The 57,671-nt window shown below is 64.0% G+C and carries 49 protein-coding genes (1 of these 49 only partly in view); 25 read left to right on the top strand and 24 right to left on the bottom strand.

The features are described from left to right. Nucleotides 1-1,369, bottom strand: partial view of a ComEC/Rec2 family competence protein gene (locus IFJ82_RS04570; protein ID WP_225578779.1) — the 5' portion only. Its footprint begins 800 nt before the window's first position; 1,369 of the gene's 2,169 nt are visible here — the first part of the coding sequence; its start codon is at nucleotides 1,367-1,369; its stop codon lies off the left edge, out of view. A gap of 420 nt (nucleotides 1,370-1,789) precedes the next feature. Here IFJ82_RS04570 and gltX point away from each other — a divergent pair, with 420 nt between their 5' ends. The 10 genes from gltX (at nucleotide 1,790) to IFJ82_RS04520 (ending at nucleotide 15,901) form a co-directional block, all read left to right on the top strand. Further along, nucleotides 1,790-3,193 (top strand): glutamate--tRNA ligase, encoded by a 1,404-nt coding sequence (gene gltX / locus IFJ82_RS04565; RefSeq protein WP_003622326.1) that lies wholly within the window; start codon nucleotides 1,790-1,792, stop codon nucleotides 3,191-3,193. Between the two features lie 88 nt (nucleotides 3,194-3,281). Then, nucleotides 3,282-4,172, top strand: a complete 891-nt coding sequence (locus IFJ82_RS04560; RefSeq protein ID WP_231105661.1) for an aspartate carbamoyltransferase catalytic subunit — start codon at nucleotides 3,282-3,284, stop codon at nucleotides 4,170-4,172. Then, entirely contained in the window at nucleotides 4,169-5,464 is a 1,296-nt protein-coding gene (locus tag IFJ82_RS04555; protein WP_075624545.1) for a dihydroorotase, read from the top strand. The genes IFJ82_RS04560 and IFJ82_RS04555 overlap by 4 nt, the downstream gene beginning before the upstream one ends. Beyond that, entirely contained in the window at nucleotides 5,461-6,117 is a 657-nt protein-coding gene (gene plsY, locus IFJ82_RS04550) for a glycerol-3-phosphate 1-O-acyltransferase PlsY (protein ID WP_003622321.1), read from the top strand. The genes IFJ82_RS04555 and plsY overlap by 4 nt, the downstream gene beginning before the upstream one ends. Then, the gene (gene dprA, locus IFJ82_RS04545; RefSeq protein ID WP_192265752.1) at nucleotides 6,114-7,241 is read left to right on the top strand and encodes a DNA-processing protein DprA; all 1,128 of its coding nucleotides are present in this window, start codon (nucleotides 6,114-6,116) and stop codon (nucleotides 7,239-7,241) included. The genes plsY and dprA overlap by 4 nt, the downstream gene beginning before the upstream one ends. 43 nt (nucleotides 7,242-7,284) lie before the next feature. Continuing rightward, nucleotides 7,285-10,041 carry a type I DNA topoisomerase gene (gene topA, locus IFJ82_RS04540; RefSeq protein WP_192265746.1) on the top strand — a complete coding sequence of 919 codons (2,757 nt, stop codon included), beginning with the start codon at nucleotides 7,285-7,287 and terminating at the stop codon, nucleotides 10,039-10,041. A gap of 2 nt (nucleotides 10,042-10,043) precedes the next feature. After that, nucleotides 10,044-12,350, top strand: coding sequence for a ribonuclease R family protein (locus tag IFJ82_RS04535; RefSeq protein WP_408901703.1), 2,307 nt, complete (start codon nucleotides 10,044-10,046; stop codon nucleotides 12,348-12,350). Continuing rightward, entirely contained in the window at nucleotides 12,347-14,104 is a 1,758-nt protein-coding gene (locus tag IFJ82_RS04530; RefSeq protein WP_003622313.1) for a S41 family peptidase, read from the top strand. The genes IFJ82_RS04535 and IFJ82_RS04530 overlap by 4 nt, the downstream gene beginning before the upstream one ends. A gap of 65 nt (nucleotides 14,105-14,169) precedes the next feature. After that, on the top strand, nucleotides 14,170-14,514 hold the full coding sequence (locus IFJ82_RS04525) for a DUF1491 family protein (RefSeq protein ID WP_003622312.1): 345 nt from the start codon (nucleotides 14,170-14,172) through the stop codon (nucleotides 14,512-14,514). A 244-nt stretch (nucleotides 14,515-14,758) separates the two neighbouring features. Next, nucleotides 14,759-15,901 (top strand): OmpA family protein, encoded by a 1,143-nt coding sequence (locus IFJ82_RS04520; RefSeq protein ID WP_003622310.1) that lies wholly within the window; start codon nucleotides 14,759-14,761, stop codon nucleotides 15,899-15,901. Between the two features lie 192 nt (nucleotides 15,902-16,093). On the opposite strand, the gene cysK is transcribed toward IFJ82_RS04520, so the two are convergent. Beyond that, entirely contained in the window at nucleotides 16,094-17,083 is a 990-nt protein-coding gene (gene cysK, locus IFJ82_RS04515) for a cysteine synthase A (RefSeq protein ID WP_003622308.1), read from the bottom strand. A gap of 148 nt (nucleotides 17,084-17,231) precedes the next feature. Between cysK and IFJ82_RS04510 the strand changes: the two genes are divergently transcribed. Beyond that, nucleotides 17,232-17,678, top strand: a complete 447-nt coding sequence (locus IFJ82_RS04510) for an RrF2 family transcriptional regulator (protein WP_040511131.1) — start codon at nucleotides 17,232-17,234, stop codon at nucleotides 17,676-17,678. Between the two features lie 199 nt (nucleotides 17,679-17,877). On the opposite strand, the gene IFJ82_RS04505 is transcribed toward IFJ82_RS04510, so the two are convergent. Further along, on the bottom strand, nucleotides 17,878-18,276 hold the full coding sequence (locus IFJ82_RS04505) for a hypothetical protein (RefSeq protein ID WP_225578778.1): 399 nt from the start codon (nucleotides 18,274-18,276) through the stop codon (nucleotides 17,878-17,880). 383 nt (nucleotides 18,277-18,659) lie between these two features. On the opposite strand from IFJ82_RS04505, the gene IFJ82_RS04500 reads away from it, so the two are divergent. Together IFJ82_RS04500 and parE are read left to right on the top strand one after the other, a co-directional pair. Then, nucleotides 18,660-19,199, top strand: a complete 540-nt coding sequence (locus IFJ82_RS04500) for a hypothetical protein (protein ID WP_003622301.1) — start codon at nucleotides 18,660-18,662, stop codon at nucleotides 19,197-19,199. 157 nt (nucleotides 19,200-19,356) lie between these two features. Beyond that, nucleotides 19,357-21,387, top strand: coding sequence for a DNA topoisomerase IV subunit B (gene parE / locus IFJ82_RS04495; RefSeq protein WP_003622299.1), 2,031 nt, complete (start codon nucleotides 19,357-19,359; stop codon nucleotides 21,385-21,387). Nucleotides 21,388-21,706: 319 nt separating this feature from the next. On the opposite strand, the gene IFJ82_RS04490 is transcribed toward parE, so the two are convergent. The 12 genes from IFJ82_RS04490 to IFJ82_RS04435 all read right to left on the bottom strand — a co-directional run bounded on the left by IFJ82_RS04490 (nucleotide 21,707) and on the right by IFJ82_RS04435 (nucleotide 34,054). Next, nucleotides 21,707-23,224, bottom strand: coding sequence for a complex I subunit 4 family protein (locus IFJ82_RS04490; protein WP_192265744.1), 1,518 nt, complete (start codon nucleotides 23,222-23,224; stop codon nucleotides 21,707-21,709). Nucleotides 23,225-23,376: 152 nt separating this feature from the next. Continuing rightward, a complete protein-coding gene (gene mutL, locus IFJ82_RS04485) occupies nucleotides 23,377-25,278 on the bottom strand; it encodes a DNA mismatch repair endonuclease MutL (protein ID WP_192265743.1) in 1,902 nt (633 codons plus the stop codon). A gap of 114 nt (nucleotides 25,279-25,392) precedes the next feature. Then, nucleotides 25,393-25,920, bottom strand: coding sequence for a DUF3035 domain-containing protein (locus IFJ82_RS04480; protein ID WP_003622294.1), 528 nt, complete (start codon nucleotides 25,918-25,920; stop codon nucleotides 25,393-25,395). A 57-nt stretch (nucleotides 25,921-25,977) separates the two neighbouring features. Next, nucleotides 25,978-26,442: a signal peptidase II gene (gene lspA, locus IFJ82_RS04475; protein ID WP_040513031.1), complete on the bottom strand. Its 465-nt coding sequence runs from the start codon at nucleotides 26,440-26,442 to the stop codon at nucleotides 25,978-25,980. A gap of 68 nt (nucleotides 26,443-26,510) precedes the next feature. After that, a complete protein-coding gene (gene ileS / locus IFJ82_RS04470) occupies nucleotides 26,511-29,384 on the bottom strand; it encodes an isoleucine--tRNA ligase (RefSeq protein ID WP_192265741.1) in 2,874 nt (957 codons plus the stop codon). 133 nt (nucleotides 29,385-29,517) lie between these two features. Next, nucleotides 29,518-30,459: a bifunctional riboflavin kinase/FAD synthetase gene (locus IFJ82_RS04465; RefSeq protein ID WP_003622287.1), complete on the bottom strand. Its 942-nt coding sequence runs from the start codon at nucleotides 30,457-30,459 to the stop codon at nucleotides 29,518-29,520. Next, on the bottom strand, nucleotides 30,456-31,148 hold the full coding sequence (gene mtnC, locus IFJ82_RS04460) for an acireductone synthase (protein WP_062809985.1): 693 nt from the start codon (nucleotides 31,146-31,148) through the stop codon (nucleotides 30,456-30,458). The genes IFJ82_RS04465 and mtnC overlap by 4 nt, the downstream gene beginning before the upstream one ends. 28 nt (nucleotides 31,149-31,176) lie before the next feature. After that, nucleotides 31,177-31,746 (bottom strand): 1,2-dihydroxy-3-keto-5-methylthiopentene dioxygenase, encoded by a 570-nt coding sequence (locus tag IFJ82_RS04455; RefSeq protein ID WP_062809379.1) that lies wholly within the window; start codon nucleotides 31,744-31,746, stop codon nucleotides 31,177-31,179. Beyond that, the gene (locus tag IFJ82_RS04450) at nucleotides 31,743-32,366 is read right to left on the bottom strand and encodes a methylthioribulose 1-phosphate dehydratase (protein WP_062809986.1); all 624 of its coding nucleotides are present in this window, start codon (nucleotides 32,364-32,366) and stop codon (nucleotides 31,743-31,745) included. Before IFJ82_RS04450 ends, IFJ82_RS04455 begins: the two co-directional genes overlap by 4 nt. A 73-nt stretch (nucleotides 32,367-32,439) precedes the next feature. Continuing rightward, the gene (locus IFJ82_RS04445; RefSeq protein WP_040513023.1) at nucleotides 32,440-32,697 is read right to left on the bottom strand and encodes a twin-arginine translocase TatA/TatE family subunit; all 258 of its coding nucleotides are present in this window, start codon (nucleotides 32,695-32,697) and stop codon (nucleotides 32,440-32,442) included. A gap of 173 nt (nucleotides 32,698-32,870) precedes the next feature. Next, nucleotides 32,871-33,338 carry a CHAP domain-containing protein gene (locus tag IFJ82_RS04440; protein WP_040513019.1) on the bottom strand — a complete coding sequence of 156 codons (468 nt, stop codon included), beginning with the start codon at nucleotides 33,336-33,338 and terminating at the stop codon, nucleotides 32,871-32,873. Nucleotides 33,339-33,364: 26 nt separating this feature from the next. Further along, nucleotides 33,365-34,054: a regulatory protein RecX gene (locus IFJ82_RS04435; protein ID WP_192266335.1), complete on the bottom strand. Its 690-nt coding sequence runs from the start codon at nucleotides 34,052-34,054 to the stop codon at nucleotides 33,365-33,367. Nucleotides 34,055-34,511: 457 nt separating this feature from the next. Between IFJ82_RS04435 and IFJ82_RS04430 the strand changes: the two genes are divergently transcribed. From IFJ82_RS04430 to IFJ82_RS04410, 5 genes are all read left to right on the top strand, one after another. Then, a complete protein-coding gene (locus IFJ82_RS04430; protein WP_192265739.1) occupies nucleotides 34,512-35,714 on the top strand; it encodes an aspartate aminotransferase family protein in 1,203 nt (400 codons plus the stop codon). Continuing rightward, nucleotides 35,711-36,700 (top strand): ornithine carbamoyltransferase, encoded by a 990-nt coding sequence (argF, locus tag IFJ82_RS04425; RefSeq protein WP_003622272.1) that lies wholly within the window; start codon nucleotides 35,711-35,713, stop codon nucleotides 36,698-36,700. The genes IFJ82_RS04430 and argF overlap by 4 nt, the downstream gene beginning before the upstream one ends. Before the next feature lies 1 nt (nucleotide 36,701). Beyond that, the gene (locus IFJ82_RS04420) at nucleotides 36,702-37,022 is read left to right on the top strand and encodes a hypothetical protein (RefSeq protein ID WP_003622270.1); all 321 of its coding nucleotides are present in this window, start codon (nucleotides 36,702-36,704) and stop codon (nucleotides 37,020-37,022) included. A gap of 253 nt (nucleotides 37,023-37,275) precedes the next feature. Further along, nucleotides 37,276-38,229, top strand: a complete 954-nt coding sequence (hslO, locus tag IFJ82_RS04415; protein WP_003622266.1) for an Hsp33 family molecular chaperone HslO — start codon at nucleotides 37,276-37,278, stop codon at nucleotides 38,227-38,229. A gap of 129 nt (nucleotides 38,230-38,358) precedes the next feature. Next, the gene (locus IFJ82_RS04410; protein WP_192265738.1) at nucleotides 38,359-39,267 is read left to right on the top strand and encodes a hypothetical protein; all 909 of its coding nucleotides are present in this window, start codon (nucleotides 38,359-38,361) and stop codon (nucleotides 39,265-39,267) included. 489 nt (nucleotides 39,268-39,756) lie between these two features. Here IFJ82_RS04410 and IFJ82_RS04405 read toward each other — a convergent pair whose 3' ends face one another. Continuing rightward, nucleotides 39,757-39,984, bottom strand: a complete 228-nt coding sequence (locus IFJ82_RS04405) for a hypothetical protein (RefSeq protein ID WP_192265736.1) — start codon at nucleotides 39,982-39,984, stop codon at nucleotides 39,757-39,759. Between the two features lie 45 nt (nucleotides 39,985-40,029). Continuing rightward, nucleotides 40,030-42,195 carry a protein-disulfide reductase DsbD family protein gene (locus tag IFJ82_RS04400; protein WP_192265734.1) on the bottom strand — a complete coding sequence of 722 codons (2,166 nt, stop codon included), beginning with the start codon at nucleotides 42,193-42,195 and terminating at the stop codon, nucleotides 40,030-40,032. A 195-nt stretch (nucleotides 42,196-42,390) separates the two neighbouring features. On the opposite strand from IFJ82_RS04400, the gene hrpB reads away from it, so the two are divergent. Together hrpB and IFJ82_RS04390 are read left to right on the top strand one after the other, a co-directional pair. Further along, a complete protein-coding gene (gene hrpB / locus IFJ82_RS04395) occupies nucleotides 42,391-44,973 on the top strand; it encodes an ATP-dependent helicase HrpB (RefSeq protein WP_192265733.1) in 2,583 nt (860 codons plus the stop codon). A 330-nt stretch (nucleotides 44,974-45,303) separates the two neighbouring features. After that, complete coding sequence (locus IFJ82_RS04390) at nucleotides 45,304-46,500, top strand: S1C family serine protease (protein WP_225578776.1); 1,197 nt, start codon at nucleotides 45,304-45,306, stop codon at nucleotides 46,498-46,500. Nucleotides 46,501-46,528: 28 nt separating this feature from the next. On the opposite strand, the gene IFJ82_RS04385 is transcribed toward IFJ82_RS04390, so the two are convergent. Further along, a complete protein-coding gene (locus IFJ82_RS04385; protein WP_081378600.1) occupies nucleotides 46,529-47,398 on the bottom strand; it encodes a LysR substrate-binding domain-containing protein in 870 nt (289 codons plus the stop codon). Between the two features lie 139 nt (nucleotides 47,399-47,537). Here IFJ82_RS04385 and IFJ82_RS04380 point away from each other — a divergent pair, with 139 nt between their 5' ends. Continuing rightward, nucleotides 47,538-48,029: a lipocalin-like domain-containing protein gene (locus IFJ82_RS04380; RefSeq protein ID WP_159107965.1), complete on the top strand. Its 492-nt coding sequence runs from the start codon at nucleotides 47,538-47,540 to the stop codon at nucleotides 48,027-48,029. Here IFJ82_RS04380 and IFJ82_RS04375 read toward each other — a convergent pair. Then, complete coding sequence (locus tag IFJ82_RS04375) at nucleotides 47,960-48,334, bottom strand: hypothetical protein (RefSeq protein WP_192265731.1); 375 nt, start codon at nucleotides 48,332-48,334, stop codon at nucleotides 47,960-47,962. The genes IFJ82_RS04380 and IFJ82_RS04375 overlap by 70 nt on opposite strands. A 129-nt stretch (nucleotides 48,335-48,463) precedes the next feature. After that, on the bottom strand, nucleotides 48,464-48,733 hold the full coding sequence (locus tag IFJ82_RS04370; protein WP_192265729.1) for a hypothetical protein: 270 nt from the start codon (nucleotides 48,731-48,733) through the stop codon (nucleotides 48,464-48,466). 25 nt (nucleotides 48,734-48,758) lie between these two features. Here IFJ82_RS04370 and IFJ82_RS04365 point away from each other — a divergent pair, with 25 nt between their 5' ends. Genes IFJ82_RS04365 through IFJ82_RS04350 form a run of 4 tightly spaced genes read left to right on the top strand, consistent with a single transcriptional unit; the run spans nucleotide 48,759 to nucleotide 52,187 of the window. Next, complete coding sequence (locus tag IFJ82_RS04365) at nucleotides 48,759-49,439, top strand: response regulator transcription factor (RefSeq protein WP_003622250.1); 681 nt, start codon at nucleotides 48,759-48,761, stop codon at nucleotides 49,437-49,439. Between the two features lie 48 nt (nucleotides 49,440-49,487). Further along, nucleotides 49,488-51,077: a sensor histidine kinase gene (locus IFJ82_RS04360; RefSeq protein ID WP_003622248.1), complete on the top strand. Its 1,590-nt coding sequence runs from the start codon at nucleotides 49,488-49,490 to the stop codon at nucleotides 51,075-51,077. A gap of 10 nt (nucleotides 51,078-51,087) precedes the next feature. Further along, nucleotides 51,088-51,411, top strand: coding sequence for a hypothetical protein (locus tag IFJ82_RS04355; protein WP_003622247.1), 324 nt, complete (start codon nucleotides 51,088-51,090; stop codon nucleotides 51,409-51,411). Beyond that, complete coding sequence (locus IFJ82_RS04350; RefSeq protein WP_075595617.1) at nucleotides 51,408-52,187, top strand: SIMPL domain-containing protein; 780 nt, start codon at nucleotides 51,408-51,410, stop codon at nucleotides 52,185-52,187. Before IFJ82_RS04355 ends, IFJ82_RS04350 begins: the two co-directional genes overlap by 4 nt. A gap of 254 nt (nucleotides 52,188-52,441) precedes the next feature. On the opposite strand, the gene infC is transcribed toward IFJ82_RS04350, so the two are convergent. The 4 genes from infC to IFJ82_RS04330 all read right to left on the bottom strand — a co-directional run bounded on the left by infC (nucleotide 52,442) and on the right by IFJ82_RS04330 (nucleotide 57,527). Beyond that, nucleotides 52,442-52,963, bottom strand: coding sequence for a translation initiation factor IF-3 (gene infC, locus IFJ82_RS04345; protein ID WP_003622245.1), 522 nt, complete (start codon nucleotides 52,961-52,963; stop codon nucleotides 52,442-52,444). A 386-nt stretch (nucleotides 52,964-53,349) separates the two neighbouring features. Further along, nucleotides 53,350-55,278, bottom strand: coding sequence for a threonine--tRNA ligase (thrS, locus tag IFJ82_RS04340; RefSeq protein ID WP_192265728.1), 1,929 nt, complete (start codon nucleotides 55,276-55,278; stop codon nucleotides 53,350-53,352). Between the two features lie 41 nt (nucleotides 55,279-55,319). After that, the gene (locus IFJ82_RS04335) at nucleotides 55,320-56,222 is read right to left on the bottom strand and encodes a glycosyltransferase family 9 protein (RefSeq protein WP_192265726.1); all 903 of its coding nucleotides are present in this window, start codon (nucleotides 56,220-56,222) and stop codon (nucleotides 55,320-55,322) included. Nucleotides 56,223-56,441: 219 nt separating this feature from the next. Further along, on the bottom strand, nucleotides 56,442-57,527 hold the full coding sequence (locus tag IFJ82_RS04330) for a tetratricopeptide repeat protein (RefSeq protein ID WP_225578775.1): 1,086 nt from the start codon (nucleotides 57,525-57,527) through the stop codon (nucleotides 56,442-56,444). Between the last annotated feature and the right edge of the window lie 144 nt (nucleotides 57,528-57,671).

Genomic DNA, 57,671 nt, shown 5'->3' with positions numbered 1-57,671 from the left:
GCGGGACCGCAATCAGGTTGGCCAGCACGAACCATGCGCCGACATCCGCAAAATGTGCCATGCCAACCGGCAGGCAGGCCAATCCGGCAAGGAGACTGGCCAAAGACAGATGCCCCACCCGCCCGATCATGCGCTGCCATGCATATTCCCCGTCGCGCAGCAGGCGCAGCGGCACCGCGCAGACCTCGAACCCCGCCACCAGCGCCATGACAGCCGCCGCCGACATCTGCATCGGCAGTTCAAGCATCTCCCCCGGTTCCAGCAGCAGCATGCCCCCCATCGCCAGCGCAAGGGAACGCAGGGAAAGCACACGCCGTCCCGTCAGGATCGCCAGCGTCGCCACGGCCGCCATCACAAGGCCGCGCTGCGCCGGCAGGTGCGCACCCGTCAGCAGCACATAACCACATCCCAGCACCAGCCCCGCCACCGCCGCGACCTGCCTGCACGGCCACCAAAGTGATGCGCGTTCCGAAAGCGCCAGAACGAAGCGCACGACCGCAATGCCCAGCCCCATGACGATCCCGATATGCAGTCCCGCCACAGCCAGCAGGTGCGCCAGCCCCGAATCCGCGAAATCAGCACGCGTCCGTGCCGAAAGCCCGCCCGATCCCCCCGTCAGCAGCGTCACGGCCATCGCGCCACGCTGATCCGGCAGGACATCCATGACCCGTTGCGCAATACGCGCCCGTACCCGCCCCAGCCAGACGGACCACGTCCCCGCCGTACCGGCGGTCATCACGGCAACATCCAGCGCACGGGCCGATCCGCCGATCCCCGCGAACCAGGCCCGTCGCTGCGCATCATACCCACCGGGCAGGTCCGGCGGCATTGGCGGGCGTAACAGTGCCCGCACCGTGATCCACATCCCTGGCGACAGCGTCTGCATGTCCCCATCACGCAGGCGCAGGCGGATCATGCGGCGCATCGGCGGCATGCCGATATCAATGCCATCAAGCAGGCGCACATGCGCAAGGTCCACACGACGGCGCGTCCCGCCATCCGGTGCGGCCACGTCCTCCACCGCGATGATCTGCCCCCGCATATGGGTGGCGCGATGCGGCAGGTCGGGAAATGGTGCCGCATGGTGCGCGGCCACCCATGCGGCAAGGAACCCGCATACGGCGGCACATGACAGGCCCGCGCCAAGACGCACACGCAGCAGATCGCCACGCCAGCGCACAAGCCCCGCCCCGAGCAGCGCGACCATGGCAAGGAACATGACCCACCCCATGCCGGGTTCGCACGACAAGGTGAAATAGGCCGCATTCCCCCCAGCCATCGCCACCGGCAGCCACAGCGCCAGCCGCCCGCGCTGCATCCACAGCCGCGCCGCCAGATCCGTTGCAAACCGCGCATACAGGCGTCGCACACGCGACCACAGACGCGGCCACCGGGGATGAAGCCAGAAGGCAGGCCACAAGGCAGACCACCGGGCAAACCACCGGGCAAGCGACAGGGAAAGCCGTGGGGAAAGCCACCGGCAAGGCCATCGGGACGACCATCGTGCATGCCATCGGGCGTGAGGAATGGGGGGCTCCGTCAGGTTAGGGCAGATCCTGTTTGAATGCGTGCCTTCAAACAGGTGAAGATGCTCGTAAAAACAATAAACCGAAGCATTTTCACCGAACCGGTTTTCGGTGGAAATGCTCTGGCGCAATGAAGGATGATGATTCGGGTATATACCATGACCACCACAGGAAGCATCGGCACCCCCTGACGGCGATATTGGCATGCACCGACACACCTGCCCCCTGTTGGCAGGGGCCAACACATGCTAAGGAGCCGTTTCATGACTGTCCGTACACGCTTCGCCCCCAGCCCCACCGGCCTGCTGCATATCGGCAATGCCCGTGCCGCCCTGTTCAACTTCCTCTATGCCCGCCACCATGGCGGGAAATTCCTCCTTCGCGTGGAGGATACGGACCGCGAACGCTCCACCCAGAAGGCGGTGGATGTGCTGTTCGACGGTCTGGCATGGATGGGAATCCAGTCGGACGAGGAACCGGTGTTCCAGTCCACGCGCCAGGAACGCCACGCGCAGGTCGCGCATGAACTGCTGGAACGCGGGTTGGCCTATCGCTGTTACTGCACGGCCGAAGAACTCAAGGAAATGCGTGAAACCGCGATGGCGGAGGGACGCCCCCCCCGCTATAACGGCATGTGGCGCGACCGTGACCCCGCCGACGCGCCGAAAGACACCCCCCATACCGTGCGCATCAAGGCCCCGCGTGAGGGGGAGACGGTCCTGCACGACCTTGTGCAGGGCGAAGTGCGCGTCGCCAACGCCGAAATGGATGACATGATCATCCTGCGCGCCGACGGCACCCCCGTCTATCAGCTTGCGGTGGTGGTCGATGACCATGACATGGACATCACACATGTCATCCGTGGCGATGACCACCTGACCAATACCTTCCGCCAGGCAATGATCTATCGCGCGATGGGCTGGGACCTGCCGAAGTTCGCGCACCTGCCGCTTATCCACGGCCCCGACGGCGCCAAGCTGTCGAAACGCCATGGCGCGCAGTCGGTGGTGGAGTTCCGGGAGATGGGATATCTGCCCGAAGCCCTGAACAACTACCTCCTGCGCCTTGGCTGGGGGCATGGCGATGCGGAAATCCTGTCGCGGGAGGAACAGATCAGGCTGTTCGACCTCGACGGGGTGGGACGTTCCCCCTCGCGCATGGATTACGCCAAGCTGCTGCATATCAACGGCGTGTGGATGCGCCAGGCGGATGATGCACGCCTGACCGATGACGTGATGGACCGCCTGTCGCAGATGGACGGCGTGTCCACGGACGAGGCGATGCGCGCGCGCGTGCTGCGCCTGATGCCCGGCCTGAAGGAACGGGCCAAGACGCTGGTTGAACTCGCGGACAGTGCGGCGTTCCTTGGCCGCTCCATCCCGCTGTCGTTCGATGCCAAGGCGCAGAAGCTGCTGACCCCCGAAAACCGCGCGATGCTTGCACGGCTTGGCGCGGCCCTTGGCGCACTTGCACCGTTCGACGGGCCGGGGATCGACGCAACCCTGCGGCAGTTCGCCGAGGAAAACGAACTCAAGCTCGGCAAGGTGGCGCAACCGCTGCGCGCGGCGGTCACGGGGTCGAGCATGTCGCCCGGCATTGACGACACGCTGCTCGCACTGGGCCGTGACGAAGTCCTTGCCCGTATCAAGGCTGTTGCCGATGAATGAACGCGCGCCCCATCCCCCTGCCCCACCGCGCGCGACGGGGGGGCAGTTCTTTCGCACCTCCCCCCGCCACCTGTTGGGGGTACAGGGCATGCACCCGACACGCATCACCCCGATCCTCGACCTTGCAGACAGCTATACGCTGCTGAACCGTTCGCGAAAGACGCCGCGCGACCTGCTGCGTGGCCGCACGGTCATCAACCTGTTTTTCGAGGACAGCACCCGCACCCGCACGTCCTTTGAACTGGCGGGCAAGCGGCTGGGCGCGGATGTGGTGAACATGTCGGTGGCTAATTCGTCGGTGAACAAGGGCGAAACGCTGCTGGACACGGCCGCGACGCTGAATGCGATGCATACCGACCTGCTGGTGGTGCGCCATTCGCAATCCGGCGCCCCCGCCCTGCTGGCGCAGAAGGTGGAGGCCAGTGTCGTCAACGCGGGCGATGGCACGCATGAACATCCCACGCAGGCCCTTCTCGACGCGCTGACGATCCGTCGCCATTTTGGCGGCCTGCATGGCCTGACGGTCGCGATCTGCGGCGATATCAGCCACAGCCGCGTGGCACGGTCGAACATTCACCTGCTGACGGCCATGGGCTGCACGGTGCGCGTGGTCGGGCCGCCAACACTGGTGCCCGGCGCGATCGCCGCACTGGGCGTCAGTATCCATTACACGATGGAAGAGGGCCTGCGCGACGCGGATGTGGTCATGATGCTGCGGGTGCAGCGCGAACGCATGAAGGGTGGCCAGGTGCCCAGCCCGCGTGAATATTTCCGGTATTTCGGGCTTGATAACAAACGTCTGGCCCTGGCACGGCCCGGCGCGCTGGTGATGCATCCCGGCCCGATGAACCGGGGCGTGGAAATCGACAGCCGCGTCGCCGATTCCGAACAGAGCGTGATTCGCGAACAGGTGGAAATGGGGGTGGCGGTGCGCATGGCCGTGCTCGACCTCCTCTCCCGCGGGGAGGACACGCGATGAGCGCGACCGTCTTTGAAAATGTGCGCCTGATTGACCCGGCGAGCGGTCTGGACCGCCCGGGACGCCTGCTGGTGCGTGATGGTATGATCGCGGGCGTGGACCTGCCACAGGCCGAGGGCACGCCAGAGGGCGCGGCCATCGTACGTGGCGACGGACGCATGGTACTGTGCCCCGGGCTGGTGGACATGCGTGTCACCATCGGGGAACCGGGATTCGAATATCGCGAAACCGTGGCCTCGGCGGCACGCGCGGCGGTCGCGGGCGGGATCACGACCATCGCGGTGCTGCCCAACTGCCTCCCCACCATCGACGACCCGGCGCTGGTGCGTCTGTTGCGCACGCGTGGCGAGGAAACCGGCATGATCGGTATCCTGCCCTATGGTGCGCTGACACGCGGGTGCGCTGGCAGCGAAATGGCGGAAATCGGCCTGCTGAACGAAGCCGGTGCGGTGGCCTTTACCGATGGTATCCGCGCGATTGGCGATACGCGCCTGATGCGGCAGTTGCTGACCTATTCCCGCGCATTCGGCGCGATGGTCGTGCAACACCCGGAGGACCCGTCGCTGGCGCGGGGCGGGTGCGCCACCGATGGCGAACTTGCCACGCGCCTTGGCCTGCCGGGCATCCCCCCCGCGGCAGAGGCAATCCTGATCGCACGTGACCTGCGCCTTGCACGCATGACGGGTGGCCGACTGCATTTCGGCCATGTCTCCACCGCGGAAGGGCTGGACCTGATCCGGCAGGCAAAGGCGGACGGGCTGCGTGTTACCTGTGACACAGCGCCCCCTTATTTCGACCTGAACGAAACGGTGATCGGTGATTTCCGCACCTATGCCAAGCTTTCGCCCCCCCTGCGGGCGGAGGCCGACCGACGCGCGGTCTGCGCGGCCCTGACGGATGGCACGATTGACGCCATCGCATCGGACCACGCGCCATGCGATGCGGACGACAAGCGCCAGCCCTTTGCCGTTGCCGCGGCAGGGGGAACCGGCCTTGCCACATTGCTGTCGGTAACGCTGGCGCAGGTGCATGCGGGCAACCTGACGCTGTCTGATGCGCTGGGGCTGCTGACGCATCGCCCTGCCGCCCTGCTGCGCAGCAAGGCGGGGACGCTGGCGACGGGCGCACCTGCCGACCTGTGCCTGTTCGATGCCGAACGCGCATGGAAGGTGGAGGCCGGGGAACTGCCCGGCAAGGCACAGAACACCCCCTTTGACGGTCGCGCGCTGGAGGGACGGGTACTGGCGACATGGAAGGCCGGGCGACAGGTCTTTGGCCTGGATGCGTCATGATCTACGGCATTCCATCCTATGACCTCCCGCTCATGGCGGCGGTGGGGTTCCTGTCCTACCTGATCGGCAGCATTCCCTTCGGGCTGGTGCTGACGGCGCTGTCGGGCGGGGGCGACATCCGCAAGATCGGGTCGGGCAATATCGGCGCAACCAATGTCCTGCGCACCGGGAACAAGAAACTGGCGGCGGGGACACTTGCCCTTGACGGGACCAAGGGGGCATTCGCGGTCTTTTGCGCATTCGTGCTGTGCCCGTTCCATACCGAAGCGGCCGAAGCGCTGGCGGCGGCATGCGCCGTGGCGGGCCACTGCTTCCCCGTGTGGCTGAAATTCCGTGGCGGCAAGGGGGTTGCGACGGGCCTGGGCGCGATGATCGCCCTGTCACCTGCCATCGGTCTGTGCTGCTGCGCCATGTGGCTGATCTTCGCACGGGCGACGCGCATCTCCTCCGCCGGGGCGCTGGTGGCATTCGCGACCCTGCCGCTTGTCATGATCTGGCCAGGGCACGTGCCTTTCTCTTCCCCGCTCTATCTGGCGGGCGTGCTGATCGCTGCACTGATCATTGCACGGCACCATACCAACATCACCCGCATCTTTCGCGGGACCGAACCCCGGATCGGGCAGGCCCGCACGACAGGCCGGGACGGCACATGACCACGCCGGACCATGCCCGCGTGGCCGCCTGCCTGCGGCTTGCACGGACACGGGGCATCGGTCCGGTTTCCTACCATCGCCTGATCCGCAAATATGGCGATGCGGGCGCAGCACTCGACATGCTGCTTCGCGGGCCGGAGGCGGGGCACGTACCGCCCTTGGGCGAGATCGCGCGCGAAATGGACCGCACGGCGGCCATTGGCGGACATATCCTCATTCATGGTGACGCGGACTATCCCCCCGCCCTTGCGATGGTGGCCGACGCACCGCCCGTCCTGTCGGTCATGGGGGATGTGACGCTGCTGCGGGGGCGTATCGTCGGCGTGGTGGGCGCACGCAATGCCTCCGCCGGGGGGATGCGCATCGCACAGAGCCTTGCGACCATGCTGGCGGGGGCGGGTGTGACCGTCATGTCGGGCCTGGCACGCGGGATCGACGCCGCCGCGCATCGCGGCGCGTTGCCCGCACGGCGCACGGTGGCGGCCATCGCAGGTGGCCTCGACTGCCCCTATCCCCCGGAACATGGCCGCCTGCACGATGAAATCGCCCAACAGGGCGCACTGATTACCGAGGCCCCGCCCGGCACCATGCCCCAGGCGCGGCATTTCCCGCGTCGCAACCGCCTGATCGCGGGAATCAGCCTTGGCTGCGTGGTGATCGAGGCGGCCATGCGTTCAGGCAGCCTCATCACCGCGCGCATGGCGCTCGACTATGACAGGATCGTGTTCGCGGTGCCCGGCTCGCCGCTCGACCCGCGTTGCAACGGCAGCAATGACCTGTTGCGCCAGGGCGCCATATTGACGGAGAATGAACGCGACATCCTGCGTGAACTGCCATCGGGGCCTGTGCCGCCGCCTCTTTTCACACCTGCGCCGGACCCGGTTCCAAGGGGGGTGGAAATGGCGGAAAACATGCCTTCTTCCCCCCGTATGGATGGGCATGGAGCCCATGCGGCGGTGCTGGAGCTACTGTCTTTTGCACCATCGAGTGTTGACGATCTTGTACGGCGCTGCCAGTTCTCGACGGCAACCGTCCTTACGGTACTGTCGGAAATGGAGATGTCGGGCCTGATCGACATCCTTGCGGGGGATATGGTCGTCCTGTCTTCCGCCCCCCCGGCATGACCACGGACAACCGATGGATTGAAACGCGTGATCCGGAGACACAATGACTGACGTCGTGGTGGTCGAATCGCCAGCCAAGGCGAAAACGATCAATAAGTATCTGGGTGACAACTATACCGTTCTCGCCTCCTTCGGGCATGTACGCGACCTTCCCCCAAAGGATGGCAGCGTACGTCCCGACGAAGGTTTCGCCATGATCTGGGAAGCCGATGAACGCGGCGCCAAGCAGATGGCGGCGATCGCACGCGCGCTGCGCGGGGCGCGGCACCTGTATCTGGCGACTGACCCGGATCGTGAGGGGGAAGCCATCTCGTGGCATGTCCGCTCCATGCTGGAGGAGAAGAACCTCCTCAAGGGCGTGGACGTGCAGCGCGTGACCTTTAACGAAATCACGAAAAGCGCCATCCAGACCGCCATGGCGCATCCGCGCGACCTCGATTTTCCGCTGATCGAGGCCTATCTGGCGCGCCGTGCGCTCGACTACCTCGTCGGTTTCACACTGTCGCCGGTGTTGTGGCGCAAACTGCCGGGTTCACGCAGCGCGGGGCGCGTGCAATCCGTCGCCCTGCGCCTGATCTGTGAGCGCGAGGCCGAGATCGAGGTCTTCCGCCCGCGTGAATACTGGTCCATTGCCGCCCTTTTCTCCACGCCGAAAGGGGCGGCCTTCACCGCGCGGCTGACGCATCTTGATGGCGCGAAGCTTGACCAGTTCGACCTGAATGACGAAGCCTCCGCCATGGCCGCCAAGGCCAGGGTCGAGGCTGGAAGCTTCAGCGTCGGTGCGGTGGAACGGCGCAAGGTCAAACGCAACCCGCCCCCGCCCTTCACCACGTCAACCATGCAGCAGGAAGCATCGCGCAAGCTGGGCATGGGCGCGCAGGTCGCGATGCGCACGGCGCAGCAGCTTTACGAAGGCATAGATATCGGCGGCGAGACGGTCGGTCTTATCACCTATATGCGAACCGATGGCGTGCAGATGGCGGGAGAGGCCATCGGCGCGATCCGTTCTCATATCGGCACGACGTTCGGTGCCGAATACGTGCCCGAAAAAGCCCGCGTTTATGCCACCAAGGCCAAGAACGCACAGGAAGCGCATGAAGCCATCCGCCCCACGGACGTGCGCCGCAGCCCCGCGGACATGGCGCGTTACCTGAATGCAGACCAGAAGCGGCTGTATGACCTGATCTGGAAACGCTCCGTCGCCAGCCAGATGCAGTCGGCGGAACTCGACCAGGTGGCGGTTGACCTGCACGATGCGCACGCACGCTGCACCCTGCGCGCCACGGGGTCGATGATCGCATTCGACGGGTTCCTGCGCCTCTATAGCGAAGGGCGCGACGACAGCGCGACCAAGTCCGAGGACGATTCGGACCAGGACCGCATGCTCCCGGCCATGAGCGAGGGCGACGCCCTCAGGCGTGGGGAGGTCACGGCGGACCAGCACTTCACCCAGCCGCCGCCGCGCTATTCCGAGGCCTCGCTGGTGAAGAAGATGGAGGAAATCGGCATTGGCCGTCCCTCCACCTATGCCTCCATCCTGACGGTGCTGCGCGACCGCAACTATGTCCGTCTGGAAAGCCGCCGCTTCATCCCCGAGGATCGCGGGCGGCTGGTGACGGCATTCCTGACCTCGTTTTTCGAACGTTATGTCGATACGCAGTTCACGGCCGGGCTGGAGGAACAGCTTGACGACATTTCCGGCGGGCGGGCGAACTGGCGCGATGTGATGTCGGCATTCTGGACCGACTTCTCCCACGCCGTGGACCAGACCAAGGACCTCAAGATCTCCGACGTCATCAGCGCGCTGGATGCGGATCTTGCGCCCTATTTCTTTCCCCCGCGTGACGATGGGGGCGACCCGCGCGTCTGCACCGCATGCGGCACCGGGCGGCTGGGGCTGAAACTGGGACGGTATGGCGCGTTCATCGGCTGTTCCAATTACCCCACATGCCAGTACACCCGCCGCCTTGTGGTGGACCCCAAGGAGGCGGAAGACGCGGATTCGCTGAAGGAAGGGATGCGCGTTCTGGGCAATGCGCCGGACGGTGGCCCCGAAGTTACCGTGCGGCGCGGGCCGTGGGGTCTTTATGTGCAGCTTGGCGAACCTGATCCCGAGGACAAGAAGGCCAAGCCCAAGCGCGCGACCATCCCGCGTGGGATCGAGGGGGACAAGATCACGCTGGAACAGGCGGTTGGTCTTCTGTCGCTGCCGCGCATCGTGGGCATGCACCCCGAAACAGGCGAACCGATCGAGGCAGGATTGGGCCGGTTTGGCCCGTATGTGAAGATGGGCGCCGTGTACGGTTCGCTTGACAAGGATGACGACGTCCTGACGGTGGGGCTGAACCGCGCGGTCGATGCGTTGGCGAAAAAGCTGGCCTCCATCCGCACCATTGGTCCGCACCCCAAGGACGGGGAACCGGTCATGGTGCGCAAGGGCCGCTTTGGCCCCTATGCCCAGCACGGGCAGATCGTCGCCACCCTGCCGCGCGGGCAGGACATGAATGACGTCACCATGGACGAGGCGCTGGCCCTGCTGGCGGAAAAGGGCAAGCCCCTGAAGCCCAAGGGCAAGGCCACAAAGGCGAAGGCCGCCCCGCGCAAGGCCCGGACGACCAAGGCGAAGGCGGCGGATGCGGATGCCGACGCCCCCGCCGATGGGGACGCCCCGGCGAAACCCGCCCGCAAGACCACCGCGAAAAAGGCCACAACCACGAAGAAGGCAGCCCCGAAGAAAGCGGCGACCCCGCGTACCCGCAAGGCCACGACCACCAAGGCCACATCGGACAAGGCCGACTGACGATGCGTCAGCCGCGCCCGTCCGACACGGCGCCGGACGGGCCAGCCGCCCCCATGACCGACCAGCCGGTGCCTGGCAGCCAGGGACGGAATAGTCAGGGACGGATGCCCGACCGCGAGAGCATGAGGCAGTTCATCGCCGGTGCGACCGGTCGCGTGGGCAAGCGTGAAATCGCACGCGCCTTTGGCCTCGGGCCAGAGCATAAGGCCGCGATCCGCGACATGCTGCGTGATCTGGCACTTGAGGGAACGGTCGTGCCAGCCGGGGCAAAACGCTTCCGTGTGTCCGACCGCCTGCCGGAATCGGCGGTGGTGCAGGTCACGGGCACCGACCCCGATGGCGATCCCATCGCCCGTCCCGTGGCATGGGCACATGAAGGGGCCGCGCCCGTCATTTTCATGCATGCCGAACTTCGTGGCCGTCCCGCGCTGGCGCCGGGACAACGCGTGGTCGCACGGCTGAAGAAGATCGGGCCGGGAAAGTATGAGGGGCGGACACTGCGCCGTCTGGATGATGCGCCGGCACAGGTTGTGGGGCTGTATCGGGCAACGCCGCCCGATGATCCCGACACCGCACGCACGCCCCTGCGGTACCGCGAGGCCGGGCGCCTGATCCCCGCCGACCGCCGCGCCCGCGCGCAATGGAGCATCCCGGCCGGCGAGGCCATGGACACCCCCGATAACGAGATCGTCGTGGCGACCCCCCTGCCACAATCCGGCCCCGGCCTGCATCCGGCCCGCATCATCGAACGGATCGGCCCAGCCGACAGCGCACGCACCATCAGCCTGATGTGTGCCTGCGCCCACGACATCCCCCACATCTTCCCCGCCACATGCACGCACGAAGCCGACGCCGCGCGCGCCGTGCCGGTCACGGGGCGTACCGACCTGCGCGATGTGCCGCTTGTCACCATCGACGGGGCGGATGCACGCGATTTTGATGATGCGATCTATGCCGAGCCTGAGGGTACGGGATTCCGCCTGATCGTCGCGATTGCCGATGTGGCATGGTATGTCCGGCCCGGCAGCGCGCTGGATCAGGAGGCCCGGCGGCGCGGCAATTCCGTCTATTTCCCCGACCGCGTCATTCCCATGTTGCCAGAAGCCCTGTCGAATGGCTGGTGCTCCCTGCGACCGGGGGAGGACCGGGGCTGCCTGTTCGTGGAGCTTCATGTCGATGCCGGGGGCACAACCACGGCGCAGCGCTTTGGCCGGGGCCTGATGCGCAGTGCCGCGCGCCTGACCTATGAACAGGCCCAGGCCGAATCCGAAGGCCATGGCGACAGCATGACAGCAGCCCTGCCCGAAGGGATGGTCGGTTGCCTGTTCGCGGCATGGCGGGTTCTGGCCGCCGCCCGCGCACGACGCGGCACGCTTGACCTCGACCTTGCCGAACGCAGGGTCGTGCTGGATTCCCTGGGCCAGGTGGAGACGATTGGCCCGCGCCTACGCCTCGACAGTCATCGCGTGGTGGAAGAATTCATGATTGCGGCCAATGTCGCCGCCGCGCGGGAACTGGAAAACCGTCATTATCCATGCCTTTATCGCATTCATGCCCCTCCCACGCCCGAAAAGCTCGAATCCCTGCGCGCGGCTCTCGCCACGCTCGACATACGTCTGCCTGCGGCTGGCATGATCGGGGCATCCGACCTTGAGGGCGTGTTGCGTGCCGCGCAGGAACAGCCTTATGCGCCACTGGTCAATGAACTGATCCTGCGCGCGCAGAACCAGGCGGAATACAGTCCCGACCCGGTCGGGCATTTCGGCCTGACGCTGACGTCGTATGCCCATTTCACCAGCCCGATCCGCCGCTATGCCGACCTGGTCACGCATCGTGCGCTGATTGATGCAACCGGGCTGGAACGTGGCGGCCCCGACCATGGGCGCACGGCGCTGGGCCAACTGGAGGAAATCGGGAGGGCGGTCACATCCACCGAACGCCGCGCCGCCGCCGCCGAACGCGACGCCATCGAACGCTATGCCGCGTCATGGCTGTCGGGACGGGTGGGCACGGTCATGGCGGGACGGGTCACCGGGCTGTCGCGCTTTGGCGTGTTCGTGACGCTGGATTCCACCGGCACGACGGGCCTGCTGCCGCATGGGGCGCTGCCGGTTGACCAGTGGCACCATGATGAGATCACGCAGACACTTTCAGGACGCCATGGCGGGATCACCTTCCGGCTGGGACAGGAAATCGCGCTGCGTCTGGATGAGGCGTCGCCCCTGACCGGGGCGCTGGTGTTCGCGATGCCTGATACGGTCGCGGGACAGGACATGGCGTCGCCACGCACACGCAGGCGACGCGGATGAAACGCCGTTCGCTGTTGCCCCCCCTCCTGCCGCCCCTATGCGCGATGGTGTCCGTCACGATCCTGCGCACGCCGCCATCATCACCGTCATCGCCCACGCGGGAGGGGATGCCACGTGGGCTGCGCATGATCCTGCAGGTGCCGCGCGATACGTTCCTGATGATCCTTGTCGTTGCCCGCCTGACGGGTGCGGCCTATGCCGATGACGCCCTGGTTTCCCCCGCGCCTGATCCCCCACCCCACCCCACACCGGTGCAGGCCAGTGACGCCAGCCCGACGCAGGACCATTTCGACCCGACTCTGACCTCTTCCGTGCTGCGCGCCAGCCTGTCCTTCCTGCTGCCCCGCACGCTCGACATCCATACCGTGCGTGATTTTGGCCTGTGGGGCCTGAATGGGCTGAGCGCGATCGACCCGTCGCTGACGGTGGAGGAACAGCATGACATGCTGCACCTGTCGGTGGCGCAGCATACGGTCCTTGCGCTGGCGACTCCCGCTGCGGACGACCTTGCGGGCTGGACCGACGCGATCACCCGGATGATGGAAACCGCGTGGGAACGTTCCGCCGACATGCGCGCCACCGGGCAGGATGGCATGTTGCAGGGGTTCTTTGACGAACTGTTCAACCATCTTGACCCCTATTCACGCTATGTCGCGCCGGACGCGGCGGTTTCGGACCGTGGCATCCGCACCGGCGGCACCGCCAGTGCGGGCCTGACGCTGGGTCTGGACCATCACGCCATCATCATCACGGCGGTCAATGCGAACGGCCCGTCATGGCCGACCGCGCTTTCGGCGGGGCAGGTCATCTATGCCGTCAATGGCCGTTCAACACAGGATCGCACGGTGGAGGCGGTTTCAACATGGCTGCAGGGACCACCGGGCAGCCTTGTGCGCCTGCTGGTGGGGGCGCCGGGACGACGCCGCACCACGGTTTCGGTGCGGCGGGAATCCGTCCCCCCGGAAACCGTCTTCGCCTATACCAGCGGTCATCACGTTGTCCTGCACATCACAGCATTTTCCGCCAATACCGCCGAGGAGATGAGCCAGTACCTCGACGAGGCGATGAATATCGCGCATCTGAGTGGCCTTATCCTCGACCTGCGCGGCAATCGCGGCGGCGTGCTGCAACAGGCGGTGACGACATCCGCGCTGATGCTCGATCACGGGGTCGCGGCGATCACGCAGGGGCGCGACCCACAGGCAAACCATGTCTGGGCGGTGCAGGGCGGCGACATGACCAATGGCCTGCCGATCGTCATCCTGGTTGATGGCCGTACCGCCAGTGCGGCCGAAATCCTTGCCGCCGCGCTGGCGGACCAGAAACGCGCGGTGGTCGTTGGCAGTGCGACACTGGGCAAGGGGCTGGTACAGACGATCGGGCAGATGCCCAATGGCGCGGAACTGTTCGTGACGTGGAGTCGCGTCCTCGCCCCGCTGGGCTGGCCGCTACAGGGGCTTGGCGTCATGCCGCAGATCTGCTCCAGCCTGGGTGAAGCCAACCTTGAACGCCAGCTTCAGGACCTTGCCGCAGGCAATGCCGAAAGTGCCACATGGGTGCGTGCCTCGCGCCTTGCGCGTTATCCGCTGGAAGTGTCACGCACGCTTGCGATCCGCAAATCCTGCCCGGCTGCGATCGGGACGGATAATGATCTTGATGCCGCGCATTCACTTCTGGATAACCCGGAGGAATATCGCGCGGCGCTGGCGACCATTCCCGATGATCCTGCCGCGCCGCCTGCCCACGCGGAGTAGGGGCCACAATATATTGTGTTATTCCTGCATGCCTCCCTTTGTATTTATGCAAAACTGGAACAGTCATGATGGATGAGGAACCCCGGCTGAAGACCTCGATATGGGTCAGCGCGGTCCTGCGGCAGGCCAATCTGGCGGGGAATCCCGCCGTTGTGCTTCATCGTGGCGATGCGGATGCCGGTGGCGTGATGGTGGTGTTGCGCGACCGTCACGACGCGATGTCGGTACTGGCCCAGACACGTGCCCCCGATGGACGGCGGGCATGGTTCCGGGCTACAGGAAAGGCGGCCGTGGATCAGGCCGCCGTGGATACGTATGTTGAACGGCAGATGAAACGCGATCCCGATCTGTGGGTTGTGGAATTCGAGACGCCTGATCTGGCGCCACCATTTGAAGCAAGGCTGATATGAAGCGCGTGATCTTGCAAAGGTAAAAAGCGTTATTTGACACGCTGTCATGTGTGACATCTCGCACACAGTTGAAAATGACAGTGGGTCATGCCGCCGAAAGCGGCAGTATGGTCACCGCTTATGGATTGTCAGGGTGCGCATCTTTCCGCAAAAGAATGCACAGACTGACCGCCCAGAGGAACATGGCACGTTCACCCGACCGGGCAACATGTTGGAAATGGCCCGTCGAAGGGAGAAGAAGAGTATGAATCTGCGGTACGGACTGCTTGCAGGGTCTTTATTGGCTGGCTCGGTTACCCTGGGCTCCGTGCTTGTATCGGTTCCGGCATTCGCCCAGCCCGTTCAGGGCCTGTATATGGCGGGTGAAGGCGGTGCCAGCCTGCCGCAGGGACAGGTCGTGCGTCATTCAGACGCACGTGACAAGTACAGCCCAGGCGCGGTCGGAATTGGCAGTATCGGCTATGGTCTGGGCAATGGCTTTCGTGTCGAGCTTGAGGGCCATTTCCGCCATAACAACCTTGAATCCCTCGGCTCGACGGGTGGGAAATACAATGCCCACACAAATGGCCGCCAGGAAGAATCCGGCCTGATGGCCAATGCGCTGTTCGACCTCGACATCGGCAAGAGCTGGCTGTTCCCCTATTTTGGCGCGGGCATCGGCTATGGCTGGCAGAACATGAACGCGCTCATTACCGGCAATTACCAGGGACAGGCCTATAGCCAGCATGTCGGCGGCACCTATGGCAACTTTGCCTATCAGGGGATATTCGGCCTTGCCTTCCCGATTCCATGGGCGGTTGGGCTGTCGGCGACGGCGGAATACCGGTTCTGGACCATGCTGGGGCCGCAGTCGCACCATTCCGTCATTTCCGGCCCTGCCACGGCGGCGCTGAATTCCGATTACGGGTTCCGCAACGGCAACCGCGATACGCGCACGGACTTCAACCACTCCCTGATGCTGGGGCTGCGTTACGAGTTCAATCCCGCCCCGCCGCCGCCACCGCCCGTCAGCGCACCCGCCGCGCCCGCACCGGTGGAAAACCGCACCTATCTGATTTTCTTCGACTGGGATAAAAGCACGTTGACCGAGCGTGCGCGCGCCATTGTCGCCGTTGCGGCGCAGGCATCCACCAGCACCCAGACCACCCGGATCGAGGTCAACGGCTATACCGATACCTCCGCCAGCCATCCGGGTCCGCAGGGCGAACATTACAACCAGGAACTTTCCCTGCGGCGCGCCCAGACCATCAAGGCGGAACTGGTACGTGACGGCGTACCCGGCCCGTCCATCGACATCCATGGCTTTGGGGAGGCCAATCCCCTTGTCCCCACCGGCCCGAACACGCGCGAGGCGCAGAACCGCCGCGTGGAAATCATCCTGCATTGAGGCCTGCCCGGTTACGGCCCGATTTCCGCCGACAGGACAACCGGACATGAAAAAAGGCGGCCCCATTACGGGAGCCGCCTTTTTTCATGTCCGTATCTGAAATCATGAAGATTTTTTCAGGAGCGCCCCCCTGAAAAAACCTTCACAGGAAAATTCATGATCCCGGCATGTTATGTTTTTTCAAAGCCCCCTTCAGACCAGGCCATTGAACAGCGAGGTCGAAAGGTAACGCTCTGCAAAAGATGGGGCGATGGTGACGATTGTCTTGCCTTCGTTTTCTGGCAACCGCGCAAGCTGCATGGCCGCATGCAGCGCCGCCCCGGAAGAAATCCCCACCGGGACACCATCAAGGCGCGCACAACGCCGGGCAGCGGCGATCGATTCCCGTTCTGATACCGTCAGGATACCATCAAGGCTGTGAAGATCGAGCGTATGGGGACAAAAGCCAGGCCCAATTCCCTGAATGCCATGCGGGCCGGGTTCATCACCATTCAGGACGGCGCTTTCGACCGGTTCGACGCCAAAGACCTGCAATCCCTTCTTGCGGGATTTCAGCCCATGGGCAATGCCGCTTGCGGTGCCGCCCGTGCCGACGCCGGCTACGACGATATCCACCTCACCGCGCGTATCAACCCAGATTTCCTCTGCCGTGGTGGCCGCGTGGATGGCGGGATTGGCCGGATTGTCGAACTGACGCGGCATCCATGCGCCCGGCGTGTTCTTCAAGATCGCCTCAGCCCGGGCAATCGCACCCGCCATGCCAAGGCGCGCAGGGGTCAGTTCCAGTTGCGCATCCAAAAGACGCAGCATCTTGCGCCGTTCGACCGAGGCCCCTTCGGGCATGGTGACAATCAGGCGATATCCCCGCGCCGCCGCGACAAACGCCAACGAAATGCCGGTATTGCCCGATGTCGGTTCCACCAGGATGGTCTTGCCCGGTGTGATTTCACCACGCCGTTCGGCGTCCATCACCATCGCCGCGCCAATCCTGTCCTTGACCGAACCAAGGGGATTGAAAAACTCCAGCTTCATCAGAAGGCGGCTTTTCAATTCGTCCTCCCGCATCAGATGGGGCAGTTCCACCAGCGGCGTCCCGCCGACCGTCTCGGTAATCGACCCGTAAACCCTGCCACGCGGCTGGGCAAAGCCGAATGTCATATCCTGCTCGGTCGAATCATTCATATGTCGGGACTCCTGTTGGTCGGATCATCATACAGATCGTGTTCCCTGACATAATCCACTGTCACGATGAACAGAAGCGTGGATCATCCGGGCAATTGCTGATAAATTCACGACAGGCAACTTTGTTTCACAAACAGGACCGTACGATATGCTTCTTCGGTGTGACAGGACCATGATCGCGATACTGATCATGCTTGACGTGGCATTTCATGCGGGGCGCAATGGAACCGTCAGTGCGGCGGACATTGCCGATCGCGCGAATCTGGCGCGCCGTGGGATCGAACCCCTGCTGCAGACGCTGTCACGCTCCGGACTGTTGGAAAGCATCCGTGGCCCGCGTGGGGGCTATCGCCTTGGCCGTCCGCGCCGCGACATCCTGCTGTCCGATATTCTGGAGGTTGTGACGGCGGACGAATCCACCGATGGCGGCCCGACAGGCCAGCTTTTTGAAAAAGTGATCGAACCGTGCTGGAAAGAGCTGGACGACACGGTCGAAAAACGATGTCGCAAGCTGACGCTCGATGACCTTGTGAAACGGGCTGAACATAGCGGCATGCGCCGCCCCCTGCCCGAACCCATTACATTTTCCATCTGAGGGGCCACCTTACAGGCAGGCCCGACGCGATCGCGCCATTACGATGGCACATGTCCCGTCGCCTTTGTAAATATGGACGACATCAGCGGCTTCTGACGGGTTTCGGACGCGTATCCGAATAATTTTCCCCACGACAGGGGCACGCATCCGCAGCAGGCCGCCACGGATGCATGGGATCATGCAGGGACCATGACCCCGGTTATTTTGCCGCGGTGCCGACGCCCGGCGCTTCGACATGGGCCGTGATGTTCAGCGTATCGCGCGGTTCCTTTTCCCCACGGATCAGTTGCACACGGAACGTGTCATTGCCGGCATAGGCAGTGTTCGCCGTATATGTCACATAAGTGTGATCGTTATAGTTGTAGATGAAGGCCTTGCCATGTTCCGGCGCGGGCGACACCCCAAAGGATGCATAGGCATGGCCGTCAGGCTTGCGCACCTCAACCGCGCAATATCCGTCGTCGCTGCGCACCTGCATCGTGGTGGCCTGCGTATCCTTGCCGGTCGATGCCAGCGGGTCCGTATGGCACAGGCCCGACACCTTCATGTAATTGTAGGGGTTGGGGGGGCCGCCGAGATTCACAGCCGGTTTGTTCATACATCCGGCGAGCAGAACGCCCGTCGTCATCATCATTGCAGACAGTCGCAGTCGCACTCGATCAGCTCCGCTCTCTAGTAATCGCATCCATCCGGCATGCCCGTCCGGCCCGAACGCACCCGGCGCGGGACACATGGAGGACAGACTGCCACCGCCCCGCTCTAGAGCAACATGGCCGCAGGTGAAAGACCTATCCTTGATCCACACGAGTCGGTGACTATGACGGCAGGGTATGCACTTTTTTTGTCCGGGGGCATCTCCCCTCCCTTTTGGCCGATATCCGATTAGGGTATAGAGCCTGTCAGCATTTCATTTTTGCCGGTTCATGTGGGGGTCCACGGATCCGGCGACACTCACGCCGCAAGATCTGGAGAACCGTCCTGATGTCTTTGTCCTTTTGGCGCGCCGCGGCCGCTGGCCTCGCTCTTGCCGGCCTTGTCAACTCTGGCCATGCGCTGGCCGCCGGTCCGTGCTCCCCTTCCCCCGCGCACGAGGCATTCGATGTGCAGGGGCTCAAGAGTGAACTGATGGTCACTGCCCTGTCATGTGGCGCACAGGACAAGTACAACAGCTTCGTCACCAAATTCCGCCCCAAGCTGGCGGGCGAGGAAAAGGTCCTGACGGCCTATTTCCGCACCACCTATGGCCGCAGCGCACAGCGCCAGCATGACGATTACATCACGCAGCTTGCAAACGTGCAGTCCGAGCGCGGTCTGAAATCCGGCACCGCCTTCTGCCAGCAGCGCATGTCGATGTTTGACGAGGTGCAGGTCCTCGAAAGTGCTGCCGACCTGTCGAACTATGCACAGGCCAAGGACATCTTGCAGCCCGCGTCCTACCTGACCTGCACGGCGCCCAACCATCCCGCGCCCGCAGCCACGCGCTCCAGCACACGTTCCACACGCCGCACGGTCCGAAGCTGATACGGGCACGCCCGGCAGCCATGGTGTAAACAAGGAAAAAGGCCGGTCCATGTGTCCGGCCTTTTTTGCGTGCATCCCCCCACGCATCGGGCATTATGGCCGCGTGCAGGTGTCTATGTCTTGACATCACACGGTCTGAAAGCACAAAGAACAGTTCATGAACGACGATCTTTTCTCCAAGCCCGCCGCCCAACGCCGGACACAGGCACGCAAATCCCGCGCCCCTGCTGACGCCCCACGGGCCGGGAGCGAAGATTACGACGCCAGTGCGATCGAGGTGCTGGAGGGGCTTGAACCCGTGCGTCGGCGCCCTGGCATGTATATCGGCGGCACGGATGAAACCGCCTATCATCACCTGGCGTCCGAAATCCTTGATAACGCGATGGACGAAGCCGTGGCGGGCCATGCCTCCGTCATCGACGTATCGCTGGAGGCAGGGAACTGGCTGACGATCCGTGATAACGGGCGTGGCATCCCGGTTGACCCGCACCCCAAGTTCCCGCAGCGTTCAGCGCTGGAGGTCATCCTGACGACGCTGCATGCGGGGGGCAAGTTCTCGGGCAAGGCCTATGCCACATCCGGTGGCCTGCATGGCGTAGGATCGTCGGTGGTCAACGCCCTGTCCGCCCGGATGGAGGTGGAGATCGCGCGCGACCGGACAGTGTGGCAGCAGGTTTATGAACGCGGCATCCCTCTTGCCCCGATCGAAGAGGTCGGCCCGACGCAGAACAGGCGCGGCACGCAGATCCGCTTTGTCCCCGACCCGCAGATTTTCGGAAAGCTCCATTTCTCGCCCCTGCGCCTGTACCGCCTGTGCCGGTCCAAGGCATTCCTGTTCCGGGGCGTCACCATCCGCTGGTCATGCGATCCGGCCCTGATAAAGGGCACGGACGTCCCGGCGGAATCCGTCCTGCATTTTCCCGGGGGCCTGGCCGACAGCCTGCGTGACGAACTGGGCAATACCGCACTGCTGACCGACATCTGGGCCGGGGATGCGGACCTGCCGACGGCCGTGGATGGCGAAAGCACCGGACGCATGGAATGGGCCATCGCGTTTGTCGAACGCGGGACGACAGGGCTTTCGTCATACTGCAACACCATCCCGACCCCCAATGGCGGCACACATGAAACCGGCTTTCGCACCGCATTGACCAAGGGGCTGCGCAACTGGGGCGAACAGCGATCCAACAAGCGCGCGGCCACGATCAATGCCGATGACATCATGGGCCTTATCTCTGCCAAGCTGTCGGTCTTTATCCGCGACCCGCAATTCCAGGGCCAGACCAAGGAAAAGCTGACCAGCGGGGAGGCAAGCCGCCTGGTGGAAACGGCGCTGCGCGACCGGTTCGACCACTGGCTGGCGGGCAACCCGCCACAGGCGGATAACCTGCTTGCGGTCGTGATCGAACGCGCCGAAGAACGCCTGCGCCGCAAGGAAATGAAGGACACCCCGCGCAAAAGTGCGACACGCCGCCTGCGCCTGCCGGGGAAGCTTACGGACTGCACCCGTGAAAATGCCGCCGAGACGGAAATCTTCCTTGTGGAGGGGGACTCGGCCGGTGGGTCGGCCAAACAGGCCCGTAATCGCGAGACACAGGCCGTCCTGCCCCTGCGTGGCAAGATCCTGAACGTCGCCAGCGCCTCGGCAGAGAAACTGCGCGCGAACCAGGAACTGCGCGACCTTGTGGAGGCACTTGGCTGTGGCATTGGCGAACATTTCGACGCCAGCCGCCTGCGCTATGGCCGTATCATCATCATGACCGACGCCGACGTGGATGGCGCGCATATCGCGTCACTGCTGATGACGTTCTTCTATCGTGAACTGCCGGCGCTGATCCGTGGTGGGCATCTCTACCTTGCACAACCGCCGCTCTATCGCCTGACGCAGGGGGGCAAGACCGTCTATGCTATGAACGATGGTGATCGTGAACGCAGGCTGAAGCGCGAGTTCAAGCCCAATGCAAAGGTCGAGGTCTCACGCTTCAAGGGGCTTGGCGAAATGCCACCATCGGACCTGAAGCAGACAACCATGGACCCGAAGCACAGGACGCTGCTGAAGGTCGTCACCCCGATCGAAGACAGCAACCTGACACGCGAACGGGTCGAACACCTGATGGGACGCAAGCCTGAGCTGCGTTTCCAGTTCATTCAGGAACATGCCCGGCAGGTGGAAAACCTCGATATCTGAGGGAACAGCCCACCTTCTATTCCCATGCCAAATGGAAGGTAGTCTGGGGAAACTGTTTGCACGAAAACTGAAAAGGACGCCCCACCGATACTATGGTGGTGGCGTCCTTTTTCTTTCTGGACTGTTTGAAAACGCCCCATTGGGAGGACAGGGCGAAAGTCCTTACGCGCGGCTATCCCCCCAAAAAAGCAACGCCTCTGGACACTTTCCAGGACCAGATTTTCCAAAAACGTTCTTTGTTTTCATTGCGTTAATGGCATCACTTTTCTGGGCCGCTCCCACCTGTGCTCAGGGAAAGGCGGGGCAATCCCGCCCAGCCCTAGCCGGCCGCAGTCTGCGCCACGGGGGCCATACTGTCGGATGCAACGACCGGGGCGGGTTGCACAAGGCTGCTGACCGTGGGGTTAAACACCCGCAGGAAAGTACCCGGATGGATACCCATCCATAACGTCACCACCGCCAGGGGCACCAGCACCGCAAGTTCGGGGCCGGTCAGGTCCCGCAGGAGGGCGACCATACCCCCTGCCCCCTGCCCGAACATCACGCGGCGATACAGAACCAGCATATAAACCGCCCCGAGGATCATGCTCGACCCGCCAAGGAACGCCAGCCAGAAGGACACATGGATCGCACCGACCATCACCAGCAGTTCGCCCACGAACGCCCCTGTACCCGGCAGGCCGATATTGGCCATCACGAACAACATCGTCAGCGTCGCCAGCACAGGCATTTTGTGCGCGACCCCGGCAAAGGCCGAAATCTCACATGTTTCCGCACGCCATGACACGGCAGAGACACAAAAGAACAGTGCCGCGATCACGATACCATGGGACAGCATCTGGAAGATCGCGCCGTCGATTCCCTCTGGCGTCAGGGTGAACAGCCCGATCGCGATCACCCCCATATGGGAAAAGGAGGAATAGGCGATCACCCGTTTCATGTCCGTCTGCGCCAGCGCGATGATCGCGGCATAAATAACGGCCACAACGCCCAGCGTCAGGATATAGGGCGCAAACACCCGCGCCGCATCCGGGAACATCAGCACGCCAAAGCGCAGCAGGCCATAGGCCCCGGCCTTTGACAGTACGCCCGACAACATGACCGAGGCAGGGGTCGGGGCCTCGGTATAGGCATCGGGCAGCCATGCATGCAGCGGAAACAGCGGCAGCTTCACCCCAAATGCCAGGATGAACCCCGCCAGCAACCAGCCCTGCATCGCGTGGGAGAAGGAGGCATGCTGCAAGGCCGGGATATCGGTGGTGCCCGCCACGTTCCACATCACCAGCAGCGCGATCAGCATGAACAGCGACCCACCAAACGTGAACAGGAAGAACTGCAACGAAGCCCAGACACGTTTCGGCCCACCCCAGATCCCGATCATCAGGCTGCCGGGCAGGAGCGTCGCTTCATAGAAAACATAGAACAGCACGAGGTCCTGCGCGGAAAACAGGCCAATCAGCGTGGTTTCCAGCAGCAGCATCGCCACCATGTAATCACGCACCCGCGTATTCACCAATTTCCATCCGCCAATAATCGCAAGCGGAGTCAGGAAGGTAGAAAGCAGCACGAACATCAGGCTGATGCCGTCCACACCAGCATGGTACGACACGCCAAAGGCGGACGCCCATGTCGCACGCTGCTCGAACTGCAACCCGATATGGGTGGGATCGAACTGCACCCACATGACCACGGACAGGACGAACACGATCGCACTGGTCCACAACGCCACCCACCGCGCAGAGGTCTCGACCGCTTCGGTCGTACCTCGCGTCAGCATGATGGCCAGAACGCCCCCTAGGGGCAGATATGTGACGAGGGAAAGCAGGATCGGGTGCACGTCAGTCTCATCGCCATGGAAAGATGGACCGAACTTAGGGACATTACGGAAATGAAATCCAGCCGCCTGCCGCTCACGTTCTGCCGAGCAGGAGGCCCCAGACCCCCTGCACCCCCTTCTTACGCATCATGATGACAGCATGCGCCGCAACCTCAGCGACGGCCGAACATCCGCTCCAGATCGCCTTTTTCCAGCTTCAGCCACGTGGGCCGACCATGTGAACAGGTCCCGGCGCGCGGGGTTCGTTCCATGTCACGCAGCAGGGCGTTCATTTCCTCGTGTGTAAGGCGTCGGCCCGCCCGCACACTGCCATGACAGGCCATGCGTGCGATGATCGCATCCAGCCGCCCATCGACCGCCTGGGCCTGCGCCGGGGCCAGAAGTTCATCCTCCGCCAGTTCTTCTGCCAGGTCACGCAGCATCGCGGCCGCATCCCCCCCACCCAGCAGGGCTGGCACGGTGCGCACCATGACCGCATCGCCACCAAAGGCATCAATTTCGAGTCCCAGGGCTGACAGCGTATCGGCAAAGGACATCAGCAGGTCGGCCTGCCCCCTGGGCATGTTCACCACCTCGGGCAGTAGCAGGCGCTGCGCACGGATCTCACCGCCCAGATACTGCGCACGCAAGCGTTCGTGCGTCAGGCGTTCATGGGCCGCATGCTGATCCACCAGAACAAGTTCCCCCCGCGCGGTTTCCGCAAGGATATAGGTGCCCAGAACCTGCGCCACGGCAGCGCCAAGGGGGAAATCAGCCGCGGGTTCGGGATTAGGCGCAGGGGAGGACACAGCCCCTTGCACCGCGGGGATATCCGCCTCTGACCATCTGACCACCTGGCGCGCGCCCGGTGCGATATCCATCAGCGGCAGGCGGCGTTCGGCGACGCCTTCGGCCATCGGCGGTCCATCATCCCCATCCGGCGGAAATGGCGACATCAGCCCCGGCGATACCGGCGGGGCTGATGCTGGTTCAGGTGGATACCAGATGCGCGCCCCACCTGCGGGCCGCGACTGTAACAGGCCGGGCCGCACGCCTGCGACGCCCGCACCGATTCCCAATGCCCGGCCCAGCGCACCAATCACCAGCGCACGCACGGCCGCCGCATCGGCGTAACGCAGTTCGGTCTTGGCGGGATGGACATTGACGTCCACCTGCTCTGGCGGGATCTGCAATGACAGGGCCACGACCGCGTGGCGGCCATGTTCCATGACGTTGCGATACGCCACACGCACCGCCGTACGCAGCACCGGGTCCACCACCGGACGCCCGTTCACCAGCAGCAGTTGCCCATTGGCCGTCGCACGATGCACCGAAGGCGCGCAGATATAGCCCGACAGGCGCAGGTCCCCGCGCTCCGCCTCCACCGGGATCAGGCCATCGGCCTGCCCGGCATCCAGGATGGCCGCAGCCCGCGCCGCCATGTCCTGCGCCGGAAGGTCAAGGACGACACGTTGATCGAACTGCAGGCGGAAGGCCACATGCGGGGCCGACAGGGCAAGGCGGCGGACGGTGTTTTCCGCATGGCCCGACTCCACCCGCGCACTCTTGAGGAACTTGCGTCGCGCGGGGGTTGCAAAAAACAGGTCTTCCACCACGACACAGGTGCCCACCACCCCGGCACAGGGACGCGGTTCGTCCACCCGGCCCCCTTCGACGCGGATGGACCATGCGGTGGGCGCCCCTTGCGTGCGTGAGGTCACGTTAAGACGTGCCGCAGCCCCGATCGACGGCAGCGCCTCCCCACGGAAACCAAGGGTCGCGATCCGCACCAGCGTCTCGTCCGACAGCTTTGACGTGCAATGACGCTCCACCGCAAGGCGCAGGTCATCGGGCGTCATGCCGCAGCCATCGTCGATCACCTCGATACGTTCAATGCCACCATGCAGCAATGCGACCGAAATCCGCTGCGCCCCGGAATCGAGCGCATTTTCCACCAGTTCCTTGAGTGCCGCCGCCGGTCGTTCAATGACCTCGCCCGCCGCAATGCGGTTGACGACCTGTTCGGACAGGCGACGGATCACGGGACGGTCCGCGATGGGGGGATGTTCTGTCATAGGTGGCATCATGGACACCCCACCCCCACACCGCCAGCATGCGCAGCAAGGGTGCAGGGGCGCGGACGCACCTTCGTATCAGGGAAAATCAGGACCTGCCATCATGACGGCAGGTTACTTCTTGGGCGCGGCGGATACCGTCGGGGTCGCACCCTGCGTCAGGTTGCGGCCCAGAGCCGAATCCTCGCGCAGGCGGGCATTTTCGGCCTTGGCGTTGACAACGTTCCCTGCGCCACCCCCATGCCAGAACATCAGGTGATCGACAAAGCTCGTGCCCGCCTTGCCCAGTTCCCCCTTGTCCGGGGCGTTGGAGGCCTCGTTCGCCTCCCCCACCAGCGCGGTCTGTCCGGGGCTGTTATCACCATACGTGCCCTGCAGGGCGACGTTGGGCGACAGGGTTTCCAGCGCCTGCATGCGCGGGTTGGATTCCTGCGCGCGCTGGACCGCGGCACTGCTTGGCGCGCCAAGCTCGTCCGAGGGCGGCATCGACAGCGGCGTGCGCGTGGTTACGGTATATTCGTCGGGCATGCTGCGTTCGAGGCCAAACGCGCGTGAGACGTCCCCACCCGAACAGCCGGTCAGGGAAAGACCACCTGTCGTGACCAGCGCAAGAGTGAGGGTTCGAAAAGCCGTGGATGCCATGATTCGCCTATTACCGCCCATGCAACAGTTAGACAAGCACCGCTTTGACATTCTGTCCTATCCCCTGTCGCGATCGAGAAGATTATCAATAATCAGGATGGCCACGCCACAATCTATCGCCGCATCGGCAAGGTTGAACACCGGCCATGACCACCCGTACGCATGCAGGTGTACAAAATCCACCACGGCCCCGAACTGCAGCCGGTCTATGACATTGCCCACGGCCCCGCCCATGATCGCACCCAGCGCGCCCGCGACCCACGGGCGCGGCGTGCGCGACGCCCACAGCCCCAGGAGCACGACAATAAACAGCGCCACGACCGAAAAGATGACCCGACCGGCACTGCCTGCACCGCCCAACATCCCGAAGGTGATGGCATGGTTCCAGACCATGGTGAAATTCAGCCCCGGCAACAGGGCGACACTCTGCCGTCCCGGCAGATCATAACCGTGCAGCATCCAGTGCTTCGTGGCCTGGTCCAGGGCAAGGACCAGACAGAAGAACAGGACCGTCCAGCCCATTTTGCTGGCCCTGCGCCGACGTCGCGGCGTGGGTTCCAACATGCCAGATCCTGACATGACGGACGAACTCACGCCCGGCCCTGCACCACATCGGCACATCGCAGGCACAGTTGCGGATGGGCGGGCACGGTGCCCACCTCCTCCAGCACCTTCCAGCAGCGCGCGCATTTATGCCCTGTCGCCGCGCGGATGACCGGGCCGCCATGCGGCGCGCCCTGCGCATCGCCGGATGTGTCGAGATAGATCGACGCGCTGCCCGCCTCGATACTTATGTCAACCTGCGACACGATCGCGAGTTCGCACCAGTCCACATCGCCAAAGGCCGTGGCCTCATCCTCTGACAGGGGCAGCGTCACTGCGGCCTGCAGGGAAGATCCGACAACCCCGTCACGACGCGCGGCCTCGATCTCGGTCGTGATGATGCGCCGCACCCCGCGCAGCGTGGCCCAGCGATCCTCCAGCGCGGGCTGGTGCCATTGCGCCGGAATATCGGGAAAGGGCTGGAGATGGATGCTCTGCGTCGTGCCCGGCCGCGCCAGCCATGCTTCCTCTGCCGTAAAGACCAGCACCGGGGCCAGCCACGCGCACAGGCAGCGATGCAGGTGATCCAGAACCGTGCGCGCGGCGCGGCGCTTCAGGCTGCTGGCCGCATCGCAATAGATCGTATCCTTGCGCACGTCGAAATAGAACGCCGAAAGGTCGGCGGCGCAGAAACCATGCAGCGCGGGATAGACCCCCACCCATTCATGCGTCTCCACCGCGCGCGCCACCAGCCCGCCCAGTTCGCCCAGACGGTGCAGCACCCAGCGTTCGAGTTCGGGCAGGTCGTCATAAGCGACGCGCTCGTCCTCGGCAAAGCCATCCAGCGCACCCAGCAGCCAGCGCAGCGTATTGCGCAGGCGGCGATAAAGCTCGCCCTGCTGTTTGAGGATATCCTTGCCGATGCGCAGGTCTTCGTTGGTGTCGGAGTTCATGACCCACAGGCGCAGAATATCCGCGCCAAGCGAATCATTGACGTCCTGCGGCGCAATGACATTGCCCAGCGACTTGGACATCTTGCGGCCCTGCTCATCAAGGACAAAGCCATTCGTCACCAGCGTGCGGAAGGGCGCGATGCCCTTCGTCCCCACGCTTTCGAGCAGAGAGGACTGGAACCAGCCACGATGCTGGTCCGACCCTTCGAGGTAGACATCCGCAGGAAACGGCATGTCGCCATGGCCCAGCACAAAGGCATGGGTCGATCCGCTTTCGAACCACACATCGACGATATCGAACACCTGTTCGTAATCATCGGGGTTGCGCCCTTCGCCAAGGAAGCGCGACGCGGGCGAGGCATACCACGCGTCCGCGCCCTCGGCCGCGAATGCATCGACCACGCGCTTCATCACGGCGGCATCACGCAGGACCTCGCCCGTGCGCTTCTCCACAAACACGGCGATCGGCACACCCCAGGCGCGCTGGCGGCTGATGCACCAGTCGGGACGCCCTTCCACCATGGAGGTCAGGCGATTACGCGACTGCGCCGGGACGAACGTCACGTCATCAAGCGCCGCGAGCGCACGCTTGCGCAGCGCCCCTTCGCCATCCATGCGGATGAACCATTGCGGTGTCGCGCGATAGATGATCGGCGCGCGCGAACGCCATGAATGCGGATAGGAATGAACCAGCGTCGCACGCGCCACCAGCCCGGCCGGGGCCTGTCCCTCCTGCGCGGCATGACGCATGACGTCCTCCAGCGCGGTGCAGACCGGCTCCGCCGCCTTAAAGACGTGCTGCCCCGCGAACAGGGGCACCCAGTCGGCATAACGACCGTCATCCATCACCAGTTCGGTGATCTCCAGCCCGTGCTGGCGGCCAAGGTTGAAATCGTCCTCGCCATGCGCGGGGGCGGTATGGACCAGGCCCGTGCCCGCCTCGGTCGTGACATGGTCGCCCGGCAGGACCGGCACGTCGAAATCATACCCCTGACCACGCAGGGGATGGGCGCATACCGCCCCCTTCAGCGCATGACCGGGCAGGGTATAGAGCACATGATGCGCATTGACGCCTGCCGCCTTGCAGAACGGCTCGATCAGGTCTTCCGCCACCAGAACCTTCGATTCCGGTTCCAGCAGGGCGCCATCGGCCACGTCATCCACCCGCACCACGGCATAGGTGATGTCCGGGCCATAGGCGATGGCGCGATTGGCGGGAATGGTCCACGGCGTCGTGGTCCAGATGACCGCCGACACATCTTCAAGCGCATGGGCCGGGGTGGGATCATGGATAACGGGAAAGGCGACATGGATCGCGGTGGATTCATGGTCGCGATATTCGATCTCCGCCTCGGCCAGGGCGGTTTTCTCCACCGGGCTCCACATCACCGGACGCAGGCCGCGATACAGCAGGCCATTGAGCAGGAACCTGCCGATCTCCCCCGCGATTGCCGCCTCGGACGAGAAATCCATCGTGGCGTAACGGCGCGCCCATTCCGCCTGCACGCCAAGGCGGCGGAACTCGGCCGCCTGGATATCCAGCCATTTCTGGGCATAGGCACGGCATTCGGCACGGAACTGCAGGACGGGCACGCTGTCCTTGTCCTGTCCGCGCTTGCGGTATTCTTCCTCGATCTTCCATTCGATCGGCAGGCCGTGACAGTCCCAGCCCGGCACGTAATGGATGCCATAGCCCGACATGCGGTGTGCGCGGTTGATGACGTCCTTGAGGATCTTGTTCAGGGCATGGCCGATATGGAGATGGCCATTGGCATAGGGCGGCCCGTCATGCAGCATGAAGACCTGACGCCCCTGCGCCTGTTCAAGCAGGCTGTCGTCAAGCTTTTGTTCGGCCCAGCGCGCCAGCATCTCGGGCTCCCGCTTCGGCAGGCTGCCGCGCATGGGAAAGGAGGTGGTGGGCAGGAACACCGTCTCCCGATAGAGATCCTGTGGTTTTGACTCGGTCATGACCCTGTTTTCTGACTGCTTGATCCAAAGAAACATGGAGGGACGGGACACGCCCCGTACAACCGCAACGCAACCTTATGGGGAGGGTGCGGGCCTGCGGTCAAGCTTTCGCGACACCGACACGCCCCACCCGTCATGCCCCGCCTGTCGCCAGCAGGTAATCACGCGCGGCCTGCGTATCGCGCGCGATCTGCGCACGCAGGGCGTCAAGCCCGTCGAAACGACGCTCCTCCCGCAGCAGAGTATGCAGCGCAACCGACAGGGTCTGCCCGTACAGGTCCCCGTCGAAATCCAGCAGGTGGACCTCCAGTCGGCTGACCTGCCCGTCATTGATGGTGGGACGTCGGCCGATATTGGCGACACCGGGACAGACGCGCCCGTCGCCCATGCGCACACTGACGGCATAAACCCCGCGCGCCGGTTCCAGATGACGGCCCAGTGCGATATTCGCAGTGGGGAAACCCAGCAGGCGCCCGCGCTTGTCCCCATGTTCGACCTGCCCGCGGATCGACCATGCACGGCCGAGTTCGTCCGCCGCGCGTTCGGGATACCCTTCTTGCAGCAGGCGGCGGATACGGGTGGAGGAATATGGCCCCGCCGCATCGCACAATGCAGGCACGACCGTCAGCCCGATGCCAAGGTCATGCGCCTCCTGCGCAAGGAAGGCGACATCACCGCGCCTGCGATGGCCGAACGCGAAATCCGCGCCACAGGCGACATGCCGCACCCCAAGGCCCGCATGCAGGACACCGGTTACGAATTCCTCGGCACTCATGGCACTGAATTCAGGGGTGAAGGGAATCTGGAACACGTGCCGCACACCCAGCGCGACAAGCGCTGAGAACCGTTCATCAGGCAGGGTCAGGCGAAAGGGCGGATCCTGCGGGCGGAACAGTTCGCGCGGATGTGGCTCGAACGTCACGACCGCCAGTTCCCCTTCGGGCCGCGCGGCCCGCAACGTGCGCAGCAGGTGGGCATGGCCCAGATGCACCCCGTCGAAATTACCCAGCGCGGCGACCGTACCGCGCGCGGCGGCGGGAATGTCCCGCCAGTCGGTGTGAAGGTGCGCCTTCATGCCGGCACCGGCAATCCGAACATCCGCCCTGCCGCGATCAGGGTTGCGGCCACCGGGTGCGTGGTGCCCGCACATGTCGCATCCTCGGGCCGCACGATCTGGCAGGTGCGCAGCCCCGCCTGCGCCGCCGCATCCAGTTCGGCCACCACATCGGACAGGAACAGCACGTCGCCCGCCGCCCATCCGGCCCGTGCCACGATGTTGGCATAGCTCGACGCCACGCGTTTCCCCCCCATGGCAAGATCGTAGAAGCCGGAAAACAGGTCGGTGACGTCGCCGTCATCCGTATGACCATAAATCAGTTCCTGCGCCGCAACCGAACCGGACGAATAGACCGCAAGCACAACCCCGGCCGCCGCCCACAGACGCAGCACGGGCAGCACATCGGGATAAAGACGCGCACTGAGGTGCCCCGTGCGATAGCCCTGCGCCCATGCCATTCCCTGCAACGCCTTGAGCGGGGCGACCTTCTCGTCACGATCCATCCAGGCCTCAAGCTGCGCCAGCGGCGGCACACCGGGGGCAAGGCGGGCAATCTCCGCCACCTGCGCGCGGACCTGCGGGTCGTCCGCGTGATCGCGCAGCAATCCCGGCAACGCCTGCCGGGCATAGGGGAACAGCACGTCATGAACGAAGGAGACAGGAATGGTCGTCCCCTCGATATCCAGCAGGGCGACACGCGGTGGCATGAGGGGCGGGATATTGGGCGATACGGGATCAGACGGCAATTTCACACCCTTTATCATCATCGGCGGCGGCAAAACGGGTGGCGATATCATCGCCGGTATACCGTGCGATCCAGCCATCGGGGTTGGTAAAGACCCGCAACGCCACAAAATCGGGAACAGCCCCGCCATCGAACCAGTGGGGGATGCCCGCAGGCACCGAAATCAGGTCCCCCGCCGTGCAGCGCACATTGAACACCCGCCCGTCGGTATGCAGGACGAAATCACCCTGTCCATGCACGAAAAACCGGATCTCGTCCTCGTCATGGATATGTTCGCACAGGAATTTGCGCCGGGTGGCGTCCCACCCCTCGCCCGCGCCATGCATGCTGATGACATCGGCGGACCCCGCGCCCGTTTCCCCCATCAACTGATCGAGATAGGGGCGATATGCCGCCAGCACGTCCGCCGCCGGGGCGGTGCGTGCGGGGGTGACGGGGCTGTCCCATCGTTCGAAACGCACACCGATCGCACGCAGCACCTGCGCGATGCGCGCGGGATCTGTCGTGCGTTCGACCGGGGCGCCGGGCGCATCGTCACGATAAAGCGCAAGGCTGCTCATGGACGGATCTTTCGTTTCTCCAGCTCGCACGCCAGAAGGAATTCGAGCCCCTCCAGCCGGGCAAGGGCCATATCCATGTCATCCCCCCAGACATAGACACCATGCCCACGGATCACATAGCCAAGCGGCATGTCGGGCATGTACGGCGCAATGACACGGGCAAGGCGTGCGATATCCTGATCATTGTCGAACACCGGCAGGCGCAGGCTGGCCTCATGGGTCTTCTGCCCCTCGAACACCTTGAGCACTTCGTAACCCGCAAGGGTGATCGAATCCCCCGCCAGCATCGACAACACGGTGGAGGCCACGGAATGCCCGTGCAGAACAGCCCCGGTACGGGGCGAGGCTGCATAGACCTGACAATGCAGCAGGGTTTCGGCGCTGGGCCGGTCACCTGCATGCACGGGGGCGCCATCGGCCGTGACCTCGATCACACCATGGGGGGTCAACATGCCCTTGTGCCCGCCCGAACGCGTGATCGCGATCAGCCCGTCAGGCAGGCGGCGGCTGATGTTCCCCGCCGTTGCCGGCACCCAGCCAAAGCGGTCCATGCGACGGCCGGCTGCGATGATCTCACTGACAGCGACCGCGCGCGGGTCGGAAGAAATAACCTTATCCATCGAACCTTCACGCAATTTCGCGACTCACCACGTCACGCGATGCCCCCGCCCTGCGGGATGGCGTCGCGCGTTTTCATTTCACGTTCTGGCCCGACGGCTGCCCGCTTTCGCTGAAGCTTGCGTCGCGCTGTGGCGTGGCCGGACCTGAAATATGGCCGCCCGCGCCCTGCTGCGGCGGGGTGACGGGTTCATCGTCAGCCATGTTCTTCTTGAACGACTTGATACCGCGCGCCATGTCGCCCATCAGCGAGCTGATTTTGCCCCCGCCCCCGAACAGCACGAGCACGACCGCAAGAACGATCAGCCAATGTCCCCAGCTCAAGCTACCCATAACATCCTCGATTCCCGCGTCACCGACGCAAAAGCTGTTTTTCCCGTGACCCATGCCGCCATGGCATGCGCCAGGCACGTCCCCCCATCACATGAGGGCACGAACCCGTCCATGCAAGCATTGCCTCGCCGCTTTTGCGCCGCGCGATACCATATCGGCCCCGCCCCCGCGCATTACCTGAGCGGCAGAATGAAACCATATGCAGGATAGACACTTTTCCCCATGCCGTGAATGGGGCTCCACCAGACCTGCACCCGCGACCAGTCGTTGCGAGTCGAAACATCAATGACCGGGTCCGCCCGCCCGATGCGGCCGGGCACCCAGTTCGCCTGCTCCACAACGACCTCCCGCGGGCCACGGACGGACCGCACGACCGCGACATGCCCGTCAGGCAGCCGCCCCGTCGCGCGCAGCACCAGCACCGCGCCCGCGCGTGGGGCATGGGTGCGTGGATACTGCCCCGACGCCTGCGCCCACCAGCTTGCGGCCGCGCCACGCAGGTTCACGCCCGTCACCTGCCGGGCATAGGGCGCGCACTGCAACGCGCCATGCCAGCTTCCGCTGCCACTGCCGCCGCCTGCGCATCCGCCAACCACCGGCAGCACAGCCACCGCAAGGACACGCCCCAAACGCAGCAACATTCGCGTCCCACGCCCGCCATCACACGTCATGCGGATTTCATGCGCCATATGCGTTCCTCCGCCTCCTGCGCGTCCATGCCCAGCGCGCGACAGGCAATATCGCGCGAAAATCCCGATCGCGCCATCGCCTCCATCGCGCGGCGGTCACGCATGGTGGCTTCGTCATCGGTGCAGTCGGGGCTGATGAAGGGACCGGCCCGGCGCTTGCGCACGAATACCAGCGCCGCGGCCAGTTCGGTTTCATGCGCGCCCTCACCACGGGTGCCCAGCGTCTCTTCCATCGCCTGCGCCACCACCGATGCCGCCACGCCACGCGCCTGCAGGTGCGCGCCCACCGCGCGACGCGACCGCCCCGCCCGCGTCAGGGAACGGGCGCGCGATTCGCTGAAGCGCGCATCATCGACCGCCCCAAGCGCCTGCATATCCGCAATGACGGCGGCAATGTCGGGTGCGACGGCGGCGATGTGCTGCGTCACCAGCGACGGTTCCATGCCTTCCGCCTCCGCACGGCGGCCCCAGCGTTGCAGCACACGGCCCAGCATACGTTCCATGCCCGCAATGGTGGTGGCAAAGCGCGCGACATGGGCCAGCGCCGCCGCACGCAACGCCGCACGGTCGGGCGCGGGACCTGCCGGGGTGGGACGACGCGGCTCGCGCGCCACGCGCCGGGCGTGACGTGGGGACTTGCGCCGGGGGGGCGTGTCGGGGTCTGTCATGGCCTGCACTGTGCCATACCTTCCCCGCCCAAGGCGATATGCCACGGCAATCCGCCGTCCCGCGGCGCGATACACATCCTGACATACAAGCGTTGGGGCAATCCGTCACCCACACGCGATACGCAGCCGTGGACCATAACCACACGGCAGACCACCTGCCCCCACTCCCGCACCATAAACACGTGCCCGATAACACGTGCCCGTGAGTCATTGGCCTGTGGACATGACTTGAGGCCCCAGGGATATGGCAGGCCATGCAGGACTCCGTGGTTGCATTCATGTCATTTGGGCAATATTCTTTCCTATTCCGCGCGGCGTGGCGCGACCTGCATCCGGCAGGCCCCATGCCCACGGAAAGCATGAACGCGGCAAAGGCCCACCCCTGGCGGCGTGGGCTTTTCACGTTTTTCGCAAATGATTTTTCAATCCAAGCAACAGAAAACCACAAGGCAATTCCATGATTCCCGCCCTGATGCCGACATACAATCGCGCCGACCTCGCTTTCGAGCGGGGCGAAGGCGCCTGGCTGTACGCGGCGGACGGACGACGATTCTTGGATTTCGGGGCGGGGATCGCAACCTCCTCGCTGGGGCATAACAACCCCCACCTTGTCGCCGCCATCGCACAGCAGGCGGCACGGGTGATGCACGTCTCCAACCTGTACCGCATCCCGCAGGCCGAAAGGCTGGCCGAGCGACTCGTCGCGGCCAGCTTTGCCGACAGCGCCTTCTTCTGCAATTCCGGCGCCGAAGCAAACGAAGGCATGATCAAGATGATCCGCCGCGCACAGGCCAAGAGCGGCCATCCCGAGCGCGTGCGCATCATCTGTTTTAACGGCGCGTTCCACGGCCGCACGCTTGCGACGCTGGCGGCGACGGGCAATGCGAAATACCTCGACGGGTTCGGGCCAGTGGTGGACGGTTTCGACCATGTGCCGATGAACAACATGAACGCCGTACGCGCCGCCATCACGGCCGAAACGGCAGGCATCATGATCGAACCCATACAGGGCGAAAGCGGCGTCAACCCCGCCGATCCACGCTTTTTGCGGGAACTGCGCACCGCATGTGACGAATACGGCCTGTTCCTTGGCATGGATGAGGTGCAGTGCGGCATGGGCCGGACGGGCAAGCTGTTCGCGCATGAATGGTCGGGCATCACGCCAGACGTCATGTCCACGGCCAAGGGGATTGCCGGCGGCTTCCCCATGGGGGCGATCCTGGCGGTGGAAGACGTCGCCCGCCACCTGACAGCCGGCAGCCATGGCACGACATTCGGCGGCAATCCGTTGGCATGTGCCGCGGCGAACGCGGTCCTTGATGTCATCCTCGCCCCTGGTTTCCTTGATCAGGTGAATGCGCGTGGGAAAATGCTGTCGAAGGAATTCGACACCCTTGTCGCGCAATATCCCGACATTTTCGCCAGCCATCGCGGCCTTGGCCTGATGATCGGCCTGCACTGCGTGGCCCCGGTGGGCGTGGTACAGGACGCGGCGATGCATGAAGGTCTGCTCAGCGTCACGGCGGGGGGCAATGTCCTGCGCCTTGTTCCGCCCCTTACGATTACCGGGGAGGAATGCCGCATGGCAGGCGACATGCTGGCCCGCGCGGCGGTGCGCGCACGCGCCCACATGGCCGCCCAGACGGAGGACGTGGCATGAACGCGCTGTCCACCAACGCACCGAACCGGGCACAGCCGCGCCATTTCCTTGACCTGCGTGACCTCGATGCGGCCACCCTTCGCGCGATCCTTGACGTGGCGGCGGGTATCAAGCGCATGCAGCATGGGCGGGCGCGCCCGCTGCACCCACGCCTGCCGCTGCATGGGCGGATGCTGGGGCTTATGCTGTCCAAGCCCTCCACCCGCACGCGTGTCTCGTTCGAAGTCGGGATGCGCCAGCTTGGCGGTGATGTGATCCTGCTGTCGCCCGGTGACATGCAACTTGGCCGCGGGGAAAGCATCGCCGACACGGCGCGCGTGCTGTCACGTTTTGTCGATGCGCTGGTCCTGCGTACGGGTCGGACGCAAAACCTGCGTGAACTTGCGAAATGGAGCAGCGTGCCCGTCATCAACGGCCTGACACCGGATTCCCATCCGGTGCAGATCCTGGCCGACATCATGACGTTCGAGGAACATCGCGGTCCGATCACGGGACGGACGCTGGCATGGGTGGGGGATGGCAACAATGTCGCCACTTCCTTCATCGAGGCCGCAGCCCTGTTCGGCTTTCGCCTGCGCCTTGCCACGCCGCCGACGCACCTGCCCTGCACACGCGCGGTGGAATGGGCACGTGCGCAGGGTGCGGACATCACGGTGGGCACGGATGCCATGACGGCGGTGGCCGGGGCGGATGCGGTCATTACCGATACATGGGTCAGCATGTCCGACAATGCATCGGAACAGCGGGCGCATGCGTTCGAACCCTATCGCGTGGATGCCGCACTGATGGCACGCGCGGCCCCCGATGCCCTTTTCCTGCACTGCCTGCCTGCCCATATAGGCGAGGAAGTTACCGCTGACGTCTTCGACGGCCCCAATTCCGTGGTCTTCGACGAAGCGGAAAACCGCCTGCACGCACAAAAAGGCCTGCTGGTCTGGGCCCTGTGTGGCGATGACTGGCAGAGCTTTGGAAAGGAAACGCCCTGACATGACCGGCCCCGCGCAACAGCCCACCCTGCCCAGCACGACCGAAGATACCGCCAGCGTTCCCGGCTGGGTGGAAAAAAGTGTCAATGACATTTTCGCGGCCCTGCCGGGCGCGGGGCCGCAACTTGACGCCCTGCGCGATTCCTACCTCGACTGCCTTGCCGGGGCGGGACGCGGGCAGGATATCGATGCGGAACATGACACCTGCCGTCTGGCACTGCTCGATCAGGTGACGCAGGGCAAGCTGCTTGATACCGCGACAACGCAGGTCCTGACCCAGCGCCTTGAGGCGCTGGAGGCGGACATTACCGCCAACCTGTGATGCGCGGCGCGCACAAGGATGTATGCAGGGTGGTATATGCAGGGATAAGGGGCACCATCCCGTGCCCCCATCAGCACCCGGCACCCCTGACGCCATGCCTGCCGGGGCTGTGTGCATGACGGTCACATTGCGTCGTGATCGCCATGCCTCTGGTCATATGCCTCGGGTCATATGTTCCTGCCTTCATGCTTTCCGATCGTGCGCTTTCCCGCCATACGCCCTTCCTGTCATGCCTGCCGAGATCTGACGTCATATGATTGATACACCTGCCTTCCTTGACACCAACCGTCCCGACACCCCCAACCTAGTGGTGGAACAGGGGGTTGTGCCCTTCTACCTTGCCAGCCGTCCGGTACGTGGCCGCCTTGTGCGGCCGGGCGTGCTGACGGACACGCTTCTGACGCGCCATGACAACCCCGACGTGGTTCTGCGTCTGGCGGGCGAGGCACTGGCCCTGGTGGCGGGTCTGGCCTCAGCACTGAAATTCAGGGGATCGTTTTCACTTCAGGCGAAAGGTGACGGACCGATCTCGCTGCTGGTGGCGGACTGCACCGATGCGGGTGCATTGCGTTTCCATGTCCGGTCCGATGATGAAAAAGTCGCGGCCCTGCTGCGCGATCATCCCCATCCCACGGCGGCGCAACTGCTGGGGGGCGGCTATCTTGCCTTCAGCGTGGATCAGGGGCCGGATACCGACATCCATCAGGGCATCGTGGAAATCAGGGGAGAGAGCCTGTCGGACATGGCAGCGCACTACTTCACCACCAGCGAACAGCATGCCTGCTGGGTGCGCCTTTACTGTCACAAGGGGGATGCGGGATGGCGTGCGGGCGCACTGATCCTTGAACGCATCGCGACGGAAGGGGGGCATACCTCCGACGATGCCCCCGAAGATGGCGACGATGCGTGGGAGACAGCGACGACGCTGGCCTCCACCCTGACGGAGGCGGAAATCCTGAACGACAGCCTGTCGTCGGAGACGCTGCTTTATCGCCTGTTCCACAGCGAAGACCCGTGCATCGGCCACCCCCGCGCCCTGGCGTTCGGTTGCCGGTGCAGCCGCGCACGGCTCGCGGGTATCCTCGAAACCTTCCCGACCGACGACCTTGATCACATGGCCGAAGACGGGACGATCACCATGAACTGCTCCTTTTGCAACCATGCCTTCCACTTCCAGCGCGAAGAAGTCGGGCGCGACGCCGCATAGGCACGGGTCGCGCCGCACTTCGCTGTCGCGCGGATGGCGGAATGTGGCATGGTAGATGACGTTTCAACATGACCAGTCGCGCATCCGGACATGGACCGGGGCGCCAGAGCTTTTCCGGGAAATCCGTTCATGCATCCGCACTGCCTGTCCCTCCCCCGCATGTCCCGCATCACCCGGCCCGCGCGCATGCTGCGCCTGATGGCGCTGGGCCTGCCGCTTGTCATGCTTGGCGCATGCCATAGCGACCAGCAGCAGCCCACCATGACCTTCACGCCACTCAGCTACAGCAGCCTTGCGCCGCTGCCGCTGAATGTCGCCAGCATTTCCGTGGTGGACCGGGGACAGCCCGGAATGGTGCCCGGCGACCTGTCGGGTCGCGCGCCCACCCCGCCGGATCAGGCGCTCAAGCAGATGGCGCATGACCGCCTGATCGCATCGGGCACCGGCGGACATGGCGTGTTCACCATCGACCGTGCCTCCATCCTGCATGAACCGGGTGGCATCCTTGACGGACAGATGAACGTCCACCTTGACGTCGTATCCGCCGATGGTCAGCGCAGGGGATATGCCGTGGCGCAGGTCACACGTTCCTTTGACCCGGGAACGCGCAAGGACGGCAATACCGATACGGCGTCGAACCTGTATGATCTGGTCAACCAGATGATGCAGGACATGAACCGGGAACTGGAAACGCAGATCCGCAATAACCTTGGCAACTGGCTGACAACTGCCCCGGTCACGGGCGCGGTGTCGGAACAGTCGCTGGATGGTGCATCCGCCCCCCTCGCAACACAGACCGTCACCATGCCGATGCCCAACACGACATCGAACACATCCGTCCCAACCGTGACCACGACACCCGCCGCCACGACACCGGCGGCCACCACATCCGCCCCCCCGGCCGCCGCAAGCGAAGGGCCGGATGCGATCTTCCCCGACGGATATTCATCCGACACAGCCACCACCACGAAACCTGCGCGCCAGCTTTCCCCGAAACCCGGGTACCTGACCCTGCCCGCGGGCAGCAGCGGTAATTGAGCCGTAATCACGGCTCCGGGCTGACCTAACGGCCCCAGCAATGTTTCAAAGGGCGTCACCAACATGAAAAAGGCGACGCCCCAATTCCTGTGCATTGCGCAGATGGCCCGAAAGCAGACATTGATAAGAAAAGCATTGATAGACCCGGCTCAACGGGCGATCGAAACCATGAAATATTTGCAAAAACACCGTATATTCAAACAATAATACAACGGACGGAAAGTTTTTATTTCTTTAAAACGGGTTATTTTTTGAAAAAATAAATTATAATATGGATTTAAATAAATTTATTTAATATAACTTATTAAAATATACTTCTATTTTAAGTAAGGGGCGGATATATTGTTTTGATTTCTCAATCACAATTTATGGTCATGAGGTTGGGGATATTTGCCTCCAGCCTCATGAGATTTGATCCCAACGAATCTTTATTTTCTGCCAAAAACTACTCAAACCGCTTTTTGCGTCAGACTTGATAACATCCTGAAATCATAAAGGTTTTTGGTGAAGCTTTTTCCAAAAAGCTTCAGAAGACGCCGCCTTTTTGAAAAAAGGCGGCACCCAAAAACTTTTCTTGTTTTCTATCAATGATTTGCTTCCCAACAATCTCTTAAGAATAGATGCGGGTTTTTCCCAATACGCATGATGTTTTGCAAAACATGCCTCGCCACGACTTCCTGATGACTGCGCGATATTGCCCGCGATGTCTTCAGGCACCGGCGTCTCGACGATGGGCGGGAAGGTCTTCTTCCCGCCCGTTTTTTATTGCGCGCCGATCGTATGCAGCACCAATCCCGGCGTCAGGACCTGCGGCAGGACGACACCATCCCCATGCGCGGGATAATAGACATATAGCGGCACGCCATCGCGCCCATGATCGTGCAGGAACGCACTGATTGCCGCATCACGCCCGGTCCAGTCGCCCTTCATGTACACCACCCCCTGCCGGGCAAAGGCATCGCGCACCCGCTGCGGTGACAGGGCAACACGTTCATTCACCAGACACGAAATGCACCATGCCGCCGTCATGTCGATAAAGACGGGACGTCCCTGCGCACGCAACGCATCCAGCCGCGCCTGTGAAAAGGCTTCGACCCCATCGGCAGGATGTGCGGCGCCGCTCCCGCCGCCCTGCGGCGCAAGCGCGGGGGGCACCATCGTGACGCCCCCGACCGCAAGCGCCACGGCAAGCAGCGCCCCCCCCCGGCAGAACAGGACCATACCATCACGCCCCCCCCGACCGGCCATCACCATGTCCTGTGCCTGCCGCACAAGCCAGGCCGCGAATGCGACAAGTACCATTCCCCCCGCCAGCAGAGGCACCGCAACCTGCCCGCCCTGCAACGTTGCGACCCATGCCAGCCAGACGCATGTCGCCAGCATGGGAAAGGCCAGCGCCTGACGCACGATTTCCATCCATGCCCCCGGTCGCGGCAGCCGCCGCACCAACCCCGGCACCGCCGCAAGCAGCAGGTACGGCGCGGCAAGGCCCAGCCCCATGGCGACAAAGATCGCAATCCCCGCTACCGGCGACGCCGACAGCGCACCCGCGATGGCCGCCCCCATGAACGGGGCCGTGCATGGCGTCGCCACCACAACCGCCAATACCCCGGTCAGGACATCGCCCATATGTCCCGACAGCCGTCCCGCGCCACCAAGGGCCGCAATCCCGGTGCCAAAGGAAAAGACCCCCAACAGGTTGAGCGAAATGGCGAACAGCAGCCAGCACATCAGCATGACGAACGTGACTGACTGAAACTGGAAACCCCATCCCACCGAATCCCCGGCCATGCGCAGCCCCACGATCAGCGCACCGAGCACGACAAAGGCCACGACAATCCCCGCCGCATACAGCGCCGCCCCGACCAGCGCCGCGCGCCGTTCCCCCTGCGCCATGCGTTCAAGCGACAGGATCTTCATCGCCAGCACCGGAAAGACACAGGGCATCAGATTCAGGATCATGCCCCCCGCAAACGCCAGCGCCAGCAGGCGCGCCAGCCAGACAACACGTCCCCCATGCGCCGTCCCCACCATCAGGGGCGGGCCGCCCGGGTGCGCCGTAACCGCCAATGCCTGTTCCCGTCCCGATACGTCGCGGATCACCACGATGCCCGGCAATGCCGCATCACGATGGAACCCGTCCGTCACCTTCAGCCCCAGTTGCAGCAGGCCATCACGCACATGCAGTACCTGCGGTGCGTCATGGTCGATCTGCCCCGGCTGTTCGGGCATAAACCACGCATCACGCACCATCGCAGGCGACAGCCCCTCCCCCGACAGCGAAAGCGTGCCATCGGGTGCGATCGCCGCGGCAAAGGGCGACGCCACGGGACGCTGCGCCGCGGCACGCGCAAATAGCGGCGCCTGGGGCGAGGGATAAAGCGGCGCACGTGGCAGGGTCATTGTAAACTGCGCATGTTCGGGCACGCACACCGTGGCGCAGACCAGCCAGTCGGCCGTGGCCTCCACCACCATGTCCGTGCCCTCTTTCGCCTCCTGCGGTTGCAGGCGCACCGGCAGCACGACATCACCGGTATAGGCATAGGACATCAGCGGCCCGTCACGCAGCCGTTGCGGAACGGGCCATTCAATCGGCCCCCCCTCTCCCACCGCACCGCCCGAGGCATGCACCGCCAGCGTCACCGCCTCCCCCGCGTCACCGGGATTGAGCCAGTAGGTGTGCCATCCGGGGGCGAGTTGCAGGCGCAGGCCGAAATGCATGTCCTGTCCCGGCATGAAGCTGTCGCTGTCGCTCAACAGCGTCGCCGTGCCATGCGGGCCAGATACCGATGTGCTTTGCGCCGCATGCGCGGGACACGACAGGGCGGGAAGCAGGACAGGAACAAGACCTGTCATGACGCACAGGGCGGACAGGAACAAGACGAACGGTAAGCGCAGGATTGCCAAGCAGGGATACTCCGTCAGCATAAATCGGGGGCGCGCCACGTGGGGACCACGGGACAGGCGCGATCATCATAGACCGTGCGAATTATAATGAGGATGATAATCCTGTCTCCATCCACCTGCCCGAAAACCCCGTCATCCCGACACCGGGTCATCATAACGCCTGCCATAACGCCTGGTCATTGCCGCACAGGGCGCACGCGCGCCATAAAGCATGCCATGACGTCCGATCCCTCCCCCCAGCACCCGCTTTTCCCTGCCGACCTGTTCGCGTCCGGCCCTTCTGTCGTGGAGGGCCTGCCCGTGGCGGAGGCGCTGCCCCGCCTGCGTGCCGCGTTGCATGACGGGACGAACGCGGTGCTGGTGGCCCCGCCCGGCGCGGGCAAGACGACGCTGGTGCCGCTGGCTCTGCTTGCGGCCCCATGGCGCGGGGATGGGCGTATCGTGATGCTTGAACCCCGCCGCCTGGCCGCGCGCGCCGCCGCACGGCGGATGGCCACCCTGGTGGGGGAGGAACCCGGCGGTCTGGTCGGATATCGCACGCGGCTGGATGGCGCCGCCTCCGCCGCCACACGAATCGAGGTCGTGACAGAAGGATTGCTGGTGCGCCGCCTGCTGTCGGACCCGACGCTCGATGGGGTGGCGTGCGTTATCTTTGATGAAATCCATGAACGCTCCGTCGATGCGGATGCGGCCCTTGCCTTCTGCCTTGACCTGCAACGTGAACTGCGGCCTGACCTGCGGCTGGTGGCGATGTCGGCCACGACCGATGCCGCAACCCTGTCACAACGGATGGACGCACCTGTCATCGACAGCGCGGGGCGGATGTTTCCCGTCGATATCCGCCACGCCCGCCACGACATTCCCCACCAACGCGACCTGCCCGATGCCATGGCGCGCGCCATCCGCGCCGCACTGGCGGAGGAAGAAGGCAATATCCTCGCCTTCCTGCCCGGCGTGGGCGAGATCCGTCGCACACAGGCCGCCCTGAGCGCGTCCGGTGCGCAGGCGGGGGTAGAAATCCTGCCGTTATATGGCGAACTGCCGCCTGCGGAGCAGGATTACGTCCTGTCCGCCGAAGGCGGGCGGGCGCGCCGGGTCATCCTGTCCACCTCCATCGCGGAAACATCGCTGACGGTGCCGGGGGTGCGCATCGTCATTGATGGTGGATTCCGCCGCACGCCACGCCTTGATGTCGGCACGGGCCTGACGAAGCTGGAGACGGCGCGCATCTCCCGCGCGGCTGCGACACAGCGCGCCGGTCGCGCGGGACGCGAAGCCCCCGGAATCGCGATCCGCCTGTGGAGCGAGACGACCACCCGCGCCATGCCCCCCCATGACCGGCCCGAGATCATGGAGGCCGAACTGACGGGCCTGCGGCTGGATACGGCGGCATGGCAGGCGGCGATGGGCACCATGCCCGCTGCGCTGCCCTTTGCCGATACGCCCCCCAACGGCGCGTTCGAGGCCGCGCGCGGCCTGCTTGAAGCGCTCGGCGCGCTGTCGGCGGATGGGCAGATTACGCAGGCGGGTGTGCAGATGGCGCAACTGGGCGCGCATCCGCGCCTTGCTGCGATGATGCTGGCCGCGCGGACACCGGATGAAGCCGCACTGGCTGCTGACCTTGCGGCCCTGCTGGAGGAACGCGACCCGCTGCGCCCACGCCCGTCGGGCCGGGGGCCGGGCGGTACCACCATCCCGCCCGCCGATATCCGCCTGCGCCTTGACCTGATTGCCGGGGGCGAACATCCCGCCGCCGACCGTGGCGCCCTGTCACGCATCCGCCAGGCCGCGCGACAATATCGCCGCCGCATGGGAATCGGACGCGACGTGGAAGCACGGGGAGACTGCGCGGCGCTGCTTGCGGCGGCCTTTCCCGACCGTATCGCCCAACGACGCGGGGATATCGGCTCCTTCCGCCTGTCGGGCGGGGGCAGCGCGCGTATGGGCAAGACAGACACCCTCGCCACCCTGCCCCTGCTGGCGGTGGCGGGACTGCATGTGCGCACCGCATGCGAAATCCGCCTTGCGGCGCCACTCGACCCCGATAACCTGCCCGACAGCGTCCTTGCACGTGCGCATGAACAGGTGGAAACCACCATTGACCCGACCACCGGCGGTGTCATGGCACGACGCAGGCTGCGGCTAGGGGCATTGGTGTTACGCGACCGCACGGTCACGGCAGACGCGGCGGAGGTGGCAGACCTGCTGCTGCGTCAGGTTGGACAGAACCTGGCCGCCGCGTTTGAATGGACCGACGCATGCCGGCAGTTACAGGCGCGTGTCGCCCTGGCGCGCGGGGAACTGGGACGCAGCGACCTGCCCGACATTTCCGACCCTGCCCTTGCGGCGGACGTAGGCGCGTGGCTTGGCGCATGGGTGGGCGGCATGTCACGGATGAGCGAAATCCGCGCCCTTGACCTGATGGCGGTGCTGCGCGCGATGATTGCGCACGACGCCCTGCGCTGGCTGGACCGGACGCTGCCACCTGCGCTTGACCTGCCGGGGGGACGGGTGGGGATTGACTACCTCCAGCCCGTACCACTCGCTTCCGCGCGGGCACAGACCTTCTATGGCCTGTGCGAGACGCCGAAGCTGGCGGATGGTCGTATCGGGCTGCGGATCGCGCTGCTGTCCCCTGCCGGGCGGCCACAGGCGATCACCGCCGACCTTGCCGGGTTCTGGGCCGGATCATGGGCGGACATGCGCCGTGACATGCGCGGGCGCTATCCCCGCCATGACTGGCCTGAGGACCCGGCACACGCACAGCCATCGCAACGCCCGGCGCGACGCGGCGCATGAGGCGGGCGTGTGTCAGGAACATGCAGCAGAAACATGCGCGACAAATACGTACGAAGGGCGCGTAAGCAGGAAACGCACCATCAGGACAAAGGGACAGGGCGATACGGGAAGCCCGGACATGGGGAGCCTGACACTGGGAACGTAATACTGGGAACGTGACAGGGGGAACGTGACAGGGGGAGCACCACAGGGGGAGGGAACGTGACATGAACGCCTCAGTGGACAATGATTTGTCACCGCGTCGCCACACATCATGGCATTGCCTTTTTTTTCGCCTATCATCACAGCGACATGAGCAATTGTGCTCTTTTCGACCCCTTACGGATGCACATGGCCCGCCGTCTTTCCCGCCTGTATGCCATCATGCCGCTGACGCTGGCCTATGCCCTGCCGCCCTGCCCTGGTGGCGCGTGGGCACAGGCAGGCGTGGCCACGCCGCCTGCTGCCACATCGCCTGGCACCATATCGTCTGGCACCACATCGCCTGGCGCATCACCCACCGCATCGCCATTCGCCCCGGCCATGCCCCCGGTGGTCTCGTCCGGTCCCCTGACGTTCGCGCCACTGGTGCGGCTGGTGGGCCCGGCGGTCGTCAATATCGCCGTGACGCAGGACGTGCATGGCCAGCGCAACGGGCAACGCGTACTGCCAAGTGTGCGCGGCACCCCGTTCGAGCATAAATTCCGCGAACGCATGCGCTCCCACGGGGAGGAGATGCTGGGCGCGGGATCGGGATTCGTGATCGACCCGGACGGGGTCATTGTCACCAACACGCATGTCGTGGGCGATGCCGACCATATTACCGTCTCACTCGCCAACGGGACCGAACTGCCCGCCCACCTGATCGGCAGTGACGACCTGACGGACATCGCCGTCATCAAGGTCCAGCCACCACATCCCCTGCCCTTCGTCCGGTGGGGCGATAGCAGGCTGGTCAATATCGGTGACTGGATCATGGCGGCGGGCAACCCGTTCGGGCTGGGCTCGTCGGTGACGGCGGGCATCGTTTCCGCCCGGGGACGCGATATCGGCACCAGTCCGTTCGATGATTTCCTTCAGCTTGACGCCCCGATCAATCCCGGCAATTCCGGCGGCCCGTCCTTTAACCTGAGCGGACAGGTGGTCGCGCTGAATACGGCCATCGTCTCCCCCACGGGCGGGTCGGTGGGGATTGGTTTTGGCATCCCGTCGGAAATCGTCGCCCCGATTGTCGAAGAACTGCGTCGCAACGGGCATATTGATCGCGGCTGGCTTGGCGTGACACTGACCGATGGGGGCGACACCCATGTGACGGGGGTGGAAATCGTGGGCATCGACCATGGTGGCCCGGCGATGAAGGCGGGGCTTCATATCGGCGATTACATCACCGCCGTAAATGATGAACCCATCGACAGTTCACGCATGCTGATCCGTTCCGTCGCGGCAAAGCGCCCGGCCTCTACCGTCATGCTGCATATCCGCCGCCGCCATGAAACATTGAGCATCCCGGCCAATGTCGGTTTCCGCCCCGACGACACGGATGACTGATGCGCGGGACGGTTCGGGCTATCCCCGCCTATCCCACCGAGGGAATGAGGGCGGGAGGGGTTTCAAGCATCTGCTTGAGCTGCACCAGCGGATCGGATGCCGGCCTGCCGCCGTCATGAATGCTGACCCTGACATCTGGCGCGCGCGGCACGCCGGGGGGATCATCCATGACCGATATGCCCGGCGGCAATTCCCCCACCATGCGAAAGCTTACCCCCAGCCCGGCCCGCACGGCCGCCCATAGGGCCGCGACACTGCGCCCGGTAAAGACGATCCGCCAGGGAATGCCGGCCGCCTCCAGCCGATCAATCGCCCCCTGCCGGAAACGGCATGGGGCCGGCAGGACCACCAGGTCAACCATCTCCATCCTTTTGAAACACAGGCCGTCCCCCCCGATCCAACGCTGTGGCAACGTGCGCCAGGGTAGGGCATCCGCACGGCCATCCCCCCCAAAGGTCAGCACAAGATCCAGCACGCCACGATCCAGCGCATCGAGCAGGGCACCGGCCCGATCGACGCTTGCCTCAAGCAGAACCTGCGGATATGCGCGCCGGAACAGCGCCAGGGTTTCGGGAAGCCATGTCTCGGCAAAATCCCCAACCACGCCCAGCCGCGCCTGCCCCGCCAGCGCGTGCCCACGCAATGCGGCCATGGCCTCGTCATTCAACGCCAGCAGGCGACGGGCATAGGCAAGCAATGTCTCCCCCGCCGGTGTCAGCACAAGCCGACGCCCATGACGCCGCACCAGTGGCTGCCCGACCTGGCATTCAAGCTTACGCAGTTGCTGGCTGACGGCGGATTGCGAGCGGTTCAGGAGTTCGGCTGCACGGTTGAAACCGCCATATTCCTGCGCCGCGACAAAGCTGCGCAGGCAGTCGAGGTCAAAATGCGTGGGCATGGACACTTTCGTTTTCCTGAACTGAAACTTCAGAACAAGTCGTTATTCAAAACCATCGCTAGGCCCTAGGGATCATTACGGTCAAGGCGCGAACAACCGGGACCATCATGCGACATCATTTATGAAGGCATTCCAGACCATGATAAAATCCGTATTCCTACCGGCGGTACTGGTCATGTTCTCCGGCAGCGCGGCTCTGGCCGCCTCGCCCCTTATGGGCACATGGACCCTGACCAAAGCGGATACGCTTTACCCGGATGGGCATCGTGTCCACGGTTTTGGCGATCCCCCGCAGGGGCGGATGATGGTGGACGCCAGCGGACATTACATGATCGAGATTTATCATCCGGCAGCAACACCGTTTGCATCTGGCACCAAGGCAACCGGTACACCGGCCGAATTCCGCGATGCCATGCTGCGCAACAGCGTGCATTACGGCACCGTCACGCTTGATCCCGCGTCCCATCACATCGTGTTTGATGTCGAACGCTCGGTCTTCCCGAACTGGGAGGGACAGCGGCAGTTACGCGATTACACCCTGAACGGCACCCTGCTGAGCTATCAGGTGCCTGCATCGGCCACAGGGGACAGGACCATTGCGATTTCGGAATGGAAACGCCTGCCGGAGTGAGCCGAGGGGAAAATGCGGGCCTGCGCCGTGGCATCTGGGGCAGACACCTCATGCAGGCCCGCATCGAAGTGGCACGACCGGATGACGAATCGCAGGACATCGCGCTGTGGCGATCGTGCAATCTCGTGACGCAGCCCAATGATCCAGGGATGGATTTCCGGTTCGCACTGCCAGTGCGCCATGTCTTGCGTTCTGGTTTCAGGGGATGCCACAGGACAGGTCTTCGGAAGCGTCAGGGTCGGCCATGGCGGCAACCGGGACTGGCGCTCCTCCGTGGCCGCAACAGCGGAAGGGGGCGAAGGCATCGGGCACGCGGTGGGTGAGGCCGGCGCACACTGGCTGCGCGCACCATGTGCCCGGGGGGCAGATCATGCTTCGCCCTCCCAACCATGCCCATTGCCCCCTTTTATGCACATATCGGCCATGAAGGCATGTCACGTGTCCCCATGGGCAAATGGCGCCTGCCGCCGCGCTGATCTGGCAACGGCGTCAGCAACACGCGTGCTGGTCCCCCTGTCCACGGTCCATGGTCCATGCACCAACGTCCCGAACGAACAGAAACAGGACAGGACAGGACAGGACAGCAACAGATAAAGGGCGGGCGCGCCCCTTAACGCCATGGCCACCACTGCACATGTAACATCGGTAATGTCCGCACGTCGCATCGGCTCTGGCCTTGTCGCGCGACGGGCGTAGAATGACATTCGAACTGCCGATCAGTGAGGTAATGTGCATATTCTTGTGGTGGAAGACGATCCGACGGTTCGCAATTTCGTGGCCAAGGGCCTGCGCGAGGCAGGACACCTGACCGAACTGACCGATAACGGCAAGGACGGCCTGTTCCTTGCGGTGAGCGAGAAATTCGACCTTATCATCCTTGACCGTATGCTGCCGGGCGGGATTGACGGCCTGCGCCTGCTGGAGACGATCCGCGCGCAGAACAACGCGACCCCCGTGCTGCTGCTGTCCGCGCTGGCGGATGTGGATGACCGCGTGCAGGGGCTGAAGGCAGGGGGCGACGATTACGTGACCAAGCCCTTTGCCTTCAGCGAACTCCTGGCGCGGGTAGAGGCGCTGGGACGGCGCGGACGCACCGAACAGGCGCCACAGACCAAGCTGGTGGTGGCGGATCTGGAAATCGACCTGCTGTCACGCACCGTTCGCCGTGCGGGGCAGAAGATCGACCTGCAACCACGTGAATTCCGGCTGCTGGAATACCTGACCCGCCATGCGGGACAGGTGGTGACGCGCACCATGCTGCTCGAAGGGGTGTGGGATTACCATTTCGACCCGCAGACCAACGTGATCGACGTCCATGTCTCGCGCCTGCGACAGAAGGTGGACAAGCCATTTGGCATGCCGCTGATCCATACCATCCGCAATGCGGGATACATGCTGCGTGCGGAATGACGTCCCCACCGGCAGAGGACGGCACCATACACGGCAGCACAACGCGCAATGGCCCAACGCGTGAAGGACCTGCCCCTGCATGAAGGCGCGCCGCGCAGGCCACGGCTGCGTGCGCTGCGTTCCGCCAGCCTGCGCTTTTCACTGGCGTACGGGGTGCTGTTTGCGTTGTCGTCCATCCTGTTCATGCTGTTCATCTGGTGGGGGACGATCGGCTTCCTTGAACGTCAGGTCGAAACGGCAATCAATGCCGATGCCCGCGCCCTTGTCGATCGCTGGGTTCTGGGCGGGGTACCAACCCTTGCCCTGACGATCGAGGACCGGCTGGAACAGAACCTCGACGATGACGCGGTGTATATGGTGATCGACCCGGAGGGGAATTACCTTGCGGGCAACGTCTCCACCTGGCCGGCAAAGGTGCAGTACACCGATCGGTGGTATTCCCTGCCCGATACGCGCGCGGGCCTGCGGGGATTGGCCGAAATCCATGCCTATCGCCTGCCGGGCACGGAACTCACCCATACGGCGGGCCAACTGGACAGCGGCTATCGCCTGCTGGTGGGGCGCGACATGCGCGCACGCTCCATCCTGCGGCGGTTGCTGACCGATTCCCTGCTGTGGGCGTGGATCATGGTCACGCTGCTTGCCGTCAGCGGCGCGATGCTGGTGCATCGCATCTTCCGCCGCATGGTCAAGACCGTGGCACGCACGACATCGGCCATCGCCCATGGCGACCTGAACCGCCGCATGCCGCTGGTGGGCAATGGGGACGAGATGGACCAGGTGGCCGAGGCCATCAATGAGATGCTTGACCGGATCGTACGCCTGATGGATGGCGTGCGCGAAGTCTCCAACTCCATCGCCCATGACCTGCGCACCCCCATCACCCGCGCCCGCACACAGTTGGAGGACGCAGCCCTGCATGCGCAGGATGCCGACGAACTGCGGGCTGCGATCGAACGCGCGGTCGGCAACCTCGACAACATCACCGCCGTGTTCGAAGCCCTGTTGCGGATCGCACAGATTGAAACCGGCGCGCGTCGCTCCGCCTTTGCCACGTTCGACCTGCGCCCCGTCCTGTTCGATGTCGCAGAGCTGTACGAAGCGGTGGCGGAGGATCATGGAATCCGCCTCGCACTCGACATGGATGACGTGCTGCCCTTTTATGGCGACCGTTCCCTGATCCAGCAGGCTGTGGCGAACCTGTTGGACAACGCCATCAAGTTTTCGCCCGAACATTCGACCGTACACCTTGCCGCACGGCTTTCCCCCCTTGTCGCACGACGCACCGTCACCCCCGCCGGGGGGGCGATGCTGACGGTGGAAATACGTGACGAAGGCATCGGCATGACAGACGAAGACATGGCGCGCGCAACCGAACGTTTCTTTCGCGCGGAAAAGGCACGCAACACGCCGGGGTCGGGCCTCGGGCTCGCCATGGTACGTGCCATCGTGCAGTTGCATGGCGGGGATATCCACCTTGCGACACATAATCCCGGCCTGTCGGTACGTCTGCACCTGCCGGTGGCGTCCTCCGCCCTGGCGGAATATGGATATGATCCGTTCGATGAGGACATGCCAGACATGACGCGAACTTCACAATTCTCCCATCAGCACGACACCAACAGTAGCGTATTATAGCATCATGAACATGCAACCGGTCACGGTCCCTGCCTTCCTTGTGATGAGCCTGTGCCTGTGTGGCCATTCGTGGCCCGTCGCGGCAGCGGATACCGTCACCGAGGCCACCGCCCCCCATGGCAACGTGGACCGGCCGGTTATCATCACCAGCGACACCCCTGCATTCTGCAACCGTCTGATCGGCATCATCGACGCCTATGGCCCCGGCCTGCCACATGACATCGACGACCTGCGCACGCAGGGTGCGGACCTGTGCCGGGAGGGCCGGGTACGTTCCGGCATCATCCGGCTGCGTCGCGCGCTGGTGGAACTGAAGGAGACCACGCATTCATGATCCCCGCCCCGATGCGCACACGCGCCCGTCCGGCCCGCCATATGCTGCGCGGCGCGCCGATTCTTCTCTCCCTCCTTGTCGGGACTGCCACAATGGCCGGTATCACATACGCCCATGCCGCCGATGGGGACGCCACGGCGGCTGACACCACCATGACCAAGCTGATGCTGTCGGCCACAGGCACCGTCCATGCGCCGCCCGATGAACTGACCGCCGTCTTTTTCGCCGAAGCCTCCGCCCCCACAGCCGCCGCGGCACAGGGACAGGTCAACACGCAGGTGGAAAAGGCAATGGCCAGCGCGCATGGCGTGACGGGCCTGACGGTCAGTGCGGAATCCTATACCGTGCGCCATCAGGAGGCCGATACCCGTAACAACCACCCGGCATTGTGGATTGCCCGGCAGAGCATCCGCATCACCGCAGCCGATGGCAAGATCCTGCTGCCGCTGCTGGGACGTATCCAGTCGGATAATCTGGCCCTGTCACGGCTGGACTGGTCCCTGTCCCGTCCGCATCGCACTGCCCTGCTGCAACAGGCGGAAGGGCTTGCGCTGCATGAACTGCAACAACGTGCGCAGGCGGCTGCGACGGCGCTGGGCCTGAAGGTCACACGTATCGAGTCGGTCAACCTGAATGACCAGGAAATGCCCCACCCGATGCCCATGATGGTAATGGCCGCACGCGCGGCCAGTGCCGACATGTCCGCCCCACAGGCCCCCGTCGCAGATCAGGATGTCACCGCACAGGCGGATGCGACCTTTATCCTGCATCCATGATGCGGTTATCCGCCAAGCGGCCCTGCCAATAGAAATAATTATCCCGGAGATGTCACCTATGGGGGATGTCACCTATGTTCAAGAAGGTGACATCCCCCGCAAGCCCTTTGAACCAAAGCCCTGATCAGGAAACATGCACGATTTCAGTGCATTATGTTTCCCAACCCGTCGGGGCGGCACACATATCAAAAAGCCCGGGCCACATCATGTGACCCGGGCTTTCGGATATATGGTCAGGCGGTTGCCACTGCGTATCAACGCGGGGCAAGCACCATGATCATCTGGCGATTTTCGAGCTTGGGCATATGCTCGACCTTCGCGATTTCATCCATTTCGCTGCGCACGCGCTCCAGCACCTTGATGCCCAGATCCTGATGCGCCATTTCGCGGCCACGAAAACGCAACGTGACCTTGACCTTGTCGCCTTCGCCGATAAAGGATTTCATCGCCCGCATCTTCACCTGGTAGTCATTTTCGTCGATATTCGGACGAACCTTGACTTCCTTGATTTCGATGACTTTCTGCTTCTTGCGGGCTTCGTTGCGCTTCTTCTGCTGCTCGTACTTGAACTTCCCGTAATCGAGAATTTTCGCGACGGGCGGCTCGGCGTTCGGGCTGATTTCCAGCAGGTCGAGACCAGACGCATAGGCGCGCGCAAGGGCATCACGCATCGGCATGATTCCCAGCATTTCGCCATCAGCATCGATCAGGCGGACCTGCGGAACGCGTATCTCCTCATTGACACGGGGCCCCTCTCGGTTCGGCGGAGTGGGCATCGGGGGTCTGGCTATGGTCATCTCCTGTGACTGTGCATTCAGATATCGTCGCGGCGGCCACCGGCCCCACGCCGAAACGCGCCCGACCCCGGACGACATGACGGCGCGAAATCACGCGGACGCTGCTGATGTGGCAATATGTGGCGCAAACACAAGGGCCAGATCAAGTCCCGTGTGCAATAACCCTGACGGGGCCAGCCATGCATGCACCGCAAGCAGACCCCAGCCAGACGCAACCGATGGGCAATTTCAGGTCATCGCCGCATGAAACAGAATGAAAAATTTCGGATGAAGCCCTGTCCAGAAAGCTTCAAATACTGCTGCCTTTTTTAAAAAAAGGCAGCAGCCGGAAATTTTTATCTGTTTTTTATCAGCACCTTGTTCAATCAGGACCGCCGCAGGTCCGGCGGGGTTGCTTCATGCGCAAGAGCCGTGACCGCCTCGTCCAACGACACGATTTCCTGCACCTTGCCCCCCAGGCGACGCAGGGCGACAGTCCGTTCCTCCGCCTCCTTGCGTCCCACCACAAGGATGACGGGCACACGCGCAAGACTATGTTCACGAATCTTGGCGTTGATCTTTTCATTACGCACGTCGGCTTCCACCACGACCCCCGCCGCCTGCAGCTTCTCCACCACTTCGCGGGCATAGGGTTCGGCATCCGTCACGATGGATGCAACGACGACCTGCACCGGTGCCAGCCACATCGGAAAACGCCCCGCATGCTGCTCGATCAGGATGCCAAGGAAACGTTCGAACGACCCAAGGATCGCACGATGCAACATGACGGGACGATGGCGGGCGCTGTCCTCCCCGACATAGGTGGCATCAAGGCGTTCGGGCATCACGTAATCAACCTGCAACGTGCCGCATTGCCAGTCGCGGCCGATGGCGTCACGCAGCACGAATTCCAGCTTCGGGCCATAAAATGCCCCCTCGCCGGGATTATGCTCGTATTCGACACCCGCCATGTGACACGCCTCTTTCAGCGCGTTTTCTGAACGGTCCCATGTATCGTCGCTGCCTGCGCGCTGCTCCGGGCGGTCAGCGAATTTCACGCGGAAATGCTCGAACCCAAGGTCCTGGTACACGGCCGAGAGCATACGCACGAAACGCGCCGTCTCATCCGCGATCTGTTCTTCGGTGCAGAAGATATGCGCATCATCCTGCGTGAAGCCACGCACGCGCATGATACCGTGCAGCGCGCCGGAGGGCTCATACCGATGGCAGGCGCCGAATTCCGCCATACGCAGCGGCAGTTCGCGATAGGAACGCAGCCCGTGGCGAAAGATCTGCACATGACATGGGCAGTTCATCGGCTTGAGCGCGAGGGTCTTGTCCTCGTCCTCCACCGTGGCGATGAACATGTGCTGGCGGTATTTGTCCCAGTGACCCGATGCTTCCCACAGGCCACGATCGACCAGTTGCGGGGTGCGCACCTCCTGATACCCGTTCCGGGTCTGCGCGCGGCGCATGTAATCCTGCAGGACAGAATACAGGCGCCACCCCTTGGGATGCCAGAAGATCTGGCCCACGGCTTCTTCCTGGATATGGAACAGGCCCATTTCACGCCCGATACGGCGGTGGTCACGCCGTTCCGCTTCCTCAAGCTGGTGGATATGTGCGTCAAGTTCCTTCTGGTCGCGCCACGCGGTCCCGTAAATGCGCGTCAGCATGGGATTGCGATGATCGCCCCGCCAGTATGCCCCGGCCACCTTCATCAGGCGGAACGCCTTGCCGATGTCGCCCGTGCCGCGCAGATGCGGACCACGGCACAGATCCAGCCATTCCCCCTGCCGGTAGATGGAGATTTCCTCATCCTCGGGCAGATCACGGATCAGTTCGGCCTTGAACCGCTCGCCCCGCTCCTCAAAGAAACGGATCGCCTCTTCACGCGGCCAGGTTTCACGTGTGAAGGGGGCATTGGCGTCTACGATCTCGCGCATGCGGGCTTCGATGCGGGGGAAGTCCTCGGGCGTGAAGGGCTCGTTACGATAAAAATCGTAATAGAAGCCATTTTCGATCGACGGGCCGATCGTCACCTGCGTTCCCGGCCACAGCGACTGCACCGCCTCGGCCAGCACATGGGCGGCATCATGGCGGATCATCTCCAGCGACTCGGCGTCCTTGCGGGTGACGAAACGCACATGGGCGTCGTGGTCGATTTCGCGGCCGATATCCATCAGGTGGCCGTCCACCTCCATGGCAAGCGCCGCACGGGCAAGGCCCGCGCCAATGGACTGCGCCACCGTAGTGCCCGTCACCGCCCCGTCAAAGCGGCGTACGGATCCGTCAGGCAGGGTGATGGCAGGCATGTTCTGGTGCTCCGATAAAAATGTGTCACGCTGTAATGGCGTCAGCGGAGCGCGGCTGCAACCCTGTCAATGTGTAATGTGGCCAGATCCTGCGCCCACAGTGCCCGTACCTGCCCCGGCGTACGCCCCAATGGCGCGCTGAGTGCCGGATCACCCGCGCGCGAAAACAGCACGACACTTGGTGTTCCCATCACCGCGGCAAGGTGCATCGGCCCGGTATCGTTCCCCACCGCGGCCACGGCGCGCGCCGCCACCCCGCCAAGGTCCAGCAGCGACGTCCGCCCCGTCACGTCCACTGTCGCATCGCACGCGGCGACAATGGTGGCGGCAAGCGGCGCATCGGCGCGCGAACCGATGACAACCGGGCGCAGCCCCCCCGCCCACAGCCGTGTGGCAAGCCCTGCGAACCGTTCCACGGGCCAGCGTTTGACCGGATGCGCCGCCGACGTACCCGGCACCAGCAGCACATATGGCCCCGGCAGGCGCGGCCCGTATCCCGACAACCACGAAATATCGGCGTCTGGCACCTCCGCAATGCCCGCGCGACGCAGCTGGTCGCGCTGGCGGGCGCGGTTGTGCATGGCCTTGCGCTGCGGGTTGTCATGGGGTGCCTGTGCCCCGGGCGCGATGCCCGACCATGCGCGATGTCCCGACAGGTGGAAATAACGCGTGGTACGACCCGACGTCTGCAGGTCATAAATGAAATCATATTGCCGCAGCAGCGCACGCATCGCCATGACCGCCCGCAGGTTGCGCCACGGCGCGCGGGCATCGACGCGGACATCGTCGAACCATGGCGACGCCCGCGCCAGTTCAACAAAGGGCGCGGTCGTCAGCAATGTCACGCTGTCATGGCGATGATGGTCGCGAATGGCGGCGAAAGGAGCAAAGGACTGGGCAAAATCACCCAGCGCACCCAGCCGGATGACAAGGATGCGCCGCATGTGACCTCCAGGGGCTGTGTCAAACATGATCTTGATAACATAGTGAAAAATGGCAGGCGGTCAGGGTGCGGCACCTTTCAGACAGATCAGGGGAGAGATTTTAAATACCCACTGATCAACATAAGAATTCACACCAATACCAAATTGGATACTCCCAGATTATCAGGCCAGCACCTTTCGCAAAGCGTCCTTTTGCCTTCCTGCGCCGTTACCGCCCCCTCAGGGAGCAGCGGGATCGGCCTCCAGCAACGAAAGGTCCTGCCGCGCAAGGTCCGCTTCATGCGAATCGGGGGCAAGCGCGATCACCTGTTGCCAGTCGGCGCGGGCGTCCTCCATCCGGCCCTGACGTTCGTGCAGGATGCCGCATTCCAGTTCGGCGGCCACATTATGCGGCGACAGTTGAAGGGCGGCGGCAATATCTGTGACGGCAAGGTCGATATGACCCAGCGCACGATTGGCGGCGGCCCGCGTCACCAGCGCATCCACCCGCAAGGCCGTGTCCCCCGGCAGAGGCGTCAGGTCGGCAACCGCCTGCTGCGCCATGCCCATATCCACGCAAAGACGGGCATGGATCACCCGCAGCGTCATGTCATGCGGGTCCAGCCACAGCCCGTATGTCGCACTGTCAAGCGCCTGGCGTGGGCTGTCATTGGCCTGCCATGCCCGCGCGGCCTCTTCCGCCACATGGGCGCGATGGCGCAGGGATTCGGGCGTATCGTGCGGCCCGGCCTGTGTTCCATCCTGTATCCCGGCCTGTGTCCCGGCCTGTTGCCCCCCGCCCACCACTCCGGCGGGCTGTGGCGTGGTGTCGCCCGGCGATGCGGTAACGGCGCGCGACGGGACGGATGGGGACGGAACGGGGGGTGACGGCGGGTGCCGGGATGGGGCCACCCATCCCTGTGGCCAATGGGCGACACGCGACAGCCGATCCAGGGTGGCCGCAGCATCCCCCACATCACCAAGCGCCATGTCTGCCAAGGCCCCGCAATATTCAGCCTCCGCCCCGCCCCCATGGTCCTGCCAGTCGTCGGCATAATCGCGGGTGCCATCAGGGTCATCGGCCAATTGCGCCTGGCAGGCGGCAAAGGAAAAATTCCGCGCCGCCCCGTTCCCCATCCCGGCAGTCGTACGGGCAGTCGTACGGACAGGCGTGCCGGGGGCAACCGTATGAAGGGAAACCTGACCCGGACGCGGGGCATTGGGGGCAGAGGCTTCGGCCGCATCGGCCCCCACGACGGTCGCGCGCGCGCTTCCCCCCGCCGACTCCAGCGCCACAGCAACCATGCCCACCTGCATGGCACGCATGCACAACACCATCCACCGCCCCGTAACGGCACCGCACGGCGCCCGATGCAATGCGGAACTCCGGGGGCCGGCGTGCGGAAACATGCATGCAAAAGCTATCATAATGGTTCCTTCGTCGCCCCCTGCCCCGCCAAGGTCAAGTAC

The sequence above is a fragment of the Novacetimonas hansenii genome (genome assembly GCF_014843995.1).
GTDB classification, from domain to species: domain Bacteria; phylum Pseudomonadota; class Alphaproteobacteria; order Acetobacterales; family Acetobacteraceae; genus Novacetimonas; species Novacetimonas hansenii.
This window is presented reverse-complemented; position numbering and strand designations above follow the sequence as displayed.

Excerpts from the sequence above, each read along its gene's own strand:
- gltX (WP_003622326.1), top strand. The coding sequence starts at position 1,790 with ATGACTGTCCGTACACGCTTCGCCCCCAGCCCCACCGGCCTGCTGCAT.
- IFJ82_RS04560 (WP_231105661.1), top strand. The coding sequence starts at position 3,282 with ATGCACCCGACACGCATCACCCCGATCCTCGACCTTGCAGACAGCTAT.
- IFJ82_RS04555 (WP_075624545.1), top strand. The coding sequence starts at position 4,169 with ATGAGCGCGACCGTCTTTGAAAATGTGCGCCTGATTGACCCGGCGAGC.
- plsY (WP_003622321.1), top strand. The coding sequence starts at position 5,461 with ATGATCTACGGCATTCCATCCTATGACCTCCCGCTCATGGCGGCGGTG.
- dprA (WP_192265752.1), top strand. The coding sequence starts at position 6,114 with ATGACCACGCCGGACCATGCCCGCGTGGCCGCCTGCCTGCGGCTTGCA.
- topA (WP_192265746.1), top strand. The coding sequence starts at position 7,285 with ATGACTGACGTCGTGGTGGTCGAATCGCCAGCCAAGGCGAAAACGATC.
- IFJ82_RS04535 (WP_408901703.1), top strand. The coding sequence starts at position 10,044 with ATGCGTCAGCCGCGCCCGTCCGACACGGCGCCGGACGGGCCAGCCGCC.
- IFJ82_RS04530 (WP_003622313.1), top strand. The coding sequence starts at position 12,347 with ATGAAACGCCGTTCGCTGTTGCCCCCCCTCCTGCCGCCCCTATGCGCG.
- IFJ82_RS04525 (WP_003622312.1), top strand. The coding sequence starts at position 14,170 with ATGATGGATGAGGAACCCCGGCTGAAGACCTCGATATGGGTCAGCGCG.
- IFJ82_RS04520 (WP_003622310.1), top strand. The coding sequence starts at position 14,759 with ATGAATCTGCGGTACGGACTGCTTGCAGGGTCTTTATTGGCTGGCTCG.
- cysK (WP_003622308.1), bottom strand. The coding sequence starts at position 17,083 with ATGAATGATTCGACCGAGCAGGATATGACATTCGGCTTTGCCCAGCCG.
- IFJ82_RS04510 (WP_040511131.1), top strand. The coding sequence starts at position 17,232 with ATGCTTCTTCGGTGTGACAGGACCATGATCGCGATACTGATCATGCTT.
- IFJ82_RS04505 (WP_225578778.1), bottom strand. The coding sequence starts at position 18,276 with ATGAACAAACCGGCTGTGAATCTCGGCGGCCCCCCCAACCCCTACAAT.
- IFJ82_RS04500 (WP_003622301.1), top strand. The coding sequence starts at position 18,660 with ATGTCTTTGTCCTTTTGGCGCGCCGCGGCCGCTGGCCTCGCTCTTGCC.
- parE (WP_003622299.1), top strand. The coding sequence starts at position 19,357 with ATGAACGACGATCTTTTCTCCAAGCCCGCCGCCCAACGCCGGACACAG.
- mutL (WP_192265743.1), bottom strand. The coding sequence starts at position 25,278 with ATGACAGAACATCCCCCCATCGCGGACCGTCCCGTGATCCGTCGCCTG.
- IFJ82_RS04480 (WP_003622294.1), bottom strand. The coding sequence starts at position 25,920 with ATGGCATCCACGGCTTTTCGAACCCTCACTCTTGCGCTGGTCACGACA.
- lspA (WP_040513031.1), bottom strand. The coding sequence starts at position 26,442 with ATGGGCTGGACGGTCCTGTTCTTCTGTCTGGTCCTTGCCCTGGACCAG.
- ileS (WP_192265741.1), bottom strand. The coding sequence starts at position 29,384 with ATGACCGAGTCAAAACCACAGGATCTCTATCGGGAGACGGTGTTCCTG.
- IFJ82_RS04465 (WP_003622287.1), bottom strand. The coding sequence starts at position 30,459 with ATGAAGGCGCACCTTCACACCGACTGGCGGGACATTCCCGCCGCCGCG.
- mtnC (WP_062809985.1), bottom strand. The coding sequence starts at position 31,148 with ATGCCACCGCGTGTCGCCCTGCTGGATATCGAGGGGACGACCATTCCT.
- IFJ82_RS04455 (WP_062809379.1), bottom strand. The coding sequence starts at position 31,746 with ATGAGCAGCCTTGCGCTTTATCGTGACGATGCGCCCGGCGCCCCGGTC.
- IFJ82_RS04450 (WP_062809986.1), bottom strand. The coding sequence starts at position 32,366 with ATGGATAAGGTTATTTCTTCCGACCCGCGCGCGGTCGCTGTCAGTGAG.
- IFJ82_RS04445 (WP_040513023.1), bottom strand. The coding sequence starts at position 32,697 with ATGGGTAGCTTGAGCTGGGGACATTGGCTGATCGTTCTTGCGGTCGTG.
- IFJ82_RS04440 (WP_040513019.1), bottom strand. The coding sequence starts at position 33,338 with ATGTTGCTGCGTTTGGGGCGTGTCCTTGCGGTGGCTGTGCTGCCGGTG.
- IFJ82_RS04435 (WP_192266335.1), bottom strand. The coding sequence starts at position 34,054 with ATGACAGACCCCGACACGCCCCCCCGGCGCAAGTCCCCACGTCACGCC.
- IFJ82_RS04430 (WP_192265739.1), top strand. The coding sequence starts at position 34,512 with ATGATTCCCGCCCTGATGCCGACATACAATCGCGCCGACCTCGCTTTC.
- argF (WP_003622272.1), top strand. The coding sequence starts at position 35,711 with ATGAACGCGCTGTCCACCAACGCACCGAACCGGGCACAGCCGCGCCAT.
- IFJ82_RS04420 (WP_003622270.1), top strand. The coding sequence starts at position 36,702 with ATGACCGGCCCCGCGCAACAGCCCACCCTGCCCAGCACGACCGAAGAT.
- hslO (WP_003622266.1), top strand. The coding sequence starts at position 37,276 with ATGATTGATACACCTGCCTTCCTTGACACCAACCGTCCCGACACCCCC.
- IFJ82_RS04410 (WP_192265738.1), top strand. The coding sequence starts at position 38,359 with ATGCATCCGCACTGCCTGTCCCTCCCCCGCATGTCCCGCATCACCCGG.
- IFJ82_RS04400 (WP_192265734.1), bottom strand. The coding sequence starts at position 42,195 with ATGCTGACGGAGTATCCCTGCTTGGCAATCCTGCGCTTACCGTTCGTC.
- hrpB (WP_192265733.1), top strand. The coding sequence starts at position 42,391 with ATGACGTCCGATCCCTCCCCCCAGCACCCGCTTTTCCCTGCCGACCTG.
- IFJ82_RS04390 (WP_225578776.1), top strand. The coding sequence starts at position 45,304 with ATGGCCCGCCGTCTTTCCCGCCTGTATGCCATCATGCCGCTGACGCTG.
- IFJ82_RS04385 (WP_081378600.1), bottom strand. The coding sequence starts at position 47,398 with ATGCCCACGCATTTTGACCTCGACTGCCTGCGCAGCTTTGTCGCGGCG.
- IFJ82_RS04380 (WP_159107965.1), top strand. The coding sequence starts at position 47,538 with ATGATAAAATCCGTATTCCTACCGGCGGTACTGGTCATGTTCTCCGGC.
- IFJ82_RS04375 (WP_192265731.1), bottom strand. The coding sequence starts at position 48,334 with ATGCCTTCGCCCCCTTCCGCTGTTGCGGCCACGGAGGAGCGCCAGTCC.
- IFJ82_RS04370 (WP_192265729.1), bottom strand. The coding sequence starts at position 48,733 with ATGTCATTCTACGCCCGTCGCGCGACAAGGCCAGAGCCGATGCGACGT.
- IFJ82_RS04360 (WP_003622248.1), top strand. The coding sequence starts at position 49,488 with ATGGCCCAACGCGTGAAGGACCTGCCCCTGCATGAAGGCGCGCCGCGC.
- IFJ82_RS04355 (WP_003622247.1), top strand. The coding sequence starts at position 51,088 with ATGCAACCGGTCACGGTCCCTGCCTTCCTTGTGATGAGCCTGTGCCTG.
- IFJ82_RS04350 (WP_075595617.1), top strand. The coding sequence starts at position 51,408 with ATGATCCCCGCCCCGATGCGCACACGCGCCCGTCCGGCCCGCCATATG.
- infC (WP_003622245.1), bottom strand. The coding sequence starts at position 52,963 with ATGCCCACTCCGCCGAACCGAGAGGGGCCCCGTGTCAATGAGGAGATA.
- thrS (WP_192265728.1), bottom strand. The coding sequence starts at position 55,278 with ATGCCTGCCATCACCCTGCCTGACGGATCCGTACGCCGCTTTGACGGG.
- IFJ82_RS04335 (WP_192265726.1), bottom strand. The coding sequence starts at position 56,222 with ATGCGGCGCATCCTTGTCATCCGGCTGGGTGCGCTGGGTGATTTTGCC.
- IFJ82_RS04330 (WP_225578775.1), bottom strand. The coding sequence starts at position 57,527 with ATGCGTGCCATGCAGGTGGGCATGGTTGCTGTGGCGCTGGAGTCGGCG.